The sequence below is a fragment of the Nocardia cyriacigeorgica NBRC 100375 genome, assembly GCF_000308555.1.
Classification (GTDB): domain Bacteria; phylum Actinomycetota; class Actinomycetes; order Mycobacteriales; family Mycobacteriaceae; genus Nocardia; species Nocardia cyriacigeorgica.
In genome coordinates this window covers 1-41,954 of the sequence record NZ_BAFY01000323.1, presented here as the reverse complement: position 1 = coordinate 41,954, position 41,954 = coordinate 1, and the positions used below count along the sequence as shown (strand labels likewise).

The window sequence follows — 41,954 nt, the reverse complement described above, 5'->3', positions numbered from 1 at the left end:
ACGACGCTGTTCATTCCGATGAGCCTGGCACTGCTCGGAATCGTCCTGCGCGGGGCGAACTTCGCGTTCCGCAAGTACTCCGCGACGATGACCCAGGCACGCCTGTTCGGCGCACTCTTCGCCGGGGCGTCGCTGATCGCCCCGTTCTTCTTCGGCACCGTCGTCGGTGCGATCGCCTCGGGCCGTGTGCCCGCGCAAGGTTACGGCGATCGGGTGAGCTCCTGGTTGAACCCGACATCCTTGGTCGGTGGCACGCTGGCCGCCGGTACCTCGGCGTTTCTGGCTGGGGTGCTTCTCACCGCGGACTCCGCGCGCTCCGGCGATCTCCGCCTCGCGGAATACCTACGCCCCCGCACCCTCGCGGTCGGTGTCGTGACCGGCGCGATCGCGATCGCCGCGATCGCACCCATCCGGCGCGACGCCCCGACCCTCGGTAACGAACTACTCGGGCGGGCGCTGCCCTTGATCGTGGTTTCCGCGGCAGCCGGGGTACTCACGCTGGCTCTGGTGTTCCGGCGCAGGTTCGGGTGGGCGAGAGTGTCCGCGCTGATCGCCGTCGCCGGGATCGTCATCGGGTGGGCGGTGGCCCAGACGCCGTGGATGCTGGTCGACGAGATGCTGATCGCCGACGCCGCGGGAGCACGTTCGACACTCGTCGCGCTGCTCGTAGTCGTCGCGATCGCGGCCGTGACCGTGCTACCCGCTCTCGGCTACCTGTTCTGGCTCACCCAATCCGAGGCCTGGGGACATGAAGAGGAGCCCGGTGCACAGGACCAACAGCACACGAGTGGCTCATCGCGTTGATCGCGGTATGCGAAACCAACCCGGGCGCCGTGGGCGGCGATCCTCGTCTGACGCGATGACTTTGCCAGGCACACTCGCTTCGGGCATCCGGTGTCCAGGACACCAGTTATCGGGGCCGACCCGGGCGCGGACAGCCTCGATGTGGGCGCCGCAGCCCGACCAGGTGGTTTTACCGCAGGTGCGGCATCGCACCGGTGAGCACATCAGCGGGCCTCCTCGGTGGTGGCATCAATTGTGGGCGGGCCTTGATAGGGGCGATGCAGGGCAGCGAATCCCGGGGTGGTCGCGGCGGTGACCAAGGCGGCGAGCAGGTCCGGGCCGCGCTGCGCGGTCGGGGATTCGGTCAGGACGGGGCCGTGGAAGCCGTGTCCGTCGATGACGATGATTGGACTGCCACCGGCGCTGCCGAGCGCGTCCTGACTGGCTCGGTGGGTGTTCGCGAGTTCGGCGTCGAGGGCGGTGTCGTCGGTACGTTGGGCCAATGCCGGATCCAGGCCGGCCTCGGTGAGTGCGTCGGTGAGCGCGTCATGATCGATCTCGTCGCCGCGAACGTGCAGTCGTGTCCCCAGGGTCTCATACAGTCGCGCGAAGGCCTCGCTTCCGGCGGTGTCGGTCGCCGCGGCGAAGACCCGGCCCAGCCGACGTGATCGCTGGATCATCGGCTTGTGATCGGCGTCGACGTCGCTGCCTTCATTGAGCACCGCCAAGCTCATCTGTTGTAGCCGCACAGTGTGCGGACCGGATTCGGCGGCGGCGAGCAGCCACCGCGAGGTCACCCATGCGAACGGGCAGACGGGATCGAGATAGAGGTCGATTTCGGCCATCGACGGCCTCCTGAGGGACATGGTAGGAACGGCGGCTGGTGTCTTTGGCGCGAGCCGTGGGCCGCCGCGCAGGGTTTTGATGCGGTGCGAAAGTTGGGCCGATCAGTGGCTGCTGCGGGGTCGGCCCTGCAGGTCGACTCCGAACACCGGACCGAGCAAGCAGAAGTTGAACACTCCCGCCGCGATCGGGACCAGCCCGATGATCGCCACCACGATCCCGGCGGTCCCGCCCACGAGGAGCAAACCCGCCGCGATTACCACGATTCCGGCGGCGATACGGGCCAGGCGCCCGGCGGTACTTCGCATGAATTCGACGATGCCCATAACGCTGCACTCCTTCGACACAGGGACAGGGGTTGCGCTCGACTATACCCCCTGGGGTATAGTCGGACTCGACATCAACATACCCCAGGGGGTATCAAAGGAGGGTCGGATGACCGAAACGAAGCTCGATACCGCCTCGGCGAAACCACCCGGCACGACCTCCGGGCCAGGACTGCTGGGCCGGTGGGGCGCGTTCATGGCCGGGCGCACCCGGGCAGTGATCGGGATATGGCTGCTGGTGCTGATCGCACTGGGCGCCGCCGCGCCGAGTGTGTTCACCTCCCTGGCCGGGGCCGGGTGGCAAGCCAACGGCTCGGAATCGGTCCGTGCCCGTGAACTGGCTCAGCAGCACTTCGGTGGTAACTCCTCGGCCGCGGTGCAGGTGGTGATCCATTCCGACACCGCCACGATCGGTGACCCGGCGATGGCACGGGTGGTTGAGCAGGCCACGGCGGTCTTCGCCGGGGACGAGCGGATCGGGCAGGTGATCGCCCCGCAACCGGGGTTCACGATCAGCCCTGACGGACACACCGGCATCGTGATCGCGGGCGCCAATGCCTCCACCGATGACATGGTCAAAGCCGTCGACGAGCACAAAGCCGCGTTGACCGCGCTGTCCGAAGACGGGATCGAGGTGTATCCGACCGGGGCGTCGGCGTTGTGGAGCGATTTCAACGCCGCCAACCACGACGCGATGATCCAGGCCGAGATGCTGTCGTGGCCGGTCACCCTGGCGATCATGGTGCTGGCGTTCGGGTCGCTGGTCGCGGCCGGGCTGCCACTGCTGCTGACCCTGGCCGGGCTGGTCGCCTCCGCGGGGGGGCTGGTGCTGCTGAACCAGATCACCCCGATTTCGGTGTGGGCGATGAACTTCGCCATGATGTTCGCCCTGGCCCTGGGCATCGACTACGCGCTGTTCCTGGTCGCGCGCTTCCGCGATGCGCTGGCCCGCAGCGGCGATGCCCGCGCTGCGGTCGCCGAAACCATGGACACCGCCGGCAAAGCCGTCCTGCTTTCAGGGCTGACGGTGCTGGTGAGCTTGTCGGCGGTGCTGATCGTGCCCGCTCCCGCCGTGCGGACCATGGCGGTCGGGATCATGCTGGCGGTGGTGTTCGTGCTGGCCGCGACCCTGACCCTGTTGCCCGCCGTCCTCGGCGCGCTCGGCGCCAAGGTCAACGCCGCCGCGCTGCCGTATGCGCGTCGCCAGCAGCATCGCTCGCCGGTGTTCGCGCGTTGGGGCCAGATCCTGCACAAGCATCCGTGGCCCTTGGCCGCGGCGGCGCTGGCCATCCTGATCGGGCTGGCCGCACCGGTGTTCGGGCTCAAGACCGCGATGCCCTCGATCGCGGTCGTGCCCGCCGACGCGCCGGTGCGCCAAGGCTATGAACTGATCGCCGGCCAGATGGGTCCCGGCGCCCCGGGCATGCTCTCGATCATCACCCCCGCCGCCGACGCGCAGGCCACCGCAGCCATCGCGCGCGCCAGCGACGGCATCGTCATGCTCACCCCGCCCCAGTCCGCCGCCGACGGCGCTGATCTGGTGATGATGCAGGCCATGCCCGCGGTCGATCCCTCCGCACCGCAGATGGCGGGAATCCTCGACCAGCTGCGCGCCGACCTGCCCGCCGACGCGGTGGTCGGTGGCGCGGCGGCAGAAAACCTCGACCTGCAACAAACCCTCGACGACTATCTGCCGATCGTGGTGGGCATCATCTTGGTGCTCGGATTCGTGTTGTTGCTGATCGCGTTGCAGGCCCCGCTCATCGCGGCTCTGGGCACCCTGGTCAGCCTGCTCTCGACCGCGGCCGCGTTCGGCGTGGCCAAACTGATCTTCCAGGACGGGCACGGCGCCGAACTGCTCGGCTTCACCCCACAGGGGTTCCTCGACGGGTGGGGGCCGGTGTTCTTCTTCGCGATGATCTTCGCCATCGCCATGGACTACACAGTGTTCCTGCTGGCCACCGCCAAAGAACACTACGAACGCACCGGCGACCCCCACGCCGCGCACGTCGACGGGCTCGCACACTCGGGGCGGGTCATCTTCGCCGCCGCGGCGGTCATGGTGGCGGTGTTCTTCACCTTCGCCCTGGCCGACCCGCTCCCACCCAAAGAGATGGGCATCATCCTCGGAGTCGCGGTCCTGCTCGACGCGATCCTGGTGCGGCTGGTGCTGTTGCCGGTCATGCTGCGCCTGACCGGGCACGCCGCCTGGTGGAGCCCGGCGTGGCTGACCCGGGTGCTGCCCACGATCAGCTTCGCTCACCACTGACGTGCGCAAACCCGGCCCGAAATACCCCGTAGGGTATTCTGGGGGTACGGCACGAGAACGGAGACACCACCATGGTCGGCGACGAGAACAGCATCGCACCGGTACTGAACCGGCTGCGTCGCGCACACGGACAGCTCGCGGGCGTGATCGCGATGATCGAGCAGGGACGCGACTGCAAAGACGTCGTCACCCAGCTCGCGGCGGTCTCACGTGCCCTGGACCGGGCCGGATTCAAGATCGTCGCCACCGGACTACGCGAATGCCTGGCCGGACAACCCGGCGAAGGCGCCGACCCGATGACCGTCGAGGAACTGGAAAAACTGTTCCTCGCCCTGGCCTGACCCCCACCCGCCCCGGTCCTGGACACGGACCCGGGCAAGGAGGAAGCACACATGACGCTGCCCACGCGACCGCGCACCTGGACCATCGACCGAGTGGTGCCGCTGCTGGCGGGAACGCTGATCCTGCTCAGCGCCGCCCTGGCCGCGACACTCTCACCGTGGTGGCTGGTACTGACCGCCCTGGTCGGGGCCAACCTGCTGCTCTACAGCGCGCTCGGCTGGTGCCCGGCCAGCCTGCTCATGGCCCGCCTCGGCCTGCCCGCCGGCACCGCGACCTGCACGGCCCCGCTCCCGCACAACTGACCACCGCCACACCCCACGCGTCACCGAACCGAGAAAGCGAGTCCGCACATGACCGACACCGGTACCGACCTGGGACTGTCCACCACCGTGACCGCCAGCTTCGCCGATGCCGTCGACGCCGCCAAGCGCGCGCTGGCCGAACAGGGCTTCGGCGTGCTCACCGAGATCGACATGCAGGCCACCCTGAAAGCCAAACTCGGCCACGACATGGAGGACTACCGCATCCTGGGCGCCTGCAACCCGCCCCTGGCCCACCGCGCGGTCGAGATCGACCGCCAGATCGGACTGCTGCTGCCCTGCAACGTCGTCGTGCGCCGCTCACTCGACAACGACACCGACATCATCATCGAGGCGATGAACCCCCAACTGATGGTGCAGCTCACCGGCCAACCCGCGCTGGCACCGATCGCCGCCGACGCCGCGGCCAGGTTGCAGGCAGCCATCGACTCCCTGCACCATAGGCCCTGACCCCGCGCCAGCGCAGCGGCCAGCCGTAATGGGCATTGCCCGAACGCGGCGACTATCGCCAGGTTCTGCAGGAGCAGCTTGCCGAACGGGGTCATCCAAGCCGTCGGCTGCCTGGACCGCGCAACGCGTCACGCACGGGCAGGGTCGGTGAGGGTCTCGCTTTCGCATGTTTTGCGCGACGAACCGGTCGATCTCGATGTTCTGCTGGCCGAACTGCTTCCCGAACAGAGCTGGGCGTTATCGGTGTGCGGGGGTGGTGTGTTGTGGGTTCAGGAAGTGGTCGATGTCGACGATGAGGAACAGGGCGGTGGCGGTGGTGACCACGTGGGCGTGGTCGTTTTCGATGGTGGCTTGGAGGTGGAGTTTGCGGCCGTCGCGGGCGTGGATGTGGGCGCGCAGGGTGTAGGGGGTGTCGAGCAGGACGGGGGCGAGGTAGTCGATAGCGAGGTGGCGGGTGACGGCGAGTTCTCCCACGCTGTAGAGCAGGAATCCGAACAGGTCGTCGAGGACGGTGGCGACCGCGCCGCCGTGGGCGATCGCGGGGGCGCCGACGTGGCGGGCGTCGAAGCGGTGGTGGGCGTGGACACCGTGTGCGTCGCGGCGGGGGCGCAGGTGGTGGCCGTGTGGGTTGGCCGGTCCGCAGCCGAGGCAGTGGTCGTGGTGGGGCGGGAGGTCGGCGGAGTCGGGTGCGACCACTGGAAAGGCAGGGATCCAGTTCTCGCTCCCGAAGGTTTCGGATCCGGGCTCGTGTGTGCCGGTGCTGGGTGTGTCCTCGGCCATGGGCACCTTCTGCGGGGTGTGTGTCTACGGGGTGGTGGTGAAGAGGATGTCGCAGTGGGCTTTGCGGGCGAGCTCGATCGGTGGGGTGGTCAGCAGCCTTGCCAGCAGCGGTGGCCGGTGGGGGTCGGCGGTGACGATGAGGTCGGCGCCGGTGGCGGCGGCCAGGTGCAGCAGCGCGTGTGGGGTGGGTTGGTCCAGGATGTGAGTTTCGATGTTGGTGGCGCCGTGGCTGATCGCGTGCTGGTGGGCGGTCCGCAGGATGGCGTCGGTGGGAGTGGTGCCGCGTAGCTGGTAGGCGTCGGGTCCGAGCCGGTCGAGGTCGGCCCCGAGATCACGTTCGTCGATGTCGTGGCGGGCGCAGATGATCAGGAGCCGGGCGTGGGTGGCGTGGGCGAGTTCGGCGGCGTGGTCGACCACATGGTAGGAGGACTCGGATCCGTCGGTGTCGACGATGATCGTGCGATAGGCCGTCATGACGGGCGTCTTTCACGAGAAGGGGTATCTCAGGGGGATGGGGTGGACGGGTGCGGGCGTGGTGTTCGGAATCGGCGGGTGGTGGGGCCCGGGGCGAGGAATGCCAGCACGATCGCCCCGGCGGTGGTGAGTGCGGCCAAGGTGAGTGCGGCCTGGCCGCTGCCGTGCACGAACGCGGCCTTGGCGAACTCGGCCAGCGGCGCGGCTACCGGTCCTGCCTGGTCGGCGACCTGTAGAGCCGCGGCCAGGGAATCGGCGACCGGGCCGCGGGCGGGCTCGGGCAGCCGGGACAGCGCGGGCGAGATGTGGTGGGTGTAGCCGGCGGCCAGGACGCTGCCGGCCACGGCGATCCCGATCGCGGCGCCGATCTCGCGGGCGGCGTCGTTGACCGCGGCGGCGACCCCGTGTTTGGCCTCGGGGGTATCGGCGACGATGGCGTAGGTCGCTGGGGCGGTACACAATCCCAGGCCCGCGCTCATGATCAGCAGCGGCCACAGCAGATCGAGGTAGTGCGCGGCCAGGGTCAACCTGCTCACCAGGACCAGCCCGGCGGCGATGGTGAGCAGGCCGACCACAGTCATCACCCGCAACCCGACCAGGCTCGACAGCCACGGCGCGATCACCGAGATCGCGACCAGCGGCACCACCATCGGCGCCAGCGCCAGCGCCGAGGCCAGCGGCCCGTAACCGAAGATCAACTGCAGGTACTGCACCAGCAGCAGGAACACCCCGAAGGTGACCAGGAACTGGATGGTCACCGACAGCGACCCGGCACCGAAGCCCCGGCGGGTGAACAACCGCACATCCAGCAGCGGCGCCGCCGAGCGCAGCTCGACGACCACGAACGCCACCGCCGCGGCCACACCGATCCCGGCGGTGGCGGCGACGAGCGGGTCGGCCCAGCCGCGCGCGGGGACCTCGACCGCGGCGAACACGATCGCCGCGACCGCCACCGCGACCGCGCCCGCGCCCACCCAGTCCACCGGCGGATGCTCGCGCTGGCGGGACTCGGCGATGGTGCACGCCAACCCCGCCAGCACTGCCCCGGCCACGGTCAACCCGACGAACACCGATAGCCACGACCACCGCTCGAGCAGGAGCCCGGCACCGAGGATGCCCAGCACTGCCCCGGACCCGGCGACCCCGGCCCACACTCCCACCGCCCGGCCACGATGAGCAGGAGGGAAGCTCGCGGTCAGGATCGACAGTGTCGAGGGCATCACCAGCGCCGCGCCCGCCCCGGCCAGCGCGCGCGCCGCGATCAACCAGGCCGGGTCGGACAGCAGTAGCGGCAGCGCTGAGGCAGCTGCGAATACCGCCAGTCCCGCGACCAGCACCGCGCGGCGCCCGTAGCGGTCGCCGATGGCTCCGGCGGGCAGCACCAGACAGGCCAGCACCAGGGTGTAGCCGTCGACGATCCAGGTCAGCTGGGCTTGGGTGGCCCCGGTCGCGACCGCGATCTGCGGCAACGCCGAATACAGTGCCGCCATCGCCGCGACGACCAGCGCCACCGCCAGGCACGACACCGTCAGCATCCACCACTGGGCCCTGGTCCAGCGGGCGATCTCGACCGTGTCCGTTCCGGGTCTGGTCACCGGCACCTCCCAACGTTAAAGACTACCAGTCTCGGTGCGAGACCGTCAGTATCATAATGGTCGGGGTGTGGGATGATGTCCACACATTCGCACGATTTGAACGACACGAACCGGAGGAGCGCGCGGCCATGACCGACCGGGATCCCGCAGTGACCGACCCGCTCACCACCGCCGAGGAGCAGGCCGATCCGCGGCTGGCGCGCTCACGCAACCGGTTGCTCGACGCGGCCACCCATCTGCTGTCGACCGGTGGTGTCGAAGCGGTCACCGTCGAGGCGGTCACCCGCGTGTCGAAAGTCGCTCGCGCCACCCTCTACCGGCATTTCGGCAGCACCACCCAGCTGCTCGCGGCGACTTTCGAACGATTGCTTCCCCAGGTCGACGCACCGACCGGCACCGGGCCCGTGCGTGAGCAGCTCCTGGCGCTGCTCACCACCCAGGCCGACCTCATCGAACAAGCCCCGGTACAGATGACCACCCTGGCCTGGCTGGCGATGGGATCTATCGGCGAGGACCACCCCGACCCGGCCGCCGTCACCTCACTACGCGCCCGCGTCATCGAGCAATACCGCCACCCGTTCGACCAGATCCTCACCAGCCCCGAGGCCCGCGCGATGCTCGGCGAGCTCGACACCACCTTCGCCATCATCGAACTCCTCGGCCCGATCGTGTTCGCCCGCCTCACCGGACTACGCACCATCGACCACGACGACTGCGCCCGACTCGTCGACAACTTCCTCACCGCCCACCGAAAGTGCCCGGCCGAAAACGGGCCGTCCGGCAGTGAGGGTGTTCGAGCGCCTTCCTGACCTGCGCATCACTGAGCAGCCACTGCCACACCAACTTTGCGAATGCCGAGCCCAAAGCAATCGACCGGCCCCGAGCACCGTCGCAGTGCGGACGCTTTCACACAGGCGACCCCGCCGCTGACGTGGCCGGGTTCAAAGGCGGCGGCGTCCATGTGTATCGGCGTCCAAATGCCCGACACGACCAGGCGCGCAAGCGCAGTGGTCGCGACGACCGTGATGGTTTCCAGCCGTGTCTCCCAGCGGACGCGACTGTCCCGGTCGGTGCAGGATTTTGCGCCCTATTATGCCTGTCGCTCTGCTATATCGCGCGGGTCCAGAGCGGATTGGTCGGTGACATCGACCAGGAGCTGGGAGTTCATCGCTTCAATGGTGACGTCGTCGGCCCGGTCCCGGGCCACCGCCTGGGGCTACCCCATCCCCCACAGGCGCACTTCACCACCGGTCTCGAAGCCGTAGCGGATGTACCTGTCTGCAGACAAGCTGGTTCAGAGTGAGTTGGCGGCGGCGGCGAGAAGATCTGCCAAGGTTTCCTCCAACTCTGGCAGCACGGCGGCATGCCGGGCTACCTGAACCGAGCGTCGCGATGGGGTTTCATCGGAGACGGCGATATGGGCGAGCCTCGTCCAAGACTGTGCGGCCAGCCGTGCTGCGCGTGCGGCCGCGTGAACCTTCGGATTGCGCGTGTAATCGGCGAGATCGACGCACCCTTGAGCGATGAGGCGTCGAAACAGACCGCCTCCGGTACCCGCTTTTTCGATGAAGGCAGCGAGTGACCTGAGCACAGCCTCGAGGTCTTCGTCTCCGAAGATGTCGGGCCAACGGGAGACGTCTTCAGCGAAGCGGCGAACGCCGTCGAGCCCGGTGCCGGAGACACCGTTCGAGGCCGGCGCGGCAATCGAACTGGGGCCCCCATGTTTCAGGGTTGCCGCCGATTGTTCGAGCGCTGCGGCAGCCATGGACGGGAGGTCAGGCACGTCGGACGGCCAATCGACTATGTACGTGGCGTGGCGTGTGGGTGTCGGGAACCCCGTGGAGGCTCGTGCCCGTGCCAATGCGTCATACGACACCGTCTGGATCTCATCGCGGTCGTTGTCGACGATATACGCCTCGCGAGCCTCGTCATCATAGCCGACGATAACGATGTCGTGGCGGCTCATGCGCAGTCGTACCCGCAGGTATGGGAGTTCAGCGATGTCGGCCCAGACCATGACGGGCCGTCCGGAGTCCAGTTCGGTCCTCACCCATTTCCAACCGAGGTCGGGATCCTCGGTCTGACGTAGTTCGGTCTTCGCACCGAGGCGCCTCAACAGGTCGACCTCCAAATCCCCACCACGCCCCACCAGGTATATCGGAGGATTGATCGCATCGGCGCGCAGGTAAGCGAAATCGAGTGCGCCGCCGAGTGTGAACACGAGTCCTTCGCTCAGCTCGCCGTCCCAGCCAAGCCCGGCCCAGGACATAAGATCGCGCAACGCACCCGAACCACAATGGCCGCCCTTCAGGTGCGGGTAAGGCTGGATCAGCATCCGGTGACCACCTTCAGACTCGACAGCCCGCGAAAGGACAACCCCGTACGCCAGCGAGGTTGTTCGACGAGCCTAAGACCGGGAAAACGCGCCGTGAGGAGTGGGAACAGTACGGCTCCTTCGAGCCGCGCCAACGGCGCGCCAAGACAAAAGTGAATGCCGGCACCGAACGATAGCGGCGGGGTCCCGGTTCGGGTGATATCGAGGCTATCGGGGTCGCAGAATCGGTCCGGGTCTCGGTTGGCCGCCCCGAGCAAGGTCAATACAACCTGGCCAGGATCCAGGTCGACTCCTGCCACCCGTGTTGGCTCGAGCACCGTGCGCCCATTGGTCTGGACCGGCGAGTCGTAACGCAACAATTCTTCGACGGCGTTGCTCGCCAGATCGGGCCTGGCCCGCAATAGGTCCATTTGGCTGGGATGGGCGAGCAGTGCAGCAACGCCGTTACCGATGAGGTTTGTGGTGGTTTCGAACCCTGCCGCGAACAACAGTATCGCGGTGCCAACGCATTCGTCGTCGTCCAAGACGTCGTCGCCATGCGCCACGGCGAGACGGCTGAGCAGGTCGTCGTCCGGGTGGGCGCGTTTGGCCGCCAGGAGGTCTGTGAAGTACGTTGCGAGTTGGTCTTCCGCTTCACACGCGGCAGTCAGCGCCGCGGCGTCCGCGCTGGGCTCGAGCGAGGCGACCAGGGCGCGTACCAGAGGAGCGGCCACGGCTCGATCGGTCACTGGCACTCCAAGAAGATCGCCTATTACATTCACGGGCAGCGGGAGGGCGAGATCGCTGATGATATCGGCGGAACCCTGGTCCTCGATGACATCGATCAGATCACGGATCTGCGTGACAACGCGGCCGCGCAACTCGTCGATGTGCCGAGGGGTGAAAACGTCAGCGACCAGCCGACGCAGCCGGTGGTGGTCAGGCGGGTTGCGGAACAGCATGGTGCGCCGGAATCGATGCATAGCCTGACGTTGCAACTCTTCGGGAATCTCCGACAAGCCGAATCCCAGCGACTCGTCGGCCTTGCCGAGGCTACGGTTACGGAGCGCAGCTGCGCAGTCGTCGTAGCGACTCAGTACCAGGACCCCCGATTGCGTGACAAGCACGGGCTGAGTCTCGCGCAAGCGTCGGAACGCCTCGTAGGGGCCGGCTGAGCCGTGATCGGTCAGCAAGACGTCGAGGAGTAGTTCCCTCTCAGTTGGTCCAGCAGTCACGCCTGCCTCCGAGCCTTCGCCCGCGACTGCAGGAAGTGTTCGGCCTCGACCACGATGAACACGGCGGTTGCCGTAGTGACCGAGCGCCCTTCTAGATCCTCCATCCTGGCCGCGAGATTCAACTTACGGCCATGCCGCGACCGTACCTCGGCGTGCAGCGTGTAGGGGGTATCGAGCAGTACCGGGGCGAGATAATCCATGTCGAGATTCCGGGTCACGGCGAGTTCGCCGACCGTGTACAGCAAGAAGCCGAACAGGTCGTCGATGACGGTCGCCACCGCGCCACCGTGCGCGATCCCCGGCGCTCCGACATGACGCTGGTCGAAAAGATGGTGAGCAACGACGCCGCCCTCGCAACGCCGCACCGATAGGGAATGTCCGTGCGGGTTGGCCGGCCCACAACCAAGACAGTCGGGATGGTGCGGCGGCAACTCTGGCGATCCGGATTCCAGGAGCCGGAACGAGCGCACCCAGTCCTCCACGCCTGGGTCAGACAACCTACTGACCGCATCCGAAGCCTTGTCCATGGCCAGACCTCTCTGTCGACTAACGCGCGCCCAACATCAGACTCGAGCAGGACCGCGATACAACTACATTGGAGACAATCAGAACCATTTTGTCAACAATTGATCAGATCTCCGCTGCTTGTCGCGCATAGCTCGCGATCAAGCAACGCGCGCGGACATGACGAAGTGTCCGGGAGTTTGTCCACTCATGAACAAAACCCACGTTCTGTTACCATCCGAGGGGTGGTGGAAGAATCGGTGAGGCTGTCGTTCAGGCGACACCTCCGCGAGGCAGCAATCCGCGCCGCCCGCGCCCTGACGGTCGAGAAGGGCTGGGAACGTGTACGATTCGGCGAGGTAGCCGGTCTGATCGGAGTATCACGCGCCACGCTGTATCGAGAGTTCGGCGACAAGCAAGGGCTTGGAGATGCACTCGTTCTGCACGAAGCGGAGCAATTCCTGACCGGGATCGAGGATTTGCTTGCTTCCAACCGCAGCGCGTTGCCTGAATCGATCCGAGCGATAGTTCGCTACACGCTCGACGAGGCTGCAGCCAGCCCCTTACTCAAAGCCGTCCTGACTACACCCGGTAGCGGCCCGCGCGATGAAACCGGCGTCCTCCCCCTGTTGACAACCTCTGCCTCCATGCTTCAACTCGCGTCCGAGCGACTGGTCACCGCGTTCCTCCACCACTACCCCACCATCGACGCCAATGACGTGGCCGACGCAGTCGATGCGCTCATTCGATTGACGATCAGCCATCTCGTACTACCGGCCAGCGACAGCGCCGAAACGGCACGCCGGATCTCCGAGATTGCCCTACGTTATCTCGGGGTGGGCTCTGCGGGTCTCAGACCAGATGCCTCAGCTGCATGCCACAACGCGGTACCGGAGCCATTGAAGCAGCGGTACCCTCGTTTCCCTTGATTCCACAGCAGCTGGTTCAACGACAAGTAGGCGGCGACGCTCTCGAAACGTAGCTCGGACTCGGCCGGAGGAACGTCGAGCGCGAAGTGGTCGCCAGCGGTTGCGGGCGGTCTGAACCAAGTTCGCGTCGGATCCATCGATTCGGGTCCGCAGGTTCGCACGAAAGCAATCCCGAAACTATCAAATGACACATGAGCTGTCATGCACAAGCCGGGCAAGCCCAACCAGCTGCTGCGTTGGGTAGAGCAGCACCGACGACGCTGACGCACCGAGCAATCGATGCGGACCAGGCCGATCGGCGGTCGTCCCGCCCACCGGCGATGGCGCGACCACGGCATTGCTCACGGGTCTTTTGCCCCGCGGGGATGCAATCCGGCAGTGTCACCGCGCTATGGCAGATAAGCTCATCCCGCGTCGTCTTCGACCGGCGTTTGGCTCGAATTCGCTCATCTAAGCCTCGATCAGTCCAATATTCTCAATCCGCAAAGTCGAATCCGGGTCTATCCGGATTCCACGAGCTCGCGCCGAGGAATCGATAATCCCCCAAATGATTGCGCTGAGATGCTCGACGAAAGCCTTTCTCGGCATAGCCGAGGTCGGATCGGATTGCGAGTTTATCCACCAATCCGTCGCGGAGAGGCTCGCCCCTACGATCGACTGCACCACCAAGTCTATGCCCGACGTGTCAGCCCCAGCGGTGTCCAAAACCGTGACGAAATGACCCGCAATGAAACCTGCCAGTTCACGTGCGTTCTCAAGAGCTGGATCCGATCCCGATGAATTGTCGCTAAAGTGACTACGAACGAGAAACTGGAAGACGTTCTTGTGCTCGTCGACCAGCTGCGAGTATTGCTCGACGAGCTGATTCATCACACTTCGAATCGGATCGGATCCGAAATCAACGGTAGCAAGCACATTCGACCACATGAGTTCCTTCGCACGTTCGATAACAGCTGCACGAAGGCCCAGTTTGTCCTTGAAGTGGCGATACAGCTTGGGTTTTGTCGCACCCGCCTCCCGAGCGATGTCGTCCATGCTCGCGTCCGGACCGTACTTGCCGAAGGCACGGTACGCTGCGTCGACCAGTTCTGCTCGAACCAGGACCCGGTGCTCTTCCCATCGGCTCGAGCGTGCGTCAATTCGCCGAACCACCGAGCTACCGACCTCCCGAATCCGCTTTTGTGCGCCCGCCATCTGGCCGAGTATACGCTATCGGACAAGTGACCGATATCGCGGGCGGCGATTGCGCGCTGGATCGGGCGAGCATGAACGCCGTTACGGGGCCTGCGCGAACGCATGGTCAGTCGAATGTCACAGTCACCGAATTGGTGGCGGGTACCGACTGGCATGCCAGCCGATCACCTTCCTCGATATCATCATCATCGAGTACCTCGTTTACTCTCATCTCTATATCGCCGTCGATAACCTTGCACACACATGCACCGCATCCGCCTTCCCGGCAGGAATACGGAGGCGAGTACCCCTCGTTCAACAAGACCTCGACCAGGGTCAAATCTTTCGGCCATTCCAGCTCGGCGCGATCACCATCGAGATATACTACTAGACGGGCTTGTTCGTTCGTCATTGATTCCTTGACGTAGTTCTCCACGTCGAAGGGATCGGAGTGCAGAGATTGGAATACTTCTCGGTGTAGGTTCCGGTGCTGCACGCCGGCTTCGCGCGCCGCGTCTACCACCAAATCCATGAACGCCGCCGGCCCGCACAAGAAATACATCCGATTTCGGTACTCACGGCAGATTTCAAGGATTGCGCTTCGGTCCGGTAGCCCACGCTCGCTCTCCAGCCACTCGATGAGAGTCAGTCGCTCGGGAAACTGCTTGGCGAGGTAACGGAGGTCTTCACCGAAGATGACGCTCTCGGCATGCTGGTTGGCATAGAAGAGAACGAGATGGCCGCCACCTTCGAGCAGAGCCGACTTGACGATGGATAACACCGGGGTGATTCCGCTACCAGCTGCGAACAGAACCATGTCCGCATCCAGGTCTTTCGGTGTGAAGTGCCCGGTGGGCGGCAGAACGGTTACCTCAGCTCCAACCTTGATGTTGTCGCACAGCCAGTTAGATCCGTACCCGCCCTCCGTGCGTTTCACTGTGACAGCTAGCGAGTCGTCTGCATGCGGGGAACTCGAGAGCGAATAGCATCTGGCCACATATTCCCCGTCACCGGCTCCGGGAATACGCAACGTAAGAAACTGCCCGGGGTCGTAGGCAAATACGCCCAATTGCTGCTCGGGCACCTCGAACCAAATGGACACCGCATCCGCTGTTTCCTGCACTACACGGGAGACCGTGAGTTCACATGGCATGCTCATCTTCCAGGATATTCCTTCTCTATTATTCCGGCCCGTGGCCCAGATTCAACTGTCGCGCTTGACAAGGCCGTAACGACGGCCGATCGCATAGCCGACACGGGCCAGCGGAGCGTTCAGGTCCTGATACCTCGGCCCCACCGCGCGGGCGACGAAATCGAAACCCAGGGCATCGGGTCCGATAAGGACTCGAGGTTTGTTCCGTCGCACGCCCTTCAGGATCGTTTCGGCGGCGCCTTCCGGAGTGGTGAGCGCTATACGATCGAAACCGGCGACAATCTTCTCCTGATCACCCATCGCGCCGACACCTCGAGCTCCGCGCACAATATTTGTGCGAACACCACCCGGATGCACGCATGTTACACCCACCGGTAGCCGGTTAATTCGCATCTCCTGGCGCAACGCCTCGGTAAAGCCTCGGACGGCGAATTTGGAAGCATTATATGCGCTCTGACTGGGAATGGCCATCAGTCCGAAGACACTCGACACGTTGACAACATGGCCGTCGCCCGAGTCGATCAGATCCGGAAGAAATAGTTTCGTGCCGTTCACGACTCCCCAGAAATTGATCGACATCAACCATTCGAAGTCGATCCATTGCATATCCAGTATGTCGGCGCCGAGTGCGACCCCGGCATTGTTGATTACCATACTGACCGAACCGAAGTCGCTGAGGACCTGACGACGATATTCCGTGAATGCGCTACGATCGGCCACATCGAGCTGATAGTGCTGGCATTCGACACCCAGCGCGGTACACATGGAGGCGGTTTCGCGGGCCCGTTCGCCGTCGATGTCGGCAATGGCCAGCCGCGCGCCCTCGCCGGCGAGTCGAATTGCAACTGCACGGCCGATTCCTGAACCTGCCCCGGTTACCGAGACGACTCGGTCGCTGAACTCTCTCATCGCGGCAAGCTACCCTTCTTGATCGAATTCGGAAGGAGGTCGCCGCTTCGATCACCTGTCGACTCGCCGACCAACGCGAAATCAGAGTCCGCGACATTGCGGGTACGCCGCCAATACTGCCAGGTGAAACCTGGCCAGACCGTCCGATTGACACCCTGTGCATCGAGGTACCAACTGGTGCACCCCCCGCTGCTCCAGACCCCGTTCACCAATTTCCGCTGGATGTCCGAGTTGAATTCCCGCTGAACGGGTTCACGCACCTCGAGCGCAGCTGCGCCACGTTGCTTCGCGAGCCGAATCGCGCCGATGATGTACCTGATCTGGCATTCGATCATGAATACCACCGAGTTGTGACCGAGCCCGGTGTTGGGGCCGAGCAGGAAGAACAAGTTCGGGAAACCTGCGGTGGTGATGCCGAGATGGGTTTGAATCCCTTCGTCCGACCATACGGAGGAGAGTTCACGACCGGACGCACCCTTGAGCCGGAGGTGGTCGAACCCGTCGGTTACGTGGAAACCGGTGGCATAGATGATCACGTCGACCGGACGCTTGTCACCGGACTGGGATATGATGGCGTCCTCGGTGATCTCGGCGATCCCGTCGGTGATGACGGATGTAGTGGGCCGATTCAGCGCTGGGTAGTAGTCACTGGAACCGAGGATTCTTTTGCACCCGATGCGATACGTGGGGGTGAGCTTCTTGCGCAGCGCGGGATCATCAATTCCCCGCGCTATGTTCCACTTTGCGACACTCTCGAGCGGACGCATGAAATTGATATGTCCGTTCAGTCCTATCGACAGTGACTCCGCTGACCAGTAGATGGCAGTCCGGAGGGCTTTGGCGAGGATCGGCGCCCTCGTGAGCAGGGCTTGGATCGCCTTCGGGACCTTGACGTTCCTACGGGGCAGTACCCACGCCGGCGTCCGCTGGTATAGATGCAGTTCATCGGCTACCTTGGCAATTTCCGGAACGAATTGGATTGCGCTCGCACCGGTCCCGATAACAGCGACCTTCTTGCCATCCAGTGTGCAGTCATGATCCCACTGCGCCGAGTGAAATGCTGCACCAGCGAACTTCTTCTGCCCCTTGATCTGGGGGATATTCGGTATATGGAGTGCGCCTACGCCTGAAACCAGGAATCGGGCAACGTACTCGTTGCCGTCGGAGGTCGTAACATGCCACGCGGAATCACCAGGATCCCAGTATCCGGATTGCAAGGCCCGCCCGAAATGCGTGCGGCTATAGAGATCGTACTTGCGTGCGAGACTCAGGAGATACTGCTGAATTTCATCCTGTCCTGCCCACAAGTGACTCCAATCCGGCTTGGGCTCGAAAGAGTACGAGTACATGTGAGAAGGGACATCGCAGGCACAGCCCGGATATGTATTGTCGCGCCAGGTTCCGCCGATTTCGGAATCCTTCTCGATTATCAAGAAGTCATTCATTCCCGATTTCAGCAGTTGAATCGCCATTCCCATGCCGGAGAATCCGCTCCCGACGATGAGGACCTCTGTTGTGTGCACCCTCTCGCTCGCTGCACGACCTCCCGAACCATTGGTCTTTCCCGTGTATTTGGCAGAACGGTTATTACTCATCGATTTCCTCTGGACGTTGGCTCACGTGCGGTACAGGTGGCCACAAATTTTCGATAGCTACTCAGCTACTGCGGATATGTCGGACCGGCGGCAGGACCGAGGAGTTCGCGGGATTCGACGAGTGCCCGCCGCAACATATCACGGCGCGACTTGCGCTCAGCAATATGCGTGGTGCTGTTCACGCCGGTCCGAGTCTGTTCACCGCCGGGCGATATCGTCGGGCAGGCTCCTCGTCAGGCGCCAAAGGAACATGGTGAAGCGACCTTCCATCATTCCTGCCTCATCGAAGAATCGGATCATCGGCTCGGACATGAACTGCAGGTTCTCCCGGTAGTGCGGGCCGAATTGGCAAGCGAGGAACCCCCGCAGAGGATGCACGCCGACAGCACGGTACAGCTTGGGATTGATCAAGATCGGGTAGGACAGGTTCGCGACAACTGCGAGGACGCCGCGGTGCCATGCCCGCGAGATCCGGCCTCGCGACCGCATACCCTCGACAAGCTCGGAGCGCGCGAACGTGATGTGGCGGGCCTCCTCGAGCACGTGAATTTTCATCAACTGCCGGACCTGCGGTTGTAGGCGTTCGTCGTTCATCGCTTCACGCTGTGCCCGATCGAGAATCTCCTCGATCAGCAAGGTCGCGCCCTGGATCGAGGGCCCGAGCGGGACGAAATGCAGGATCTTCGCCAGCGACAGAAACCCCGGCGGAAGCTTGTAGGGCGGGATCCCCGTTTTGGCGATCAGACGCGCGAACATTGTGGAATGGCGGCTCTCGTCGCCAACCTCGGCAAGTGCGTATAGGGCCTTGTTGTCGACGAGATCACCCGTCGTGTTCAGCCGTAGCAACGCCATACTCAGCAAATTCTCGGCGTAGATCCCGAAGCTGAGGATGCTCACCAACTCATGTTTGCCCAGGTCGATCTTCTGTTCCTCGGAAAGCCGGTTCCACAGACCGGTGCCGTAGAGGGACAGGCGATGCTCGGGGAACCACGCCTTATCCGGCAACCACGGACTATCCCAGTCGATGTCGACTTCGGCGTCGTAGAACTTCTCTACGGAAGTCTTGAGCAGTCGTCCGGCCGATCGTTGCAGGTCAATGGGTCGCCGACCGCTCACGCGCGCCATACCGTCGGTGGTTACGGCAATCTGCCCGTTGGTCTCGGCCCTGACGTCACTGGTCGTCATCTGTCGCTCCTTTGAGACTCGATCGATGACTCTGCATCGATACATCCAGTCCGGATCAACGTCCGGTGGCAGTAACCCGGTATCCGCTCAAGAGTGCAATACGGGCAGTAGCGGATACTTTGGGTATGAGGTAACTTTGACCCCGGCGGCGCGGCTTGTCAAGGGCCGGCCCCGATCCCGACGCCGGGCTACTTGGCCCCAGTGCCGGGCGATCCGATCGCTGGCGTCGACTATCGACCAAACGGAGGAGTTCACAGTGAAGTCTCAGAGTCCGCACGATGCCTCTGACTACATCGGGCCGGCCACAGTGGTGATCGCAACCGACGACGTCGAGGTGCAAGTCGAACTGCGCGGCTATTTCCAACCCATCGACGGCCGCTTCAGCTGGTACGGGCGCATCCGCCAGAACGACGAACTCGACAATCTGTTAGGGGGACGCCGACGTTCCGTGCTGATCCGGACCAGTACGGGCGAGGCGCCGGCGACCATCGGCGATCGTGACTTCTGGGGCCGCTATCGAGTTCAGGGCAGAGGACGACCGCCCTATCACGTGCCGACGACGCTGGAGGAAGTAGAAGCTACGCAAAGCTGAGCCGTAGGACCTACGCGAATGCCGACGACGCCCCGAAGGGACCAGGATACCGACATGATCAGCTTTGGAGACCGGCTTCGCGACCGCAACTCCGCGGCTTGGACGCTGGCGATAACCTGTGCCGCAGTAGCATTGGTTGTTGCGGCCATGGCAGCGCTGTACACCGCTCTGCCTGCCCTTGCGCTCGACATCGGCGCAGATCAAAATGCTCTCACTTGGATCGTCGACGGATACACGCTGGTCCTAGCCTGCTTGGTTTTGCCCGCTGGCGCGATCGGCGATCGGTATGGGCGCCGACGCGTTCTAATCGTCGGCCTGGCGGTCTTCGCGGCCGCTTCAGTTGTGCCTGTATTTCTCGATACTCCTGCGGCACTCATTGCCTCCCGGGCCTTGGCGGGCGCAGGAGCAGCTTTCGTCATGCCGGCGACCCTCTCGCTTCTGACAAGCAACCTCCCAGTGGAGAAGCGGTCGTACGCGGTCGGAGTCTGGGCCGGGATCGCCGGCTCGGGTGGCGTGATCGGCATGGTGGGATCCGGTCTGCTTCTTACCCAGTGGTCGTGGCATTCGATCTTCGTCGGTCTGACCGTCGTCGCACTACTACTGCTGGTTCTGGCCTTCACCGTGCCTGATTCACAGGACGCCGAACTCCCGCCGTTCGATCTTCTCGGCATGTTCTGGGTCATGCTCGCCATCGGCACATCGGTGTTCGCGGTCATCGAGGGTCCGTCGCGCGGCTGGACGGATGTCCGTGTTCTTGTCGCAGGTGCGGCGGGAGTAGTCGGTACCGTGGCATTTATCCTCACGGAGGTGCGTGCCGAGCACCCGCTACTGGACGTGAGCCTGTTCCGCCGCCGGGGCTTCTCGAGCGGCGCGCTATCGATAACGATCCAGTTCCTCGTGACTTTCGGTGTGATGTACCTACTGGTACAGCACTTCCAGCTCATCCTCGGGTTCGATGCCCTCGGCTCGGCGCTGGCGCTGGCGCCGATGGTCGTTCCGCTCATCGTGATGTCACTCGTGTCGCCGGCAATCGCTGCATGGGCGGGATTGCGGGTGACGACAGCGACCGGTCTTCTGACCATCGCTGTCGGCTTACTCGCCATCCTTCGCCTCGACACCGGTTCGTCGTACTTCGACGTTCTCTGGCCCCTGTTGATCATGAGCGCCGGGCTGGGCTTGTCGGCCGCCCCCGCGACCAACGCGATCATGCTCGACACACCGTTGGAGAAGCACGGGGTATCCGCTGCGGTCAACGACGCGACTCGCGAAGTCGGCGCGGCCATCGGCATTGCCGTCTCCGGTAGCATTTTGTCCGCGAGCTATACCTCGAGGATCAACGAAGTGCTGGACCGCCTTCCCGAGCCTGCGCGCGCTCCGGTCCGCAGTTCCCTGGCCGGTGCCCTCGAAGTCGCTGAGCGTGCCGGTAATGTAGGAAGGCCTCTCGCCGACTATGCGAAGGATGCCTTTTGGAGTGGGGTGGAACATTCGGCGCTCGCGCTGGCAGCGATCACCACAGCCGGGGTTCTGATCCTCGTCCCACTTTCCCCTCCACGAAAAGCCGCCGAAAGCGGTATCCGCCGACGTCACCTCCCCTGGCCTACACACGCCGCTCGAACCAGTCGATCGGATGCCCACGCCAATGACCGATCGATGGCACCACTGCGGCGAACACTCGATCCATAGTCAGTTGCGTTGTCCCCCATGCATCGCATAGCGGCCCGTAGGTCGAATGGGCAGTGTCTGATCATCGAGGATAGGTAGGTTCAAGTGGTGCGCGCTTTGCGAATTCGTCTGACCTGACCCGATGACATTTGGTCCGGCGGCTGTGAGAGCATTGCCGCCCACGTAGTGGGCAGGAACGCTCGATGACTATGGCGACACGAAAAGGGCACACACCTCCACAGGCCGTGCGCAAGCTGAGCAAGGCCGTCCACCTGCTGGGCGAGAATAAGGAAGTCGCCGTCACTGCAGATCACCATGGCCACCTACTAACGGTGGCGCAACCAGTTCGGCGGGCTGAAGGCCGGCGACGGCAAACGGTTGAAGGGCCCCGAACGCGAACACTCCACTCTGAAAAGTCTTCTCGGCGAGGCGAAGCTAGAGAAAGCTGCATTGAACGAGATCGCCAAGGGAACCTTCTAGACCCGGAACGCCGGCGGGCGGCCGTGGCGCACCTGGTGCGGGTGCTCGGGGTCCGCGAAAGGTTCGCCTGCCGGTTACCGGCGAACATCGAAGTACACAACGGCGCGTTCGAACCACCGACACCAACGCACATCCCGATGCGGCTTTGCGTGAATGGCTGCGTGCCTGGACGAAACCCATCCACGGCAAGGATTCCGCCGCGCCTACCACAGCGCCCGCGGCGAGTGCTGGACAGTCAATCACAAGAAAATCCAACGCCTCTGGCGCGACGAGGGATTACGAGGGCCGCTGCGGCGCCGAAACGCCTGGATACCACCACCACGACGGAGGCAAAGGGCACCCAACCGTGTATGGGCAGTGGACTTCCGATTCGATGCCAGCGACGACGCACGCCCAGTCCAGATCGTCTCCATCGTCGATGAAACACACCCGCGAATGCTTGGGCCGGCTGGTGGAACGATCGATCACCGCCGACGGACTCATCAACGAATCGCTGTCGATCGCAGCTACCCCGCCGCCCTGCGCTGCGGCAACAGACCAATTTCGCGTGCCAGGCGACTGGGCGGCGGAACGGGTCTGCTCAGCGTTCGTCACACTAGCCGACCCTGCCGCAACGGCTACATTGAATGGTTCAGCCGCCGCCGACGCGACGAATGCCCCAACATCAACAGCTTCTGGTCGTTGGCCCAAGCCCGCGTCGTGATCAGCGACTGGAAGGAAGAATACAATCACCGCCGAAGAGATTCCGGCCTGGGCTGCAACGCCCCAGCCGGATACGCTACAACCCTGCATCCCCTACAACTGGTTCTCACACGCGGCGGACCGACTACCGGGTCCCGTCACCGCTCAGGATACTCCGACCCGGTCGGCGCAGAACTGGTTGCAGGGCAACCGAAATCATCTCCCGACCGTTGTCCAACCTAGAACCGGGGCGGCGGACCGATGATGGTGACCAGCATGTTCTGTACCTCGGTACCTGCCGCCGGGCACAACCTTGAACAACAGCTTCGCCGAGACGTTCGACAACAAGGTTGCGAACCCGCGCGCCGGGCCGCAACCGCTGAAACAGCCAGCTGGAACCCGCATTGAAATCGGTGGCTTCAAAGCCGACCATAACTAGCGGCACCGGCAGCCGGCGCTGGACTATACGACATCGGCCCAAGCGCGCTGCGGCTGCACCCACTACCCTAACAGTCATCATCCGGCTGTTGAGAAAGGGCGTTCCGCGGTTCCCGGACCGATATCAAGCTCTGATAGCGAACTATTCGCCTATCGTTACCCTCAGCGCATGACGAATGTTAATGCCGCTATGCGACGGTTGCTTCGCGAATGCGCGCTTCCCGAGTCAATCCGAGGAGATGGACGGCCACCTCACCGCTGCGTTCGTAGGGCAGGTAGTGCCCAGCCTTTTCGAAGATGACCAAATGACTCCCGGGAATACGATGCCGAAGCGCACGCGAGTGATGAACGGGGGTCAGGCGGTCACGAGACCCGACCAGCACGACGACGCGACAGCTGAATCTGCCCAGCACGCCGTAACGTTTGTGAGAAAGTATCGAACGGGTCAGCTCCGCGACATTGCGAGAATTGCTCTTCGCGAGCTGCAGCACAGCACGGTTCATATCGTGCCGACGAGGACGCGCTCCGAATAGGATGCCTCGTGTCGACTGCCGCATCAGGAAAAGCGGCCGGGAAGGAATCCTGATATAGGGTAGCGCCTCCAGACCCAGCATTATCAGCCTTCGCCAGAATTTGCTGCGCAGCATATTTCCCAGAATATCGCCCGCCCCTGTCGACACCAACGCGACGCCGAGGATTCTCGGTCCGAGCACCTCACTGTGACGTTCAGCCAAGGCCATGAGAGTCATCCCTCCCATCGAATGACCACCCAATACGACCGGACCCGTAGGCACAGTTTCCGAAAGAATAGTCGCAAGATCGTCCGCAAGAATCTCGAGGCTGGCCGGAGCCGACTCCGAATCCCCGTGTCCCCGATGGTCGTAGGTGACGACGCGAATAGTCGGGTCCGCAGCGATCACAAGCTGAGCAACGTCCTCCCAACTCTCGTGCGACAACGCGAGTCCATGGGTCAAGACCATAGTCACTCGCGGGGTCTGCGAGCCCCATTCGGTGATCTGCAATGTCGGACCGTCGTCCCGTGTGAGAGCGAGTCGGCGGCAGGGAACACCCGCGCTGGAAATCGAAGTCATTATTCCAAGCTCCTCAACGTCGAAAAACCCCGGTGACTATTTGGCCGGGAGTGCCGAGTCGACACCACCGACATCTGTTACCTTCCAATCCAGATTCTTGTCAACTGTTACGGTATAGGTAACAGTCGTTTGCGCACCCTCCGGTATCTGCGCACTCTTCGATGTCACATTCAGGAACACATTGACGACATAGACACCCGATCGTTCGGAGCGCACTGTCGCCGCGATGGGAACTCCACTAGAACTCCACTTCAGTGGCAGCACAATTTCTTTCAGCTGCGGAGCAGTGGCATCGAACTTGTTTGCAAGAACGGGCGAGACGTTGGACTTCAAACCACGAACCCACTGGTCGAAATTCTGATAGTCGATATTCGAGGCTCCGACTGCATACTCAGACGCTACTTCTTCGGCGCGCTTCTCCGCGGCTACGACAGCGTCCCGATCTTTCAACTCGCTCCTAGCCGAGAGCCACAACGGAATCGAAACGGCCACCGCGACAACAAGGAGGGCTACTGCGGTTCCCAAGGCCAGAGAACGCAGGCTTATCGAGAACGACCTCTCCGACCCGCGTGCGCTCGAGCCACCCTTGACCGACGTCCGAGGCACACCCGCGTCAACCGGCTTTTCTTCCGCAGCTTCGCGGTCAGTATCATGAGAATCTTCTGTGGGCATAATCAGCTCCGGTGTCTCTCGTTCTTTCACATCTATTTGACGGCGATCCGCATTCGCAAAGCACCGTCCCCCGTGACACTGAGTGCACGATCTATCAGGTCGCTTATGTTGATTTGCGCCATGGAGTTCGACGCGCTTTCCGCCAGTGGCTGTACCGCCGGGACCAGATCACGAAGATCGGGGCCGATCTCATTGATGTAAGACGTCACTTTATCAAGGAAGGGAATAAGTCCGTTTCCTTCGATATAGTCACCGGGCATATTGCCGATTCGAGACAGTCGCGCCAGAGAGTCCGCGATGAGTGCGCCCCACGCTCCGGCTTCCTCCCACAGAGGGCCGGCGGCGGTCATCGACTCCTCGGCCCACTCCATATCAGCACCCATTGTTTGCAAATTCGTCAAGATACTACGGATTTCGGGTGACCTACTCAGAATCGTTTCCGAAAGCAGCGTTGTCGATGCCGCCAGACGCGGCATCACGGCTTCCGTTCCCGACAACGTCTGATCCAAGGTCTTGACGATATTGCTGATCGCCTGTGGGTTCAGTTGCTCGACCAGATGGGTGACAGTATGCGCCACATCAGGTATCGAGCGGGGTAGAACCACTTCAACCGCGTCGATACGCTGACCGTCGGCCAGGTAGGGCCCGGCATCAGTATCCGGTACGAACTCGATATAGGGCTCCCCCAACCCCGAAAGGTCCTCAACAGTAGCGCTGCCGGTCGCAGGAACCCTGTACTTGGGATCGAGACCCAGCACCAATTCGACACCACGCTCGGCCTTGTCGATAGAGTCGATCTCTCCTACCTTCACTCCTCTCAACAGGACCGGGGAACCGGGTAGCAAACTCCCGGTCCTCGGCAGAGCCATGGTCACAACAGTCCTGCCAGAAAACCAATCAACTCGAAGCACACCGAATGCTAGGTATGCGGTGCCCAAAACCAGCACGATTCCGATCGACACCAGGGATAGCACGGAACTCGACTTCATCGAACCACTCCGATCATCCGCAGCGACGCAAGAATACTGTCTATCCGATCGTCGTCCGATATGGGGCCGACGCCTTCAATGCCTACAATATTAACCTTCGGACCGCGCTCAACAAACGGAATAACCTTTTCGCGCAAAATGGCCACGGCTTTGTTCAAATTCGAGGGGGCGTTCAGATCAAGCGGGCGGCGAGTGAACAATAGCGGCACGAAGGCACGTGCGGCCTCATTGCCCGATTGCGCCAGGGGGCCGACCCACCGGAGAGATTCTGTGAGCAATTTGAATCCGTCGTACAACGTGATCAACCCGATCATGGAAGTCATCGAAGCAGCGGCCTGACTCACCCCCGACTCCGTCAGCAAATACTCCAATTCAGGGGTTCGACGCTGCACCACGTCCGTGTTCGCGCGCAGACCGTTCAGCATTGCGTCGACGGCATCCAGGTGGTTGGCCAGGTCAATGATATCCGCACCGACTACCTCGGATATCGAAGCAGTCTGCCGAGTGTCCATCGGCAGCACCCCGTTCACGCGGTTCATTATCTCCTGAGCCTGTTGAATCCCTCCTCCTTGGACGAAGGTCGCGAGTACGTTCATGGTGTCCTCAACCTGCAGCAGCGGCTTCGTCTTGTCCAATCCGATGGTGGCCCCCGGGGGAAGGGCATCCTGCGTGCCGGTCGGCGGAGTCATCAGCGCGATGGAGACATCGCCAAGTATCGTCGGCTGGCGGAGTTCAGCGGTGGTGCCGACCGGCAATCGAACCGACGCCATCAGGTCGACATCGACGGCAACATACCCGTCGTGGTCCTTGCCCGCGTCGACCAGTGACACATCGCGCACGACCCCTGCTCGCAGACCATCGACTGTAACCTTCGCTCGCGCTGGCAGATTCAAGGCGTCAGCGAACAGAATCCGGATACCGTACCGGTCTCCAGAAATTCCGGTCCCCGGAACGGGAACCTCCGCGGGATCGAATCCACATCCGGGAACTATGCACACCATTGCCACCGCGGCCGCAGCGATGAACCGACCACCACGCTCACGAGCAGATCGCGCCCATACGACTCGTCGCAGAACCATCACCGCGCACCTGCCGTCCCGAATATCAACGGAAGAACCGAAACTTTCTCCAACCCGTTCTCAGCGGACTTGCAGCTACCTGGCACGACACGCTCGATGGCCGCGCATACCCGCTCTGCGTCCGCCGGCGGCAGCTGAGGCGCCGCGTAAGTCAGGATCGGTGAACCACCCTCCTGCGCCGTCGCCCTCTGAAAAGCCTGCACCAGCGGTGGCGTCAGGTCGATTATTTCTTGTAATGAGCCGATATTTGCACGGGCGAGACGCGCTAATGGGACTGTCGCGTTCAGCGCTTCGAGAATTTGGTCACCAAACATTGAAGTAATCTCGTTCAACCATGGCACAATGATCCGCAACGAATCGATAATCGACACGGTGCGCTCAAAGATGCCATGATCGATCACTTCGAGACCTGGAGCCAGACGCGTGATCATGGCCTTGATATCGCCCCATCCGCCGGCCATGCTGTCCGATAATGATCGCAGTGAGTCGATGAGCGCACCGATATGCCCGATAGCAGCATTGGGGGAATTGAGAGCACGACCCAACTTGAGGATCGTATCATTCATTTCAGGTCCTGTTCCGGATAATGCGGCATCTAAGGCCGCGAGCTCATCCGCAAGCCTTTCACGCTGTGTCGAATCATTTCCATCGGTGATCTCTGCAGCGAGGTTGCCCAGCGCATTCATAGTCTGCGACATGCTCTTTGGCGTCAGTGTACGGGTAATGCACTGTCCAGAATCCCATTCATGCTCGGCTTCGCTGTCATCGAGTAATGCAAGCGATCGGTCCGCGACGATTGTGTCGGATACCGTGGTAGCTGACACCTGACCGCGGGGCGAATGGCTTACCTCTACCTCGAATTCGACACGGACCATGTCACCATGAGGTTCGATACGCGTCACCGAGCCGACTCTGACCCCTCGCATGGTGACATGGTTCCCGGCGTACAAGCCGATTGCATCCGGCATATTCGCGCAATAGCTACGCATCCTCTTGGGAGGCTCGATGATCACGAAGTATCCGACGATCAGAATTGCACATACGACCGCGACACCGAGAACGGACATGAGACCCCGGGACGCCAAGAGCTTATTCATCGTCAGCACTCCTTTCCGGGGACCGGAATACACACCGACGGTACCTGGACAACTGTCGCGGATTGGTCGACCACGAGCCCATCCTTCGACGACGCGATCGGCTGGAGCCGCGCCAGTAGGTCGCGCGTATTCGTGACAACCTGTCCCATTTCTTCACCCAGACGTTCCAGCTCAGGGATGACGTCGGCCAGGGCTCGCGCAACGGATTGCAACCTGGATCGATACGCCGGCTCGAGGCCCGCGATACGCGCGAGAAGCTCGTCCATCAGCCGGACGGCTTCGTAGATCTCGGCCTTTTTGTCGAGGCCCACTGTCTCCATCAGATTGACGCTGTCGATCATTCCGCCGAGTGTCGCCTTCGACTCGTTGATCGCGCCGAGATACTCGTCCGCCATCGCGAGCGTGTCCGAAATGTCACGGTTCTGGCGGTCGAGGATGTCGACCAGAGATCCGAATGCCTCTGTTGCTCGGCGAATGCCGGACGGTCCACTGGCAATCGCAGCGTTCATGTTCGTCAAATTCTGCCGCAACGTATCGCCATCGATATCATCGATCGGCCGAATCGCGTCCTCAAAAGTCCGACCCAAGCTGTACGGAAGATGGACCCTCTCGGCGGGAATGGACGAGTGTAACGCAGAATTCCCCGCCGGCGTCACCGCGAGGTAGCGGCCGCCGATCAGTGTCAGCATACGGATATCGAGACTCGTCTGGTCACCGATGAAGATGTCGCTGTCGACGGTGAAGCTCATTCGAACGTTCCTTCGGCTCAGCTCGATAGACTTCACCGCACCAACCGGCACACCCGCGATTCGGACGTCATCGCCAACCTTGACCGAGCCCACTTCCGGCATTTCCGCCCAGTATGTGGACTCGTCGAAAGGTACTACGTAGACTACTACGCTCGCCGTCAAGACCGCTCCCATCACTGCGGCCCCGACGGCAGCCCAGCGCAATTCTCGGTCCATGCTTCGAAGGGGAGCACTCACCGTCTGCAACGCGGTACCCCCGCGAACACGGAATAGCTTACTGATCACCGCTCGCATATCGAGATCCTTTGCCCACTGATCAACACATGTAACGGCGCCGGAACTTCGGCGTTGCCGTTCGAGCAGTTACGATTGATGACCGGTCCATCGGCGGGAACCCACGCATTCAGTGTCTCGAGAACGGCCGGCAGCTTCCGCAGCACCTCGACCGCCTGTTCCGGGTCCGGAAATACTGCCCCCAACAGGGCATCGGCATCGGCGTTAGGTCCGGCCGTCAAGCCGAAGGCCTCAAGAAGGCCGTTCAATGGCGCGATCACGTCTGGTGCCATGAGGGCGAATTCGACAATTCCATCCACCTTGCTACGCAACGTGGACACAACCGAGGCCAGCTCCGAGACAAGTCGGACGAGATGCGAGGATCGGCCACCGATATGGTCGGATATCTCTTTGAGATTTCCGACCAGAACGGTGACTACCGCTTGCCTGTCCAGCGCATAGTTGGACAAGGCTTCGATAGAGTCGAGGACGGAACCGACGCCCGCTCCGTCTCCCTCGATGACAGCGATCATGTTCTCTGCGAACTTGTTCACCGCTTCGGGCGACAGCTCTGCGAGTACCGGTTGTAAGCCGTTGAATAAATCCGTAATGTCGAACGACGGGATCGTGTTGGCAATATCGATCTTATGTCCGGCCGTCAACTCCGCTGTGGTCGGCGATGATTGTTGAACATCGAGATATCGCTGTCCTACGAGGTTCTGATAGCGAATCGCCAGCACAGTGTTCTCGTAGATCGGGTGATTGCGCTGGACCGCAAATCCAACCACCGCTCGACCACTGGCATCCAAGGTAATCGATCGTACCTCGCCAACTCGAAGACCATCCATACGGACATCGTCGCCGGCCTTGAGGCCGTTCGCGTCGACGAATTCAGCCGAGAATTCTACCACGTCTCCAGATACGGGGCGTTGCACCGTCTGAACGATGATCGCGAGCAGCACAGTGATCACGACGGCAGACACGATAAGTTTTGCGCTGGTCGCCAGAAAACTTCGCTGTCTTGTCATCGGCCACCTCCGATGTTGGATGTCGGCGGAAGACCCGGCAAGAACGCGGTGAACGCTGGAACCATATCGAGAACCAACTCGATGTTCAGAATCGGACCGTCTGGAGTCGACGTGAATGATCGGTCTAGACGTGATAGGAGTTCAGTGAGCTGCATGCTCGAGGCGCCGGGGGTAGGTACCATTTTAGTGGCCGTTGACAGAACCGGAGCGAGCATAGCCGCATAGTCCGACAGATGACCCTGAGCCGCGAATAGAGTTTCCGCCAGCCCAGGAAAGAACTCCCGACCTACAGTATTGACTGTCGAATCGAACAGCTCACGATCTGTATTCAAGATCTCGATCGTGGTGAGCCGATTTATGAGGCCGACCGTACCGTCGATCATCGATGCAGTCCCGACTAGCATGGAACCGTATTGGTCCAGCAGCTGCGATATCGGCATCGTCTGGGTTTCAGCAATGTTCCGGCTGGATACAACGATTGCCTCCATGAGAGGTGTGAATTGCCGGGCTATTGTCGCGCCCCGTGTCAGGATCTCGGTCAATTCCGGGACGAGAATGTCTCCAGTTGCTTGAGCTACGCTGCGGATGAGAACACCCATCGTTGCGTCTCGTTGCCGGTCGGCTCGCGGCCCCGTCAAATCGACGATACTGCCATCCCGTAATGGAGCCCCACCATCACCTGGTTTCAGCGCAATTTCACTGATGCCGAACAAGTTCGATGGCGAGTAGTCGACGAACAGCCCGTCCGTGAGACCTGCCGATTCGGCGCTTTCCAGTCTGAGAATCAATTGTTTCGCCCCATCGTCCGATTCGATCGCCGAAACATCACCTATCTCGATACCGTCGAATCGAACGGGTGTTCCGACGGTGATTCCGTCGCCGATGGACTCGGTACGCAGCAGTACCACTATTCGATTATCATCCTGTAGGGCCATCACAACAGTCCAGGTCAAGGCTACTACGATCACTGTGATCACGGCGAGAACACCCAGCATGACCGATGACCGCTTCGATGTCGACACACCCGGCATTTCATAGCGAGACATCGTTTCTCACCCCGTAAATTCGATGGAGGAGTTGACGCCCCACAGGAGGAGGGTCAACACCATATCCAAACCGATGATTGCCACGAAGCTTGCTCGGACAGCACGTCCAGATGCGATTCCGACGCCTTCTGGCCCACCAACGGCGAAGAACCCATGATAGCTATGGATAAGAATCACAGCCGTCCCGAATACGAGAACCTTTATCACCGAGGCCGTCACATCCCAGCCGCTGATGAATTGATAAAAATAGTGATCGTAGACACCGGCGGCTTGGCCATGAAGTTGCACGATCACCGCGCGACAAGCGGCATAACTCAGGATCAAGGCGATCAAGAATGTCGGAATGATTGCCACGGCCCCGGCGATGACCCGGGTGGTCACAACGAACGGTATCGATCGCAGTCCAAGCGACTCGAGTGCATCGATCTCCTCGGAGATCCGCATAGCGCCGATTTGGGCCGTAATACGGCATCCGGCTTGTGCGGCGAACCCGACGCCCGCAGCAATCGGTGCAAGTTCCCGTGTATTGGCAAAGGCCGAAACGATGCCGGTCACCGGCCCCATGCTGATCAGGTTGAGAGTGGTGAAGGACTCTACACCGACCGAGCCTCCGATCACCAGACCGAGTACCACCAGCATCGGCACAGTTCCACCGCCGACGATAATGGACCCTTGGCCCCATGTCATATCCGTGATCACGCGCATAGTCTCGGCTCGATATCGCCTGATCGTGAACGGGATCGCGGACAGCGCCTCCCAAACGAACGCGAGTACGAAACCGATCGACTCCAGGGGCGCGATGCGCGCTCCGAACGGCGCTATTCTTCTCCTGAGCCTCGCCAGCCGAGGTGGAGTAACCTTTACCTCCGACATCTAGGCCAGCCTCGTCGGAAGGAACATCGACACCAGCTGAGTAATTATGAGGTTCGTGATGGCGATGGAAACTACGGAGAGAACTACAGCCGCGTTCACGCCATCCGCCACTCCGCGCGGACCGCCTTTTGCCTCCAGCCCCCGCTGGCACGCGATCACGACCACGATGAATCCGAACAGCACGGACTTGGCTATCGAGACACCGATGTCCGCGACAACGGTGAAAGAGCCGAACGTTCCCCAGTAGCTGCCGGGGGTCACTCCCTGGGGGCCGATTGCGACCGCATATCCAGCTATCACGCCCGTGAAGATGATCAAGATATTGAGCATCGGCGCGACGAAAACCATCGCCACCATCCGAGGAATAACGAGTCGGTGCAAGGGGCTGATGCCCATCGTTCGCATGGCATCGATTTCTTCGCGAATGTTACGTGCACCCAGATCCGCCGCGATTGCGGCCGCTCCGGCCGCACCCAGCAGCAGCCCTGTTGCCATGGGGGCGCCCTGTTTGATCACACCCAATCCACCAGCGGCACCGAGCAGGGAGTCCGCCCCGATTTGATGAATCAAGTTTCCGACCTGGACGGAAACGATGACACCGAAAGGCACGGCCATCAGGATGGCCGGAATCGCAGTAACGGTGATCAGATACCAAGCTTGATTCAGTGCCTCTCGCCACTGGAATCTCAAACGAACGATATCGCTTACTGCTCCCGCAGCCGACTCAGAAGCCATCTGCGTCGACCGGCCAAAAGTTCTGAGCGCCGACACTACGGTTTCGGAAAAGTTTTCCCTGAGCAACCTCGTCGACGTCGATAGCGCGCTACGTTCAGGCATTACCACAGATTCCCGTCCTAACCAAGAGTATCGCTCCGCAACGCAACTGGCGCGCCCGCTAGGAAAGTGTCGACGATCCGGCATAGCTCGTTCTCCGAATGATCGGAATGGCTTCGCCGGTATGACGTACCTCGTCGGGTCATTATCGAGCGCACCCTGCTCACGGCACCTCCTTGTGCACTACTGCAAGTACCAGATACTCAGGGTATGAGTATGTGGTGCTGCTCACGCAGTGTCAATAGAGGATTTCGATCGATCCCGGGACGCGCGAGCGACCCTCTGGCAACCGAGCGATATCGCCCCGGCGAAAGTCGGCCGATAGCAACCGCGACGTGCGACGACACCATCCACATGAGCAGTCTCGCCCATCTACGGCCGAGGAAAGTGCGGTTGTGGTGCAGGGGCGGGTTGGCAGGCATCGGCCACCGAAGATACTCCCTCGGTCACTACTCCGGCTGCACTTTGCTCCGCTTCCGTCGCTGGGTGGCGCCGTTTCGCACTGCCTGCTTCGGCATTGCCAGTCCACCCATAAGCCCTGATCGACGGGAATGATCGCGACCAGGCAGCTCCGGCAGATGAACCGCCCGGGTGTGGTGCCCACGCATTTCGGCGGAATGAAAGCGGTCTCTGCGAGGCTCGGAGCGACCCGTAAGCCCTGCGCAATTGGGTGCGCCGCGCCGCGGTCGACACCGGCGGCGCCGAAGGCGTGTCGACGGAGGCAGCGAGGGAGATTTGCCAGCTGCACCGCACGAATAGGGAATCCGAGGAACGATCGGAATCCGCGAAGCGGCAACATCTTTCTTCGTGCGACTAGCGGCCGCGATAGCAGTGGCTGATCGTGCGCGGCAAGAAGGTCGGCATGACCAAACCGAACCAGGCCGCGTCGAGAGCGACCGACCTGGCGGACCGGCAGTTTCGGGTTCTGGCGCAGAACACGCGGCTCATGGCCGATTCACCTACATCCGCCTGATCACCGATGTTCGTCTACCGCGTTCGTCGTCGATGCCTACGCCGGCTGCGTCCTCGGCTCGGAATGCTCGACCAGCGAAGACGCCACGTTTGCGGAGAAGGCGATCCGGCCCGCGGTCGCTCTGCGGGCTCGCGAAGGTCTTCCGGTCGGTGGAGCGATACATCATTCCGATGTGAGGTCTCGATACACCGCAGTGAAACTCGTGGAAGCACTGGCGGTCTCGGATCTCCGGCGGTCGGTCGGGTCGGTCGGTGACGCCTACGCCAACGCGTTGGCAGCAACCACGATGCGGCTCCACACAACCGACGCGATCCCCAGCGATTCCTGTTTCGGCGCGATCCGCTGACCCGGCTCGACGACGTCGAGCTCCTCAGCGAGGACTGAGTCGGCTGGTTCAGTCCCGAATCGTGCACTGCTGGGGCTGCAACCATCGGCCGAACACGAGACGGGCTGCTATGCACTGAACGTCGCGCAATCGGCTGGGGGTTGGGTAAAACCGGTGCATCGAAGCGAGAGCGGGTCAGCCACCGCTGAGCTGGCCTACCGCCCCACGCACTGCCGCGTATCCATCACCCAACAGACCGTGGCCTCAGGCCGAGCCGGCGAGCAACAGTTCGTCCCGGTTGATGTGGAGTTGCTGCGTGATTGCCCGCTTACTGAATACGAAGTCGCGGGGGCGGTTGATACAGTCGGCGGCAACGAGCTCGCCGGCGCGGAGGTAGAAGCAGGTGAAGTCGCGGTCCCCGGTTGGGTCCCCGCTGAGGACGACTTCGTCGTATCCGGTGTTGAGGCCGGCGATCTGGAGCTTGAGATCGTATTGATCCGACCAGAACCACGGAAGCGCCGCTATCTTCCTGGACTTCCCGTTGATGGTCGCGGCCGCGACCTTGGCCTGCTCGCTGGCGCTCGGCACCGACTCCAGGCGTATACGGCGGCCGTAACGGGCCATCCGGTGACTGGCGCAGTCCCCAGCCGCGACGATATCGGGGTCACTGGTCTGAGCCTGGTCGTCGATTACGACTCCGTTGTCGACGACCAGATCTGCGGCGGCCGCGAGCTCGGTGTTCGGCTCCACGCCGATGCCGACGATGACGAGGTCGGCGGGAATCGCTTCACCACAAGACAGGACTACCTCTCGGACCCGGCTGTCGCCAGACACAGCCTCGACCAGCGCGTGCGTGCGGATGTTCACGCCCTCGTTCCGATGGATTCGGTCGAAGAACGCCGAGACCTGCGGGGCAGTGACCCGTTCGAGGACGCGCTCGGTCGCCTCGAGCACGGTGACTTCAAGACCCAAAGCTCGCAGGGAGGCGGCCGTCTCCAGTCCGATGTAGCCGCCGCCGACGATCACGGCCCGCCGCCCGGGGCGGGCAGCGGCTCGGATCATCTCGACATCGGCGGTGGTGCGTAGGTAGTAGACCCCTGCCAGATCGGCGCCCGAGGTGGCGAGCCGACGAGGGCGGGCACCAGTGCACAGCGCGAGCTTGTCATAGGGCAATGCGTCGCCAGTGCTCAGTGCGAGGCGACCAGCCGATCGATCGATCGCCTCTACTGTCGCATCCACGAGTTTGATTCCCTGCTTGCGATAGAATTCCGCGCTGCGGATCGCGAGCTCGTCAATTGTGCTCTTCCCGGCCAGATAGGCTTTCGACAGCGGAGGGCGTTGATAGGGTAGAGTCGGCTCCTCGCCGATGAGGACGACCTCGCCCGTCCACCCATCCTGGCGCAGACTGGCCGCGAGTTGGACTCCACCATGGCCGGCCCCGACGATGAGAGCTCGCTGTAGACTCATACGTCTGCCTTCGGAGTGAGGCGGACCATCATCTTGCTGATGCCCCGCACGAAGTTGGACTGCACGTACTCGGGCTCCCCCACGACCTCGATATTCTCGAAGCGAGGAAGCAGCTCCTCCCAGAGGATCCGAAGCTGCAGCTCGGCCAGCCGGTTGCCCATGCAGCGGTGGACGCCGAAGCCGAAAGCGATATGGTTGCGGGCGTTGGACCGGTCGATTATGAACTCGTCCGGTCGTTCGAACACGCGCTCGTCGCGATTGCCCGAGGCATACCACATCACCACTTTGTCGCCCTTGCGGATGTACTGGCCGTTCAGAATTGTGTCTGCCTTGGCGATCCGGCGCATGTAGGCCAGCGGAGTTTGCCACCGGATGATCTCCGAGACCATATTGGGGATCAAGCCCGGGTTCGCCTTCAGCTTATCGAACTGGTCAGGGAAGCGGTTGAGTGCAAGCACACCGCCGCTCATCGAGTTCCGGGTCGTGTCGTTGCCACCGACGATCAGCAACAAGAGGTTGCCCAAGAACTCCATCGGGCGGTCGATCAGATTTTTGGTGTTCTCGTTACCCTGCAACATGGTGATCAGATCGAAGCCGGGTTCCTCCCCGCCGGCTGTCCGGGCCGCCTTGTCGTGCCAGAGAGCGCTGAGACCGCGCGCCATATCGCGCATGCCGGGGAATATCTTGTCAAGGTCCGAGGGACCGCCATTGGCTTGCTCCATCGAGGTCGCGAGATCTGACCAGTAGACGAGCTTGCGACGCTGCTCGTACGGGAAGTCCAGCAGGGTCGCGAGCATTCGAGCGGTCAACTCGATCGAGACGTTCTGTACCCAGTCGAACGGCTGATTCACGGGCAGGTCGTCCAGCACTTCCTGGACACGCGATCGAATCAGACCCTCCATCTCACGCAAGTTCTTCGGTGCGACAACACCCTGGACCGCGGCCCGCTGCGTGTCATGGCGTGGTGGGTCCATCGCGATGAACATCTCGACATCCAGGAAGCGCGGCGGCGCCCCGATGATAATGAACGGCTCGGCGGAGAAGACCTCATGGTTCTTGTCGACGGCCACTATGTCGGCGTGACGCGTGACGGACCAGAATGGACCGAACGGACTGTTGGGCTGATAGTGGACCGGAGCCTCGTTGCGCAACCGCTCGAAGTAGTCCTGCCAGCGCCCCTGACGATAGAGGAAGGGGTTGCTGAGATCGATGTCGGCGAGCTCGACCTCATCGACAGGCGGGATGGGCTTCTCGACGAAGAGCTTCTCCCCATTCGTCCCGGTAACCCAGCGACGCGTCTTGTCGTACAGATGTGCGCCTTGGATCTGCAGATCCATCGGGATGGTCGACTGCACCTTGGCGGTGATTGCTGAAGGAATATTCATCACGATTCAACCGTCTCTCGTTGTCACATCTGGAACTCAGGCAATTGGACGGTCAAACCGTCCCAGTCCGCGGAGGCAATCATCTGGCAGGACAGCCGAGAGGTCTGCTGGCGCTCAGGGTTCATCGCAAGCATCTCCTCCTCTTCAGGGCCGGAGAAGCCGACCCGCTCGATCCAGTGCGGATCGACGATCACATGGCAGGTACCGCACGCGGCTTCGCCTCCGCAGTCACCGTCGATGCCGGGAACCGCATTGTTTGTCGCGACTTGCATCAGTGAGCGCCCCTCTTCGAGAGGCACCTCATGCTTCTCTCCGTCGTGGGAGACAAAGGTGACAACTGCCATGGCAACTCCTGATACGTAGCCTCGATGTGAATACCTGGTAAAAGTCTTGCCGAAGAGGTGATCGACGGCTATGTTCGACAGGGGCAGAAACTTGTGAATTCGGCTCAGCGAGATGACGGAGACATCAAATGATGGGGGCATACCGTGGCGACGCCGGTGTCCCCCCGCTCGTGTTCGTTCAGCTGCTCGAGAGCCAAGCGCTTGACCCAGATACCGTCGCACAACTTCGCAACATCATGGTTCGCGAAGGAATCGACGAGCCGGCCCTGATCAAGAATGACGTCCAGATCCCGCTGCGCTGGTTTCGGGAGGTCTACCCCGAGCTCGATGCCGACCAGGCAACCCTGCTCGGCTTCGCGTTCGCCGAACAGGCCCAGCTGACATCCTTCGGCCCGCTGAGTTTCCCGCTGGTGAGCGCAGGGTCGGTGGCCGAGATCGTGGAGCTGCTCACATACCTGCCGTTGATTTCGACAGCGGTCAGCCCACAGTTCCATCCAAGTGAGCGCGGCCTCACTGTCGGGCTTACCGGACACACACGTGATCCGGCTCTGGACTGCCTGGTCGTCACCTACAGTGGGTCGGCGCTAGTGCGGCTGCTCGACATGCTCGCCGACGAAGTACGGACCATATCACTCCATCTGAGCTGGTCGGCGCCAGCCTTCCCGACCGGTCACGAAAATATGCTAGCCGGGCGCGTGTTCTTCGACGCTCCGACATCGTTCCTCCATATCCCTGCCGCCACGCTCAACGAGGTCTGCCGGTTCACCGATCCCGTAGCGTATCGACTCGCAATCGTCGATCTGCAACGAACTCTCGATCAGCGCAGCGGAGCCATACCGTTGTCGGAGAAGGTACGACGGCTGTTGGAGAAAGATCCGGGACGAAGAAGTAGCCAGTCGGTCGCCCACGAGCTGTCGATGTCCACCAGCACGCTCAAGCGTCGCCTCGCCGAGGAGGGGACCACCTTTCGCGCGTTGTGCCAGTCAGTCCTGCGCGAACGTGCGATGCTGCGGCTACTCGACCGATCCATGTCGGTGAGTGAGATCGCCACGGATCTCGGATACAGCGACCTCGCCAACTTCTCACACGCCTTCAAGCGATGGACCGGCCGCTCTCCCAACGAGTTCCGGCGTACATGACACGCGAGTTGTCCGAGCAGTTCGGAGGATTCGCCTGCGGCTACGTGCGGGCGAGGCCTACTGTTCGGCGGATGTCCGCTGCTGGTAGGGCGAGAGCTTATTCTTCGTTCCGAGTGTCGACATCTCACCAAATAGGCCCGATGACTCTCGCCCCTGTGTCGTCGATCGGGCGCGAACCGTTCAGGGTCGAAGACCTCGGAATCGGTCTTGTGTTGGGGCGCGTGGTGATTGACTGCGGGAGCACCGTGAGCAGCGATTCAGAGGGAAACAATGTCCGAGCAGGTCGGAATCCGCGTCTTGTTGCGCTGACCAGAGGTACCGGGGCAGCACGAGGGGCTCCTTGATCATCAGGGCGTGGGAGTTGGGTTTACCGAGGCCGTTGATGACGTTGACACCGTGCCGAGCACTACCGAGTCCGCCCTCGCGGGCTCCTGCCATTCCGGGTGCTTGACAGGGAAGTACGCGGCGGCCGTCGTAGTGCTGGTCGCAGTGTCATGAGCAGACGTATCCCGGACACGCAGTCGGCGCTACGGTCGGCGTGGCCGGGCCAGCGGAACGATGGCGTCCTCAGGCCAGGGTGGCGTAATCTCTGAATCTCAGGTTTCATGGAGTCGGGAGAATTGGCAGACACAGGATTGAACAGAGCGTCCTATGCTGATTCGACACGATCAATTCACTGCCGTTCTTGGCTCCACGCCGTCTGGGCTGCCCCTCCCGCAACGGGCCTACGCGACAGCCCCACGAACCGCTTCGTCGAGCTTCTCCTTCTTCTCATCGGTTGTAAGTGACCGAGCGCGAGTGTCGGGCCGCTCCGCATTCAATGCGATGGGCTGGGGCGCTGGTCATGCCATCACATACGCCGTTAGCCGAGGTGTGATTCTCATTCGGAGTACCGACCGGTCCGACGACCGCTTCACAGTGGGGCCGTTCGGGCAGATTCACCTGCCCGTCGCCATTCACCGCGCCCTCGGTATCCTCCCGGGAGATTGCGTCCTACTCATCCCATTGCCGGAGTGCGCTACTGTCGCGGTCATCCCACCCGGAGTTGTCGAGGACACGCTCTCCGATGGTCTTGGCGATCGGTCGGCAGCGCCATGACCACCAATGATCTAGAGGTCGCACGGGCACTTCTCGCTCGCGTCGGTGTCCAGCCCGAAGCACTGCTGCGAACGCCACACGAGAATGGTCGAACTCCAACCTTTGCCGAGTACACACAGCGGGTCGAGGCAGCGGTGTCGGAAGGCGCGGCGGACCTACCTCCGCTACTGGCGAAAGCTTGCGCAGCGGAGGCCGCACCGCGGCATAGACGAACCAACCTCTCTCGAGCTTCAGGCGCTTGTCGAAGAAGCCCGCCAGAACGCAATCGTTCGACGGAACAGCCGTGGCGGACGCTCCGCCGCTGAGCGTCCATGGCTGCCAGCCAGTCGCGAAAGGCTGGATCCTGCTGGGCATACTCGAACCCAGCATCCTGGTCATCGTTGCTCATCGTTGCCTGCCCATTGCGTCGTTCTCACCGTCGCCCGTGCATTCTCCGACTGCTGCCGCTCCGACGCGGTCGACTGTTCACGTTGCGCACCGGCGTCTTCCGTGCGGAGGCAGGCGAGAAGGTCGTGGCCGAATCGCGGTGGGACGAGTCCGAGATCGGAGCTGGCGTTCCACAGACAACCGGCGTCGGAGACGATGCGATCAGCGAACTGGAGGGCCTGGATCAGCGCATGCTCCGAATCGACTCCGCCGATCGTGTACACCGTCGTGTGTTCTGGGATGCCGTCGATTCGGATCGAGCACCCGTAGCCACTGCCGCCGTCGAATTGAGCGGGTAGTGCGAACTTGACCAGAACCCGCTCGCCATTTCTGGTCAGCTCGCGTTCGGCGATCGGCGGGCCGATGAACTCTCGCAGCTGCACGGCCCGATCCTATGATCAGTCGCTACCGCGAACACGAAATTCGGCGAGCTGAATCGAAATGACGGCGCTCTGCGGTGTGGCCGAGATGACTGTCACTGTCACCGCCGTTTCCTGCTCCCGCACTCTGTGCCAGGTTCCAGGTATTTGGGCAGTGTCAGTGCGGCGTCGATGGTTGCGCGCATGTTGTCGAGGAAGGGGAAGAGTACGCCGTCCCATTCGTCGGGTTTGCTGATTTGTGCGGCGAGGAGGCGGCGGAAGTATTGGCTTTTGGCGCCGGTGGCGATAGCGATGGCACCGCCGTGGGTGTCGGAGTGGGTGAACAGGTAGGGGTGCCCGTCCCCTCTGGCGACGGTATCGCGGGCGGCGTCGAGGTAGGTGCTGGTTTCGGTGGTGGTGAAGTCGCGTTGTAGTGCGGTGAGGTAGATGTCGGTGGTGCCGATCGGGGCGACTTGGGTGTGGGCGTGGTCGGCGCAGGCGCCGCCTTTTTCCCGGAAGTTCTTCGCGCCGTGCTCGAAAACATGGGCTTCTGCCCCGAATTCGGCGGTGAGCCAGGTTTTGACACCGGTGAGGAGGGTGTCGAATTCGGTGTCGAGGTGGTCTGGGAGGTAGCCGAGCGACAGGATGTGCTCGCGCGGGATGATGAGGGTGTAGCCGGGGACGAGGGCGCCCGCGCCGGGGACGACGATGAAGTTCTCGCTTTCGTAAAGTAGATACGATTCGCCGATGTCGCGGCCGAGGAGGTCCCACAGCAGGTGGGAGTCGGGGCGGCGTTCGATTTCGGCGCAGGAGATGCAGATTGCACGGCGGTCATCCATGGTGAGCGTCTTTCGGTTGTGGTTCGTCGGTGAAGACCTGCCCAGTGGCGTCTAGCCGCTGTTGAACGTCGGCCGTGATGCGGCGCGCGGTGTCGATGGTGTGGGCAGGCGGCGGGTCGCCGAGGCAGGTCATGTTGGTGGTGATCTGTTCGGCTCTGGTGAATCCGACCAGGACTGCGGCGTTGTCACTGCGTTGCAGGCACGACCACAGAGCGATGCGGATCAGGTCAGCGGGGTCGGGGCCGGCGAGGCGTCGGAGTTGGTCGAGTCCGTCGGTGATGATCGTGACTGCCGTCGGTGTGAACCAGCGTTTGCGGGATCGGTGGTCGCCGGGTCCGAATTGGCGGGGCCGGGTGGGGTGGTGGCTGCCGGTGAGCAGGCCTTGGGCGAGGGGTTTGGTGATCAGGACGCCGCAGTTGTGGTGGTCGGCGAGTTGGAAGATTCCGGCCCGGGATTGGGGCGTGAGCAGGTTGTCGCGGACGGCCAGCACGTCTGGGTCGATGTTGTTGAACAGTTGCACGAAGCGCTGGTATTTGTTGCCGGTGGTGGCGCCGGTGAGCCGGTCAAGGGCGTGCCGGTGTGGCCCGCGCATGCCGATCGCGCGGATGAGCCCTTGGTCGCGGAATCTGCGCATGGTGTCGATTGCTGCGTCGAGGTAGGTGTCGTTGCCGCCGAAGTCGGGGTGGTGGAAGAAGTAGATGTCGAGGTGGTCGGTGCCGAGGTTGTGCAGGGTTTGTTCGAGCTGGTGGCGCATGTGCAGGGGCTGATAGCCGTGTGCGGCCGTTCCGCGGAAGTATCCGACCTTGGAGGTGATCACGACGGCGTCGCGGGGCACC

The 41,954-nt window shown here is 62.4% G+C and carries 41 protein-coding genes and 1 pseudogene; 12 read left to right on the top strand and 30 right to left on the bottom strand.

Annotated elements, in window-relative coordinates; translation table 11 throughout:
• Positions 1-804: cytochrome d ubiquinol oxidase subunit II (locus RJ05_RS27685; RefSeq protein ID WP_051016991.1), on the top strand; the 804-nt coding region annotated here is incomplete at its 5' end.
• Here RJ05_RS27685 and RJ05_RS33210 read toward each other — a convergent pair.
• The 3 genes from RJ05_RS33210 to RJ05_RS27675 all read right to left on the bottom strand — a co-directional run bounded on the left by RJ05_RS33210 (position 793) and on the right by RJ05_RS27675 (position 1,952).
• Positions 793-1,008 (bottom strand): DUF8730 family Cys-rich protein, encoded by a 216-nt coding sequence (locus RJ05_RS33210; protein ID WP_081597587.1) that lies wholly within the window; start codon positions 1,006-1,008, stop codon positions 793-795. The genes RJ05_RS27685 and RJ05_RS33210 overlap by 12 nt on opposite strands.
• Positions 1,008-1,628 (bottom strand): mycothiol-dependent nitroreductase Rv2466c family protein, encoded by a 621-nt coding sequence (locus RJ05_RS27680; protein WP_036542681.1) that lies wholly within the window; start codon positions 1,626-1,628, stop codon positions 1,008-1,010. The genes RJ05_RS33210 and RJ05_RS27680 overlap by 1 nt, the downstream gene beginning before the upstream one ends.
• A 102-nt stretch (positions 1,629-1,730) precedes the next feature.
• Positions 1,731-1,952, bottom strand: coding sequence for a YgaP family membrane protein (locus RJ05_RS27675; RefSeq protein WP_014349831.1), 222 nt, complete (start codon positions 1,950-1,952; stop codon positions 1,731-1,733).
• 109 nt (positions 1,953-2,061) lie between these two features.
• On the opposite strand from RJ05_RS27675, the gene RJ05_RS27670 reads away from it, so the two are divergent.
• The 4 genes from RJ05_RS27670 (at position 2,062) to RJ05_RS27655 (ending at position 5,333) form a co-directional block, all read left to right on the top strand.
• On the top strand, positions 2,062-4,221 hold the full coding sequence (locus RJ05_RS27670) for an MMPL family transporter (RefSeq protein WP_036542678.1): 2,160 nt from the start codon (positions 2,062-2,064) through the stop codon (positions 4,219-4,221).
• Between the two features lie 71 nt (positions 4,222-4,292).
• On the top strand, positions 4,293-4,562 hold the full coding sequence (locus RJ05_RS27665; protein ID WP_014349829.1) for a metal-sensitive transcriptional regulator: 270 nt from the start codon (positions 4,293-4,295) through the stop codon (positions 4,560-4,562).
• Positions 4,563-4,613: 51 nt separating this feature from the next.
• Positions 4,614-4,865 (top strand): YgaP family membrane protein, encoded by a 252-nt coding sequence (locus RJ05_RS27660; protein WP_014349828.1) that lies wholly within the window; start codon positions 4,614-4,616, stop codon positions 4,863-4,865.
• Positions 4,866-4,913: 48 nt separating this feature from the next.
• The gene (locus RJ05_RS27655; RefSeq protein ID WP_036542675.1) at positions 4,914-5,333 is read left to right on the top strand and encodes a DUF302 domain-containing protein; all 420 of its coding nucleotides are present in this window, start codon (positions 4,914-4,916) and stop codon (positions 5,331-5,333) included.
• Between the two features lie 237 nt (positions 5,334-5,570).
• Here the strand turns inward: RJ05_RS27655 and RJ05_RS27650 are convergent, their stop codons facing one another.
• The 3 genes from RJ05_RS27650 to RJ05_RS27640 are packed head-to-tail and all read right to left on the bottom strand — an operon-like array spanning position 5,571 to position 8,122.
• The gene (locus RJ05_RS27650) at positions 5,571-6,113 is read right to left on the bottom strand and encodes a PaaI family thioesterase (protein ID WP_036542672.1); all 543 of its coding nucleotides are present in this window, start codon (positions 6,111-6,113) and stop codon (positions 5,571-5,573) included.
• Positions 6,114-6,137: 24 nt separating this feature from the next.
• Entirely contained in the window at positions 6,138-6,587 is a 450-nt protein-coding gene (locus tag RJ05_RS27645; protein ID WP_036542670.1) for a universal stress protein, read from the bottom strand.
• Between the two features lie 29 nt (positions 6,588-6,616).
• Complete coding sequence (locus tag RJ05_RS27640) at positions 6,617-8,122, bottom strand: MFS transporter (protein ID WP_051016988.1); 1,506 nt, start codon at positions 8,120-8,122, stop codon at positions 6,617-6,619.
• A gap of 188 nt (positions 8,123-8,310) precedes the next feature.
• On the opposite strand from RJ05_RS27640, the gene RJ05_RS27635 reads away from it, so the two are divergent.
• Entirely contained in the window at positions 8,311-8,991 is a 681-nt protein-coding gene (locus RJ05_RS27635; protein ID WP_036542704.1) for a TetR/AcrR family transcriptional regulator, read from the top strand.
• Positions 8,992-9,476: 485 nt separating this feature from the next.
• Here RJ05_RS27635 and RJ05_RS27630 read toward each other — a convergent pair whose 3' ends face one another.
• The 3 genes from RJ05_RS27630 to RJ05_RS27620 form a co-directional block, all read right to left on the bottom strand.
• The gene (locus tag RJ05_RS27630) at positions 9,477-10,517 is read right to left on the bottom strand and encodes a BtrH N-terminal domain-containing protein (protein WP_014349822.1); all 1,041 of its coding nucleotides are present in this window, start codon (positions 10,515-10,517) and stop codon (positions 9,477-9,479) included.
• Positions 10,511-11,623, bottom strand: a complete 1,113-nt coding sequence (locus tag RJ05_RS27625; RefSeq protein ID WP_249040600.1) for a cytochrome P450 — start codon at positions 11,621-11,623, stop codon at positions 10,511-10,513. Before RJ05_RS27625 ends, RJ05_RS27630 begins: the two co-directional genes overlap by 7 nt.
• A gap of 104 nt (positions 11,624-11,727) precedes the next feature.
• Complete coding sequence (locus tag RJ05_RS27620; RefSeq protein ID WP_048833156.1) at positions 11,728-12,258, bottom strand: PaaI family thioesterase; 531 nt, start codon at positions 12,256-12,258, stop codon at positions 11,728-11,730.
• Between the two features lie 222 nt (positions 12,259-12,480).
• Here RJ05_RS27620 and RJ05_RS30435 point away from each other — a divergent pair, with 222 nt between their 5' ends.
• Positions 12,481-13,164 (top strand): TetR/AcrR family transcriptional regulator, encoded by a 684-nt coding sequence (locus RJ05_RS30435; RefSeq protein ID WP_174343979.1) that lies wholly within the window; start codon positions 12,481-12,483, stop codon positions 13,162-13,164.
• A gap of 450 nt (positions 13,165-13,614) precedes the next feature.
• On the opposite strand, the gene RJ05_RS27610 is transcribed toward RJ05_RS30435, so the two are convergent.
• The 5 genes from RJ05_RS27610 to RJ05_RS27590 all read right to left on the bottom strand — a co-directional run bounded on the left by RJ05_RS27610 (position 13,615) and on the right by RJ05_RS27590 (position 19,179).
• On the bottom strand, positions 13,615-14,358 hold the full coding sequence (locus tag RJ05_RS27610) for a TetR/AcrR family transcriptional regulator (RefSeq protein WP_051016986.1): 744 nt from the start codon (positions 14,356-14,358) through the stop codon (positions 13,615-13,617).
• 106 nt (positions 14,359-14,464) lie between these two features.
• Complete coding sequence (locus tag RJ05_RS27605; RefSeq protein WP_014349817.1) at positions 14,465-15,496, bottom strand: ferredoxin--NADP reductase; 1,032 nt, start codon at positions 15,494-15,496, stop codon at positions 14,465-14,467.
• A gap of 45 nt (positions 15,497-15,541) precedes the next feature.
• A complete protein-coding gene (locus RJ05_RS27600; protein ID WP_036542664.1) occupies positions 15,542-16,399 on the bottom strand; it encodes an SDR family NAD(P)-dependent oxidoreductase in 858 nt (285 codons plus the stop codon).
• Positions 16,396-17,994, bottom strand: a complete 1,599-nt coding sequence (locus RJ05_RS27595; protein WP_081597586.1) for a flavin-containing monooxygenase — start codon at positions 17,992-17,994, stop codon at positions 16,396-16,398. The genes RJ05_RS27600 and RJ05_RS27595 overlap by 4 nt, the downstream gene beginning before the upstream one ends.
• A 198-nt stretch (positions 17,995-18,192) precedes the next feature.
• Positions 18,193-19,179, bottom strand: coding sequence for an AurF N-oxygenase family protein (locus tag RJ05_RS27590; protein WP_014349814.1), 987 nt, complete (start codon positions 19,177-19,179; stop codon positions 18,193-18,195).
• 256 nt (positions 19,180-19,435) lie between these two features.
• Here RJ05_RS27590 and RJ05_RS32590 point away from each other — a divergent pair, with 256 nt between their 5' ends.
• The 3 genes and pseudogenes from RJ05_RS32590 to RJ05_RS30425 form a co-directional block, all read left to right on the top strand.
• Positions 19,436-19,771 (top strand): DUF4873 domain-containing protein, encoded by a 336-nt coding sequence (locus RJ05_RS32590; protein ID WP_014349813.1) that lies wholly within the window; start codon positions 19,436-19,438, stop codon positions 19,769-19,771.
• 54 nt (positions 19,772-19,825) lie between these two features.
• The gene (locus RJ05_RS27580) at positions 19,826-21,454 is read left to right on the top strand and encodes an MFS transporter (RefSeq protein ID WP_051016983.1); all 1,629 of its coding nucleotides are present in this window, start codon (positions 19,826-19,828) and stop codon (positions 21,452-21,454) included.
• Between the two features lie 182 nt (positions 21,455-21,636).
• Positions 21,637-22,693: pseudogene (locus RJ05_RS30425) on the top strand (integrase core domain-containing protein); the annotation flags it as partial.
• 527 nt (positions 22,694-23,220) lie between these two features.
• Here the strand turns inward: RJ05_RS30425 and RJ05_RS30420 are convergent.
• From RJ05_RS30420 to RJ05_RS27535, 10 genes are all read right to left on the bottom strand, one after another.
• Positions 23,221-24,054, bottom strand: coding sequence for an alpha/beta fold hydrolase (locus RJ05_RS30420; protein ID WP_158430140.1), 834 nt, complete (start codon positions 24,052-24,054; stop codon positions 23,221-23,223).
• A gap of 105 nt (positions 24,055-24,159) precedes the next feature.
• Entirely contained in the window at positions 24,160-24,795 is a 636-nt protein-coding gene (locus tag RJ05_RS30415; protein ID WP_178128354.1) for a hypothetical protein, read from the bottom strand.
• A gap of 32 nt (positions 24,796-24,827) precedes the next feature.
• Complete coding sequence (locus tag RJ05_RS27570) at positions 24,828-25,784, bottom strand: MlaD family protein (RefSeq protein ID WP_036542659.1); 957 nt, start codon at positions 25,782-25,784, stop codon at positions 24,828-24,830.
• The gene (locus RJ05_RS27565; RefSeq protein ID WP_036542657.1) at positions 25,781-26,785 is read right to left on the bottom strand and encodes an MlaD family protein; all 1,005 of its coding nucleotides are present in this window, start codon (positions 26,783-26,785) and stop codon (positions 25,781-25,783) included. Before RJ05_RS27565 ends, RJ05_RS27570 begins: the two co-directional genes overlap by 4 nt.
• A gap of 77 nt (positions 26,786-26,862) precedes the next feature.
• Positions 26,863-27,960, bottom strand: coding sequence for an MlaD family protein (locus RJ05_RS27560; RefSeq protein ID WP_138445784.1), 1,098 nt, complete (start codon positions 27,958-27,960; stop codon positions 26,863-26,865).
• 2 nt (positions 27,961-27,962) lie between these two features.
• A complete protein-coding gene (locus tag RJ05_RS27555) occupies positions 27,963-28,925 on the bottom strand; it encodes an MlaD family protein (protein WP_048833144.1) in 963 nt (320 codons plus the stop codon).
• 65 nt (positions 28,926-28,990) lie between these two features.
• Positions 28,991-30,010: an MlaD family protein gene (locus tag RJ05_RS27550; protein ID WP_014349805.1), complete on the bottom strand. Its 1,020-nt coding sequence runs from the start codon at positions 30,008-30,010 to the stop codon at positions 28,991-28,993.
• Positions 30,007-31,056 (bottom strand): MlaD family protein, encoded by a 1,050-nt coding sequence (locus tag RJ05_RS27545; RefSeq protein WP_081505339.1) that lies wholly within the window; start codon positions 31,054-31,056, stop codon positions 30,007-30,009. Before RJ05_RS27545 ends, RJ05_RS27550 begins: the two co-directional genes overlap by 4 nt.
• Before the next feature lie 6 nt (positions 31,057-31,062).
• Positions 31,063-31,929, bottom strand: a complete 867-nt coding sequence (locus RJ05_RS27540; protein WP_036542649.1) for an MlaE family ABC transporter permease — start codon at positions 31,927-31,929, stop codon at positions 31,063-31,065.
• Positions 31,930-32,766 carry an MlaE family ABC transporter permease gene (locus RJ05_RS27535; protein WP_036542646.1) on the bottom strand — a complete coding sequence of 279 codons (837 nt, stop codon included), beginning with the start codon at positions 32,764-32,766 and terminating at the stop codon, positions 31,930-31,932.
• 838 nt (positions 32,767-33,604) lie between these two features.
• On the opposite strand from RJ05_RS27535, the gene RJ05_RS32585 reads away from it, so the two are divergent.
• Positions 33,605-33,736, top strand: coding sequence for a hypothetical protein (locus tag RJ05_RS32585; RefSeq protein WP_255220970.1), 132 nt, complete (start codon positions 33,605-33,607; stop codon positions 33,734-33,736).
• A gap of 589 nt (positions 33,737-34,325) precedes the next feature.
• Here RJ05_RS32585 and RJ05_RS27525 read toward each other — a convergent pair.
• The 3 genes from RJ05_RS27525 to RJ05_RS27515 are packed head-to-tail and all read right to left on the bottom strand — an operon-like array spanning position 34,326 to position 37,257.
• On the bottom strand, positions 34,326-35,528 hold the full coding sequence (locus RJ05_RS27525) for an NAD(P)/FAD-dependent oxidoreductase (RefSeq protein WP_036542644.1): 1,203 nt from the start codon (positions 35,526-35,528) through the stop codon (positions 34,326-34,328).
• Entirely contained in the window at positions 35,525-36,913 is a 1,389-nt protein-coding gene (locus RJ05_RS27520; protein WP_036542643.1) for a cytochrome P450, read from the bottom strand. The genes RJ05_RS27525 and RJ05_RS27520 overlap by 4 nt, the downstream gene beginning before the upstream one ends.
• 23 nt (positions 36,914-36,936) lie before the next feature.
• Positions 36,937-37,257, bottom strand: a complete 321-nt coding sequence (locus tag RJ05_RS27515) for a 2Fe-2S iron-sulfur cluster-binding protein (RefSeq protein ID WP_036542641.1) — start codon at positions 37,255-37,257, stop codon at positions 36,937-36,939.
• Positions 37,258-37,388: 131 nt separating this feature from the next.
• Between RJ05_RS27515 and RJ05_RS27510 the strand changes: the two genes are divergently transcribed.
• Positions 37,389-38,396 carry an AraC family transcriptional regulator gene (locus tag RJ05_RS27510; protein WP_036542684.1) on the top strand — a complete coding sequence of 336 codons (1,008 nt, stop codon included), beginning with the start codon at positions 37,389-37,391 and terminating at the stop codon, positions 38,394-38,396.
• Between the two features lie 1,472 nt (positions 38,397-39,868).
• On the opposite strand, the gene RJ05_RS27505 is transcribed toward RJ05_RS27510, so the two are convergent.
• The 3 genes from RJ05_RS27505 to RJ05_RS27495 form a co-directional block, all read right to left on the bottom strand.
• Entirely contained in the window at positions 39,869-40,303 is a 435-nt protein-coding gene (locus tag RJ05_RS27505) for a DUF6968 family protein (protein WP_014349796.1), read from the bottom strand.
• Positions 40,304-40,401: 98 nt separating this feature from the next.
• Positions 40,402-41,118 carry an HIT family protein gene (locus tag RJ05_RS27500; protein WP_036542639.1) on the bottom strand — a complete coding sequence of 239 codons (717 nt, stop codon included), beginning with the start codon at positions 41,116-41,118 and terminating at the stop codon, positions 40,402-40,404.
• On the bottom strand, positions 41,111-41,954 hold an 844-nt coding region (locus RJ05_RS27495; protein WP_036542637.1), incomplete at its 5' end, for an aldo/keto reductase. The genes RJ05_RS27495 and RJ05_RS27500, both read right to left, overlap by 8 nt.

Coding starts and splice junctions, on each gene's coding strand:
- RJ05_RS33210 (WP_081597587.1), bottom strand. CDS start 1,008: ATGTGCTCACCGGTGCGATGCCGCACCTGCGGTAAAACCACCTGGTCG.
- RJ05_RS27680 (WP_036542681.1), bottom strand. CDS start 1,628: ATGGCCGAAATCGACCTCTATCTCGATCCCGTCTGCCCGTTCGCATGG.
- RJ05_RS27675 (WP_014349831.1), bottom strand. CDS start 1,952: ATGGGCATCGTCGAATTCATGCGAAGTACCGCCGGGCGCCTGGCCCGT.
- RJ05_RS27670 (WP_036542678.1), top strand. CDS start 2,062: ATGACCGAAACGAAGCTCGATACCGCCTCGGCGAAACCACCCGGCACG.
- RJ05_RS27665 (WP_014349829.1), top strand. CDS start 4,293: ATGGTCGGCGACGAGAACAGCATCGCACCGGTACTGAACCGGCTGCGT.
- RJ05_RS27660 (WP_014349828.1), top strand. CDS start 4,614: ATGACGCTGCCCACGCGACCGCGCACCTGGACCATCGACCGAGTGGTG.
- RJ05_RS27655 (WP_036542675.1), top strand. CDS start 4,914: ATGACCGACACCGGTACCGACCTGGGACTGTCCACCACCGTGACCGCC.
- RJ05_RS27650 (WP_036542672.1), bottom strand. CDS start 6,113: ATGGCCGAGGACACACCCAGCACCGGCACACACGAGCCCGGATCCGAA.
- RJ05_RS27645 (WP_036542670.1), bottom strand. CDS start 6,587: ATGACGGCCTATCGCACGATCATCGTCGACACCGACGGATCCGAGTCC.
- RJ05_RS27640 (WP_051016988.1), bottom strand. CDS start 8,122: ATGCTGACGGTGTCGTGCCTGGCGGTGGCGCTGGTCGTCGCGGCGATG.
- RJ05_RS27635 (WP_036542704.1), top strand. CDS start 8,311: ATGACCGACCGGGATCCCGCAGTGACCGACCCGCTCACCACCGCCGAG.
- RJ05_RS27630 (WP_014349822.1), bottom strand. CDS start 10,517: ATGCTGATCCAGCCTTACCCGCACCTGAAGGGCGGCCATTGTGGTTCG.
- RJ05_RS27620 (WP_048833156.1), bottom strand. CDS start 12,258: ATGGACAAGGCTTCGGATGCGGTCAGTAGGTTGTCTGACCCAGGCGTG.
- RJ05_RS27610 (WP_051016986.1), bottom strand. CDS start 14,358: ATGGCGGGCGCACAAAAGCGGATTCGGGAGGTCGGTAGCTCGGTGGTT.
- RJ05_RS27605 (WP_014349817.1), bottom strand. CDS start 15,496: ATGAGCATGCCATGTGAACTCACGGTCTCCCGTGTAGTGCAGGAAACA.
- RJ05_RS27600 (WP_036542664.1), bottom strand. CDS start 16,399: ATGAGAGAGTTCAGCGACCGAGTCGTCTCGGTAACCGGGGCAGGTTCA.
- RJ05_RS27595 (WP_081597586.1), bottom strand. CDS start 17,994: ATGAGTAATAACCGTTCTGCCAAATACACGGGAAAGACCAATGGTTCG.
- RJ05_RS27590 (WP_014349814.1), bottom strand. CDS start 19,179: ATGACGACCAGTGACGTCAGGGCCGAGACCAACGGGCAGATTGCCGTA.
- RJ05_RS27580 (WP_051016983.1), top strand. CDS start 19,826: ATGATCAGCTTTGGAGACCGGCTTCGCGACCGCAACTCCGCGGCTTGG.
- RJ05_RS30415 (WP_178128354.1), bottom strand. CDS start 24,795: ATGCCCACAGAAGATTCTCATGATACTGACCGCGAAGCTGCGGAAGAA.
- RJ05_RS27570 (WP_036542659.1), bottom strand. CDS start 25,784: ATGAAGTCGAGTTCCGTGCTATCCCTGGTGTCGATCGGAATCGTGCTG.
- RJ05_RS27565 (WP_036542657.1), bottom strand. CDS start 26,785: ATGGTGTGCATAGTTCCCGGATGTGGATTCGATCCCGCGGAGGTTCCC.
- RJ05_RS27560 (WP_138445784.1), bottom strand. CDS start 27,960: ATGAATAAGCTCTTGGCGTCCCGGGGTCTCATGTCCGTTCTCGGTGTC.
- RJ05_RS27555 (WP_048833144.1), bottom strand. CDS start 28,925: ATGGACCGAGAATTGCGCTGGGCTGCCGTCGGGGCCGCAGTGATGGGA.
- RJ05_RS27550 (WP_014349805.1), bottom strand. CDS start 30,010: ATGACAAGACAGCGAAGTTTTCTGGCGACCAGCGCAAAACTTATCGTG.
- RJ05_RS27545 (WP_081505339.1), bottom strand. CDS start 31,056: ATGTCTCGCTATGAAATGCCGGGTGTGTCGACATCGAAGCGGTCATCG.
- RJ05_RS27540 (WP_036542649.1), bottom strand. CDS start 31,929: ATGTCGGAGGTAAAGGTTACTCCACCTCGGCTGGCGAGGCTCAGGAGA.
- RJ05_RS27535 (WP_036542646.1), bottom strand. CDS start 32,766: ATGCCTGAACGTAGCGCGCTATCGACGTCGACGAGGTTGCTCAGGGAA.
- RJ05_RS27525 (WP_036542644.1), bottom strand. CDS start 35,528: ATGAGTCTACAGCGAGCTCTCATCGTCGGGGCCGGCCATGGTGGAGTC.
- RJ05_RS27520 (WP_036542643.1), bottom strand. CDS start 36,913: ATGAATATTCCTTCAGCAATCACCGCCAAGGTGCAGTCGACCATCCCG.
- RJ05_RS27515 (WP_036542641.1), bottom strand. CDS start 37,257: ATGGCAGTTGTCACCTTTGTCTCCCACGACGGAGAGAAGCATGAGGTG.
- RJ05_RS27510 (WP_036542684.1), top strand. CDS start 37,389: ATGGGGGCATACCGTGGCGACGCCGGTGTCCCCCCGCTCGTGTTCGTT.
- RJ05_RS27500 (WP_036542639.1), bottom strand. CDS start 41,118: ATGGATGACCGCCGTGCAATCTGCATCTCCTGCGCCGAAATCGAACGC.